Raw genomic sequence first — 55,955 nt, forward strand, 5'->3', positions numbered from 1 at the left:
GGTTGTTGTAACGGATCCGGATGTTGTCGCCGCCGCGGATCTGGATCGCGTCCGGGTGGGCCTCGGCGTTGCGCATCAGGTGGTGGACGTAGTTGTGCTCCACCACCACGTTGTCGGCCGTGATGAAGATGCCGTCCTCCGCGGAGTGGATGTTCGAGTAACGCACGGTGCCCGAACCACTGTTGAAGTAGATGCCCTTGCCGTCACCGCCCTCGTTGCTCACCTCGACACGCTCGATCAGCGTGCCCGACACACCGGGGTGCACACGGATCGGGTACCGCGCAGCACCCGTGGACACCCGGGAGTTGCGGATCGTGACGTTGTTCGCCTGGACGTCGATCGAACCGTCCACATCCAGCCCGTCGATCACCGTCCCGGGCGTCGTCACCACGATGCTCCCCGACCGACGCAGCACCGTCCCGGCAGGCACGCCGGTGTTCGTCGCGTTCGGGAACCCCGTCGGCGCCGCGGTCTGGGTCGGCGTCGGGGACGCGGTCGGCGTCGGCGAGGCGGTCGCGGTGGGGGTGGGGGACGCGGTCGGCGTCGGGGACGCCGTCGGCGTGGGGGACGCGGTGGGCGTGGGCGAGGCGGTCGCGGTGGGGGTCGGCGACGCGGTCGGGGTGGGCGAGGCCGTCGGCGTGGGCGACGCGGTGGGCGACGGCTTCGCGGTCGGGGTCGGTGACGCGGTGGCGGTCGGCGTGGGGGACGCCGTCGGCTCGGGGGTCACCTCCGTCGAGTAGGGCACGCCGTCGATCGAGGAGTTCGTGACGACGGCCGGGTTGCTCGAGGTGAAGTAGAAGTCATGGCGGCAGTCGAAGAGGTCGACACGGTCGGCGGTGTAGTTGCCGTGCGCGATGCCGTTGGTCCGGTCGGCCTGGCAGTACACCTGGGTGTTGAGGATGCGCGCGCCCTTGAAGCCGTCGTAGATGCGGATGGCGTTGTAGCTGCCGCTCTTCACGATGGTGTTCTTCACGGTGACGTTGTCAGCCTTGATCTTGATGTCGCCGGTGACGAGCCGGCCGTCGATCACGGCGCCGTCCTGCTTGACCTCGATGGTCCCCGACTTGACGAGGCTGCCCGTGTCGATGGCGGCGAACTGGGTGGCGCCTGAGGCGGGGACTGCGATGGCGCCGATGCCGAGCGCGCCGGCCGCGAGCACCGTGCCCACGAGGCCGACTTGCTTGCCACGGGCACGAGGGAACCCCGCGAGAATTCGCGTTTTTCCTATCATAAAGAAAGTAAATCCTTCCGGATGGGGCCCCGCTGGAGAACGGGCCCTTTGATGGGGAGTCACCGACGTTTCCGACGGCGCGACTCACACCTTAATAGAAACCTGAGAGTTTCTAATACTCGGCCCCGATTAGTTGCCAAAGCGGATTTCAGATGGCGTCTTTATTAAGATCCGCTCTCGAAAGGGGCCTCGAACTCGTGCATCCGGGACTTCAGGTCCTCGACGTCGGTGTCCCACCAGCGCTCCGCCAGGAGCCGCTCGATCGTCTCCGGGGAGAAGCGGTACCGCACCACCCGGCCGGGATTCCCCACCACCACCGCGTACGGCGGCACGTCCTTGAACACCACCGCTCCCGCGCCGACGACGGCGCCATCGCCGATCTCGTGCACGCCAGCGCTGATGATGGAGTTGTGCCCCAGCCAGACGTCGTTCCCGATGCGCAAGGGGCTGTACTCCCGCTCCTTGCTCACGTAGCCCAGCCCGGGGTTGAAGAAGAACCCGTGCATCGACTTGCGCTCCAGCGGGTGGTCGAGCGTGGCGGCGAAGGCGGTGCGGGCGATCGACGAGTACCGCCCGATGCTGGTGCCGCGGCCGAACGAGAACGGGACGAAGCAGCCGCCGTGGGTGTACAGCCCAACGTCCACCCCGTGGTGGTTCCGGAAGATCTCCCTCAGGGTAGTGGAACGCATCTCCCCTCCCTCGAGGGCGAGGCAGAGTCTGGTCACGACGCCCCGAACGGATCGCCGGCGTATCCCGTAGAGGCGGACCAGCACGCGTTCCAGCCACGGAGTCATCACGGCCCCTCGCTCGATTCGGGTCGCCGGTAGCCGCGGGCCAAACCGCGCCGCAGGGTCCCGCCCATCTCGCGGACGAACTTCACCGGTCCGATCAGCCGTGCCGCGCGCCAGAGGTGGAAGCCGCGGAACCTCGGCACCGGCAGGCCGAGGAGTCCCAGCGCGGTGAGCCGCGCCGCCACGAGCTTCCTGCGGCGCACGAGCCCCTGGGCGGCGACGACCCGGTGGGCGTCGCTCTCGGTGAGCTCGACGTACCCCGCCTCCGCGGCCCCTTCCACGAGCCTCCGACCCAGTGGGGTGCGCGCCAGGACGACCGAGATGCCCTCCGGCGACTCCTCGCGACGGTGCCAGGCGTCGCCGCCCGTCACGTCGGCCAGTTCCCCCAACCCGTCGGGGCAGACCTGGCACCGCAGCTGTCGATGCCGCCGGGCGAGCGCCCCCCACGACTCGTCGTAGCTGAGTGAGGCCTCCTGCCCGTCGCGGCCCCGGACCCGGAACCGCCCCGGCCAGCCGTCGCCGCGGTAGCGGACGGAGGCGATGCGGTCCTCGTCGAACCCGAGCGTCGAGGCGAGCCCCAGGGTGCCCGCCGAGGCCGGCGTCCCCGCGCAGAAGAAGCTCAGCACCGCTCCGAGGTTGCGGTCGAGGGCGGGACGCTGTTTGCGCAGCTCGGCCACGGCGGCCACGTCGCACGGCTTGCCGACGAACACGCAGGGGCCGTCCGCCTCCTCGATGAGTCGGAGCGCCTCGACCGGGGAGGAGGGTGCGTACCTCGACCCTGCGTTCGCGAGGAGCCCCGCGCGATCGTGGCTGGTGATCGTGCGGTTCGTCCAGGGCTGCGTCGGTTCCATCCCGACGTGGACGACGAGCCGCATGCCGAGCCGCTCCACGCAGTACGCGGCCAGCGCGGTGACGATGCCGCCCGAGGACGCCCTGCGCCGGACCTCGGGGTCCGCCGCCCAGCCCTCCCAGATCGCGTCGGCGGGTCCGACGAGCAACTCGTCCCGGTCCGTCGGTGCCGGCCTGCCGGAGGCGGGCGACCGCACACCCGCCCCGGGACAGGCGGCGACGATGCGGTCCTTCACCTCGATGGGTAGCGCCGCCACGCCGACGGGGCGGGCTCCGATGGTCGGGACGTCGCGCATCGTCACGCCGCCGTCGGCACCCAGGTAGGCGCACGCGCCACACCCCGAACACATGTGCCCGGCGAGCACGGCGTCCAGCGGGTGGGTGCTCATCTGCTCTCCCCTCGCAGCAAGCGTGGACCCACTATAAATCGCCGCCCACGCTCGTGGCGGGGTTCCGCACAACCTCCTCCGATCGGGCTGGCGGCCGGGGCCCAACTGCTAATGTCTTGGCAACATGGCAGGGTGGCCGTTGGAGTAGGCGGTGGGACATGGACTTGGGAAGCGCGGTCAAGGTCCTGCTGCGCCGCTGGGTCGTGGTCCTCGTCGGGTTGCTGCTCACCGTGGGGGGTGCCGCCTACCTGTACCTCTCGGCACCGCCCAGCTACACGGCCGGGGCGAGGATGCTCCTGCTGTTGCCGCCCAACGCCCGCGGCGCAGACGCCGTCGGGAGTCCCTTCCTGTACCTCCCTGACGGCCTCAACGTCATCGGTCGGCTCGTCTCCGTCTCCGCCACGACGCGCGAGTTCCGGGAGGCGATGGCGGCGGAGGGGCTCACTTCCGGCTACCAGGTGACGGTGGACCCCCAGAACCCCATCGTCGTGATCGCGGTCGAGGGGCCTGACCCGGAGGACGTGCTCGCCACCAGGGACTGGATGGTGGGCGCTCTCCAAGAGGAGTTGCTCGCGGTGCAGGTCGAGGAGGGCGCGCCCGAGGCGCAGATCGCGCACGCCAGGGTCTTCGCCGCGGAGGAACGTCCCGTCGAGCAGGGCAACGCGCGGCTGCGCGAGGTGATCGGGGTGCTCGGTGTGGGAGGTGTCGTCACGCTGCTGGCGGCATTCGGCGTCGACCGCCTGTTCCAGCAGCGACGGGCCCGCCGGGCCACCACCGACCTTCGCTGAGCTTCCCTTCCCCGAGATAGTCGGGGGTTCTCTCGAAAAGGGTCTGAGCGTATAGTCAGTGCATTACGACCGTGTGTTCGGGGGAAATCATGGTCAGTGTAATCATTGCCGCGCACAATGAGGCGCCGGTACTCGGCGCGACGCTCGACGCACTGCTGCGGGCCGCGCCCGATGCCGAGGTCATCGTCGTCCCGAACGGGTGTACCGACGAGACGGCACAGGTCGCCCGCAGCCGCGAGGGGGTCACGGTCGTCGAACTGGAGAAGGGCAGCAAACCGCTCGCGATGAACGCCGGCGACGAGGTGGCGCGCACCTTCCCGCGGATCTACCTGGACGCCGACATCATCGTGCCGCCGGGAGGGGTCGCCGCCCTCGAACGGGCGCTCGAGCGGCCGGGCGTCCACGCCGCCGTGCCGGGACGATTCATGGACTGCTCGGGGCGCCCGTGGCCGGTGCGGGCCTGGGTCAGCGTGCACCGTCGGCTGCCGGTGTTCCGCGACGCGCTGTTCGGCCGCGGCATGATCGCCCTATCCGCGGAGGGCCGGTCCCGGTTCGAGGAGTTCCCGCCGATGGTGGCCGACGACCTCTTCCTCGACGGCATGTACTCCAGCGACGAGAAGACCGAGGTCGCCGAGGTGCGGGTGGTCGTCGAGTCACCGGCGTCCACCGGTGAGCTGCTGCACCGCCTGATCCGGGTGCGACGGGGATCCGCGGCCATGCGGGGGGCCGCACAGCAGGGCGAGGTGCCGATCTCGATCCGCCCGGCGCGGCGCTGGTCCTGGCTCGTCGACGTGGTGTTCAAGGACCCGAGGCTGGCGCCGGCGGGGGTCGTGTACGCGACGATCACGACGGCGGCCGCCGTCTCCGCCCGCCTGCAGCGACGGGGCAGCATGGACTGGGGCCGCCGCGCGGCTCGGCAGTCGCTCGACCAGCGCGCTGCATGACCTACCGCAGGGACTTCGTCAGTACCCGCACACCACGCGCGAGCCGCTTGCCGGCCGGAAACGGCGCCAGTGCGAGGCGCTCGATGTCGTCGGGCTCCCAGCCGCGAACGTACGAGGAGCGGGGCACCAGGCGCCCGCGGGTGACCGGCCCCCCGTCGCTGCTGAACACCGTCCGGTAGTGCGCCAGGCTGCGCAGGACGCGCCGGTCGTAGCTGCCGAACGGAATGGCGAACTCGTCGACCGTGCCCTCGGACGCCTCCTCCAACCGGGCCCGCGATCCCCGGCTCTCCCGCTCCAGGGTCGCGTCGTCGGCGCGCCGGAGATCGACGTGCGCCCAGCCGTGACTACCGATGCCCATGCCGGCCGCGCGAAGCCTGGCCAGCTCGTCGGCATCGAGGTACCGCGCCGCGCCCAGCCGCCCCGCGCACGGGAAGAAGGTGGCCCGCAGCCCCCGTTCTGTCAGCGCCGGAAGCGCCCGGTCGACGTCGCTGCGGTTGCCGTCGTCGAACGTGATGACGAGGTCGACGCGCCCGTCGCGGTGCACGTCGGCGAGCGCGTCGGCGAACTGCAGCCACAGGCCGGCGGGACACCAGAACGGCCGTTCGTCGTCGGGCACGTCCCGCGGCGGCTCACCGATGCCGTGGAAGTTGAGGACGACCCGACGGCGCCCGCTCACGTCGACTCCGCGCGGCGCGTGCGGAGGAACCGGGTCAACTCCTCCTCGTCTTCCAGGGGCACGAACCGCCGGCCGTGGTCGTCGACGTCCGGGTCGGGGGCCGCGTACGAGTGGCGCTCGAACCGCGGGCGGCCGAGCACCTCGTCGAACACGTCGCCGAAGACCTTCGCCTGGCCCGCCCAGTCGAACATCTCCACCACCCGCGCCCGCGCCCTGCGGGACAGGTCCACCCGCAGCTCGGGGTCCGCGACGAGCCGCTCCACCTCGTCGGCCATGGCCACGATGTCGCCGGACGGGACGTAGCGGACCGCGTCGCCGCCGGTGACACGGGTCTCCTTGAGGTCGAACGAGACGGCCGGGAGCGCGTAGGACATGTACTCCAGCGTCTTGTTCATGGTGGAGAGGTCGTTGAGCGGCGTCTTGAGGTCCGGCGAGACCCCGATGTGCGCGCGGCTCAGCTGCTCGGCGATCTCTCGCTTGTCGACCCGGCCGGTGAACGTGACGACGTCGTCGAGCCCCATCTCGGCCGACTGCCGGCGCAGGTCGTCGAGGCAGTCGCCGAAGCCCATGAGCGTGGCGCGGATGTCCGTGCGGCCGCGGCGGCGCAACTCGTCGACGAGGAGGAGCACCTGGTCGACGCCATCCTGCGGGCCCATGATGCCCAGGTAGGCCAACATGGTGAGGCCCTCCGGCACCGGCTGCTCGGGATAGATGGGCCGCATGCGAGCGGTGTCGGGTCCGCTGCGCACCACGTCGACGTCCTCGGGGCGCTTCCGCCCGCGGCGCAGCGCGATGGCGCGGTAGGAGTCGTTGGTGGAGATGACGCGGTGCGCGGTACGGAACGTCCTGCGCTCCAGCCAGTGGAGGAACGCGAGTTCCAGCCTCTGCACCGCAGTCTTCGGTGCGCCGAACCGGCTGTGGAACAGCTCCGGGTTCAGGTCGTGGTGGTCGAACACGAACCGGACCCCGCGCAGCCGCCACAGCAGGGCCAGCAACCAGTAGGTGTCCGGCGGGTTGCAGGCCTGGATCATCTGGAACGGCCCGCGCTCCCGCCACGCCACGACGCTGAGCCACGCGGTCCGCAGCCAGCTGTAGACGAACTCGACGGCGTAGCCGAGCGCCCCGGTGGCCACGGGTGCCGGGGCGTACTTGTAGATGCGGGCCCCGTCGATGGTCTCCCGGGCCGGATCGCCCGGGCCCTTGGGGCAGATCAGGCTGACGCGGTAGCCGCGGTCGAGCAGTTCGTGGAATTCCAGCTGCACCCTGCGGTCCACCTGGATGGGCAGATTCTGGACGATGACGAGGACATGAGGGTCGTCTCCCCCGATAGAACGACTCATTTCCGAAGGATAAAGCCCATTAGCACATAAGTGGGGGTTCCGTCAAAATATTTGAAGGATTAGACTCGGGTCCAACGAGAAAGACGCCTTCCATGGGGGGTGGGCGCGCTCGTCGACAAGGCATGATTCATCGGGGGAGACATCATGACCGACCTCACCGCGCCCGAGCGCGCGTTGACGCTTTCGGGGCTCGCCAAGCCCACCGTAGCCGCGGCCGAGACGTGGTCCCGCTGGTCCTTCTCGGCCCGGACCCAGCACGCCATACTGATCGCGATAGACGCAGTCGTCATCATCGCAGCGCTCGGCGTCACCCTCGCATGGGGCTGGAGCCGGGACCTCATCCACCTGACCGCGGAGCACGTGCTCGTGACCGCGGGCATGCTGGTGGGCTGGATCGTCCTGCTCGGCCTCACGGGTGCGTACTCGCTGCGGCACCTCCGCGCCGGCCCGGTGGAGTACCGGCGCGTCGCCAACGCCTCGGTGGTGGCCGCCGGGATTTTCGGCGTCAGCTGCTACCTGCTGAACTACTCCTACCCGCGGACGATGTTCGGGGTTTGGGTGGTCGTGGGCCTGTTCGGGCTCCTGCTGTTCCGCCTGGCGCGTCGCCGCGTCATGCACGGCCTGCACCGGCGCGAGCTGTTGCTGACACCTGTGCTCATGGTGGGGTCGGTGGCGCATGTCGACGAGGTCGCCATGGTGTTGTCCCGCGAACGCTGGATGGGGTACAAGATCGTCGGCGCGATCACTCGCGAGGAGACGACCTCCACCGGCACCGGCCTGCGCGTCCTCGGCGGGCTCTCCGACCTCAAGAGCGTCATCGAGCAGCACAAGGTGTCGGTGGCCATCTTCACGGAGGGCTCGTTCGATTGCCCCGGCGACTTCCGGCGCCTCGCCTGGAAGCTCGAGCAGTCGCGCATCCAGCTGCTGGTCGTCCCGACACTGGCGGACATCAGCCCCGACCGGCTCGAATTCCGCCCGTTCGGCGGCCTGCCCTTGGTTGACGTCGCCAGGCCCCGGGCGCTGCGCTCGCTGCGCTGGTCCAAGCGCGTCAGCGACGTGGTCGCGTCCGCGATCCTGTTGGTGCTGGCCCTGCCCATCCTCCTGGTGACGGCGCTCCTCGTGAAGCTCGAGGACGGCGGCCCGGTCCTGTTCCGCCAGCGGCGCGTGGGGCTGAAGGGGCAGGAGTTCGACTGCCTCAAGTTCCGCTCCATGTGCGTCGACGCCGAGGCCCGGCTCGCCGCGCTGCAGGCGCAGAACCAGGGCGCCGGCGTGCTGTTCAAGATGGTCGACGACCCGCGGATCACCAAGGTGGGCAAGTTCATCCGCCGCTACTCCATCGACGAGTTGCCGCAGCTCTGGAACGCGCTCCGCGGCGACATGAGCCTCGTCGGGCCCCGGCCCGCGCTCCCACGCGAAGTGGCACAGTACGACTCGGACACCCGCCGACGACTCGAGGTGCGCCCCGGGCTGACGGGGCTGTGGCAGGTCTCGGGCCGCTCGACCCTCTCCTGGGAAGACACCGTCCGGCTCGACCTCTACTACGTCGACAACTGGTCGATCATCCAGGACGTGATCATCCTGCTCAAGACCTTCCGGGCCGTCGTCGGCTCCTCGGGAGCCTACTGACGCCCGGCGCCACGTCAGCGCCACTCCACGCCCGCGATGAAGGTGACGAACGTCACGACGTTCACGCTCGCGTGGACCAGGAACGTCAGGAGTGTGTTCCCAGTGCGCCGGGCCAGGAGCGTCAACGGCAGCGCGAACAGGAGCAGAGTAGGCCAGGATTGTGGCTGCCAGAGGTGATAGACGGCGAAGAGCCCAGCGCTGACCACGACACCCACCCAGGGGCGCCGCCCGGGGATCCGTTGGAGCAACCAGCCCCTGAAGTAGACCTCCTCCACTGCAGGGCCGAGGACGACGAGGGTCACCACCCAGAGGATGGCGGTGGGCAGGAGTAGCGACCCGGGCAATTCGGCGAGCTGCGCCGCGTCACCGCCGACCCAGGAGGGCACCCACGCGAACAGCGATGAGCGCATCCAGCGCTCGGACCACACGGCGAGGCCGGGGAGAAGAAGGCAAACCGGCCCGAGGACCAGGAGTGACCTGATGTCCCGTCGACGCGGCCTCCGCACCCCCAACTCACGCGCGACCGTCCCGACCCGCAGACCTCGCGAGGACAGAGCGATGGCGCCGATCTCGAAAGGGATGACGACGAGCACCACGCCGGCCATGAGCCCCCATATCGCCGGCAGACGGTGTGCCACGAGCCAGGAACCGGCGAGGACCTGAAACAGGAGGAGGACCGCACCGGGCAGCAGGTGCAGAGCGATGGCCATGGGCCACGAGAGGGCCTCATTCCGAGGCCGTCGGAGTGTGCGCGAGGCGGCTCCCATTGGGAGCCCCGGTTGTGATTTGAGTGTCATGGCCCGAGTCTGCGGAGTAACCTACTGGACGTGGAAGGTCCACATTCCAGTAGCGACGCCGGGGTCAGGATCACTTCCGAGCGAGCCGCTCGGATCCTTCTCTCACCCGCCGACCGCCGTTTCCTCGAGCCCTTCATCGGCCGGGCGCGCACGACGGCGCAGGCCGCCCGCGAGGTGGGGGTACCCGTCGAGACGATGTCCTACCGGGTGCGCTCCCTCATGGGTCACGGATTGCTCGAGCGGGCCGGCAGCGTCGCGCGCAAGGGGCGGCCGATGACGTTGTACCAGGCACCGTCGAAGCTCGAGGCGCCTCTCGACCTCCTGCCCTACGACGACGTCCGCGGGTACTTCGAACGCGTGGACGCGGTGGGGCGGGAGCTCTTCCTGTCTGCGTTGGCGGCCCGCGCTGCACGAGCACGACTGGCCCAGTGGGTCGTCCAGCTGTATCGGGCGGACGACGGTGGGGTCCACCTCGACCTCGCGGCTGAGCGCGGGCAGGTTTCGCCGTCCGACCTTCAGGCGCCGGCGGCTCCGGCGATCGCCTTCAACTGGATTCCCGCCCATCTGTCGCCCGAGGAGGCGAAGGAACTCCAGCATGAGCTGGCGGCCCTCGTCGCGCGCTTTGCCGACACACAGGACGGCGCGGGCGAACCCACGCACCTCCTCGGCGTCTTCCTTACTCCCTTGGATCACCCGACGCGACGCCGCGACTAGTGTGGGGCGCATGATATTCATCGTCGTGAAGTACCAGGTCCAGCCCGGCAAGGCCGACGAGTTCCTCGAGGCCACGCGGGAATTCACCGAGGCGACGCGCCGCGAGGAGGGCAACCTCTTCTTCGAGTGGTCGCGCAGCGTCGAGGACGAGAACGAGTTGGTGCTCGTCGAGGCGTTCAAGGACGGCGCGGGCGAGGCACACGTGAGCTCGCCGCACTTCCAGGCCGGTCTGGACGCGATGCGTCCGTTCCTCGTCGCGACCCCGCACATCGTCTCGCGGCAGGTCGACGGCGAGGGCTGGGACGAGATGGGCGAACTTCGAATCGCTTGATGGGGGTCCCGGCGCGTAAACTCGCTCCGGCCCAACAGTGAGGAACCCCACATGCCAATCCGCGAAGACCTGCGCAACGTCGCCATCATCGCCCACGTCGATCACGGCAAGACCACGCTGGTCGACGCGATGCTGTGGCAGTCGGGCGCGTTCCGCGAGGGGTCCGACGTCGACAACCGCGTCATGGACTCCATGGACCTCGAGCGCGAGAAGGGCATCACCATCCTCGCGAAGAACACCGCCGTCCGCCACCGCCGCCCCGACGGCACCGAGGCGACGGTCAACATCATCGACACCCCCGGCCACGCCGACTTCGGCGGCGAGGTCGAGCGCGGCCTGGAGATGGTGGACGGCGTCGTGCTGCTCGTCGACTCGTCCGAGGGCCCGCTCCCCCAGACACGCTTCGTGCTGCGCAAGGCGCTCGCCAAGAAGCTGCCGATCATCGTCGTCATCAACAAGGTGGACCGTCCCGACGCGCGCATCAGTGCCGTCGTGGACGACGTCTACGGGCTGTTCATGGACCTTCTTGACGACGACTCCGCGGACATCCTCGACTTCCCCATCGTCTTCGCGTCCGCGAAGGCCGGCCGTGCGTCGATGACGCAGCCCGAGGACGGCGGGATGCCGGACTCGCCCGACCTCGAGCCGCTGTTCGACGCGATCTTCCAGCACATCCCGGCGCCCAGCTACGAGGAGGGCGCGGTGCTGCAGGCGCACGTCACCAACCTCGACGCGTCCCCGTACCTCGGCCGTCTCGCGCTGCTGCGCGTCATCAACGGCGAGCTGCGTCGCGGCCAGCAGGTGGCGTGGTGCAAGACCGACGGCACGGTCCAGACCGTCAAGCTCACCGAGCTCCTCATGACCGAGGCGCTCGAGCGCAAGCCCGCGGAGAAGGCGGGGCCCGGCGACATCGTCGCCATCGCCGGCATCCCGGACATCATGATCGGCGAGACGCTTTCCGATCCGGAGAACCCGCAGCCGCTGCCGCTCATCCACGTCGACGAGCCGTCGATCTCCATGACGATCGGCATCAACACCTCCCCGCTCGCGGGCCGCTCCGGCAAGAACCTCACCGCCCGTCTCCTGAAGAACCGCCTCGACCAGGAGCTGATCGGCAACGTCTCGATCCGCGTGCTCCCCACCGACCGCCCCGACACGTGGGAGGTGCAGGGCCGCGGCGAGCTCCAGCTCGCGATCCTCGTCGAGATGATGCGCCGCGAGTCGTTCGAGCTGACGGTCGGCAAGCCGCAGGTGGTCACGAAGCTCGTCGACGGCAAGGTGCACGAGCCGATCGAGCGCCTCACCGTCGACGTGCCCGAGGAGTTCCTCGGCACCGTCACCCAGCTCATGGGCCTGCGCCGCGGCCGGATGGACACGATGGTCAACCACGGCACCGGCTGGGTCCGGCTCGAGTTCCTCGTGCCCGCCCGCGGCCTCATCGGGTTCCGCACCGAGTTCCTCACCGAGACCCGCGGCACCGGGATCATGCACCACGTCAGCGAGGGCTACGAGCCGTGGGCCGGCGACTTCCGCACCCGCCCCACCGGCTCGCTGGTCGCCGACCGGCAGGGCGTCGTCACGTCGTACGCGCTGTTCAGCCTCCAGGAGCGCGGCACGATGTTCGTCGCGCCGGGCGCCGAGGTGTACGAGGGCATGATCGTCGGCGAGAACCCGCGCGCCGAGGACATGGACGTCAACCCCACCAAGGAGAAGAAGCTCACCAACGTGCGCTCCTCCACCGCCGACGAGCTCGAGCGGCTGATCCCGCCGAAGGTCATGTCGATGGAGCAGGCCCTCGAGTTCTGCGCCGGCGACGAGTGCCTCGAGGTCACGCCGGACTTCGTGCGCATCCGCAAGGTGGCGCTGTCCGCCAACGACCGCGCCAAGCTGCGCAACCGGGCCAAGAAGGGCTAATCGGGCTGGAGGGCGGAGAGCTCGCGCACGAGGTTGGCGCGGGCCCGCTGCTCCCAGTGGGTGGCGCCGTGGGCGGTGTGGAAAAGCCGTTCGTGCCCGAGCAACTGCTCCAGCACCGCGCTGCGGCCGATCCGCCAGGCGTGGTCGTCGACGTGCGGCAGCTCGGCCCGGATGCCGCGGATGTTGTCGAGGTAACCCTTCCACGGACGGGCGAGACCGGCGAGGTCCGCGTCGGAGATCCGGGCGCCGGCCTCGTCGCCCGGTTCCGGGTCGTGGCCGATGGTCACCATCACCAGGCGCGCCACCTCTGTCACCTCCGCCGGCGTCAGCACAGCGCCGAGCTGCGCGCGGACGAGCTCCGCGGAGGCGAGCTCGTCGTCGGGGCTGGTGTTGGTGTGGACGGCGTCGTGGTACCAGAACGCGATGCGCTCGATCGGCGTGCCGCCGAGCTGGTCGAGGTACTCGAGGCCGCTCTCCAGGTGCTTGATCCCGTGGTAGTCGCGATGCGGCTCGCGCCACCGGGCGAGCAGGTCGTCGCGGATCTCGTCGGGCAGGTCGATGTTCACCACAGTCGATTCACTCCGTAGGCCATGCCGGCGAACGCGGCAGCCCACAGCATGCTCGCGAACGTACCGATGATGAAGAGTTCGCCGAGCCGGGGGTTGTCCCCCGCCCGGAGCTCCGGATAGCGGCCGAGGCCCTTGACCGCGAGGATCAGCACGAGCCCGCCGGGGAAGCCAGCGACGATGCAGGCGTACGTGCCGGCGCGCTCCAGCACCCCGATCCAGCGACCGCCGGGCAACCGCTCCTGGGCGTCCAGTAACTGCGGGTCCGGCTTCGGGCGCGGTGGGTCGACGCGTCGCAGCAGGGCCCTGACCGGCCCGTTGCCGAGAAGCGCGAGCGCACCGCAGACGGCGACCACCAAGGCCTTCCACACCATCTCCATGCGCACACCTCCCATCGGATTAAGGTATTGTCTACATATGGCAGATATTCAGGTTTTTCCTTCATGTGTGGCGCTGCTCGCCGACATGGTGGCCTCCCGAGACGCCGACCGACCCACATCCCATCAGGCCACACTGACAGCCATCGAGCGGGTCAACGCCAAGGTACCGCAGCTCGACGTCCTCCGCGTGACCGTCGGTGACGAGCTCCAGGGCGTGTACGCCACGCTCGGCGACGCCATGGCCGCGTCGTTCGCGCTGCGCCACGAGCTCGTCGGCCGCGTCGACCTTCGCTTCGGGCTCGGCGGGGGCGAGGTGCGGATCCTGGACGCGGACAGGGGCATCCAGGACGGCTCGGCGTGGCTGCTCGCGCGGGAGGCCATCGAGTCCGTCGAGCAGCGCGCGGCGGAACCCGGGCTCGGCGGCCTGCGCACCGCCATCCGCGACGCCCGCGACGTGGCCACACCGGCGGCGGAGCCCCTCGGCCAGCTCGTCGACGCGCACCTGGCCCGGCTCAGACCCGGCCCCCGCGCCACGCTCACCGCCCTGCTCGAGGGCCTCGACAACCAGGACGCCGCCCGTCGCCTCGGCATCACGCCCAGCGCCAACTCACAGCGCGTGACGAACAACGACCTGCGCCCGCTGGCGGCCGCCATCCGCGCCCTCGAGGCGCTGCCCTGACGCCCATCACGCCGCGTGGGCGACGCAGCGGGGCGTGCAGTCCCGGCAGGCGACGAGTTGTGCCTTGCAGGCCACGTCAGCGCAGTCGCCGACGTACCTCGTCGGGTCCCCGCACACGGAGCAGACGCCGATGACCGCCGCACCCTCGCCGAAGTCGACGACGCCGCGCCGGTCGAAGACGTAGAGCGATCCCTCCCAGAGCCCCCCGTTGCCGAAGGTCTCCCCGTAGCGGACGACGCCGCCGTCGAGCTGGTAGACCTCCCGGAAGCCGCGGTTGACCATCAGCGCGCTCAGGACCTCGCACCGGATGCCGCCCGTGCAGTACGTCACGACCGGCTTGTCCGTCAGGTGGTCGTACTTCCCGGACTCGAGCTCGCCGACGAAGTCGCGGGTGTGGTCCACGTCCGGGACGACCGCTCCGCGGAAGCGTCCGACGCTCGCCTCCACGCGGTTGCGGCCGTCGAAGAACACCGTCTCCGGCTTCTCCGCGACCAGCCGGTGCAACTCGCCCGGGCTCAGCCGGAGGCCACCGCCGACCACCCCGCCGTCGTCCACGACGAGCTCGTCCGGCACGCCGAAGGTGACGATCTCGTCGCGCGCCTTCACGGTCAGCCTCGGGAAGTCCTCCGCTCCACCCGCCGACCACTTGATCTCCGTGCCCCGGAAGCCCGGGTACTCCTTGAGCCGCCGTACGTACCGCTTCAGCGCGCCCATCTCCCCGCCCAGGGTGCCGTTGATGCCGTGCGGGGAGACGATGACCCGCCCGCGCAGAGCGAGCGCGTCGGCGAGGTCGAACTGCCACATCCGGACCGCCTCCGGGTCGGCCAGCGGCGTGAACTTGTAGAAGAGGATCACCTTCTGCATTGGCCAATCCTCCCATCGCCACCGCCATGGGTGCCCACTAGCATGGCGACATGGTCACCGACGACAACCTTGCCAACGCCGCCGTCGCCCGGGTCACCCGCTGGCTCGCCTCCCCCACCCAGGCACGGGACAAGTCCGCCGAGCGGCTGGCCGGGCTGCTGCGGGACCCCGCCGGCCTGCAGTTCGCGATCGACTTCGTCGACCGCGTGGTGCGGCCGGAGGACCAACTCGCGTCGGCGAAGGAGTTCCGCAAGCTCGGCGCCCATGCCCCCGGCTTCCTCGAGCAGTACCTGCAGCTGGGCGTGCGCGTCGGCGGCGCCATGGCGACGGTGATGCCGAGCATCGTCGTCCCGGCGGCGAAGGCCGCGATGCGCCAGCTCGTCGGCCACCTCGTGATCGACGCCACGCCCGCGAAGCTGGGCAGGCACCTCGCCCGCCTGCGCCGCCGCGGGGTCCAGCTCAACGTCAACCTGCTCGGCGAGGCCGTGCTCGGCCGACGTGAGGCCGACCGCCGCCTGGCTGGCACCAAGACGCTCCTCAGTCGCGATGACGTCGACTACGTCTCCATCAAGGTCTCCTCCGTGGCGCCGCAGCTCAACCTCTGGGCCTTCGACGACACGGTGGCCGACGTCGTCGAGCGGCTCACCCCGCTCTACGAGATCGCCGCCCGATCGGGCAAGTTCATCAACCTCGACATGGAGGAGTACCGCGACCTCGACCTCACCCTCGCCGTCTTCAAGCGGATCCTGGAGAAGCCTGAGTTCCGCGGCCTCCACGCGGGCATCGTGCTGCAGGCCTACCTGCCCGACGCGCTCGCCGCCTACGAGGACCTCACCGCTTGGGCCCGGGCGCGGACCGCCGACGGGGGCGCCGGCATCAAGGTGCGCATCGTCAAGGGCGCCAACCTCGCGATGGAGCGGGTGGACGCCGCGATCCACGGTTGGCCCGTCGCCGTGCTGCCGTCGAAGGCCGCCACCGACGCCAACTACAAGCGCGTGCTGCGCCAGGCGCTCCGCCCCGAGAACGCAGCCGCCGTGCGGGTCGGTGTCGCCGGCCACAACCTCTTCGACCTCGCGTACGCGATCGAACTCGCCGCCCAGCACGGCACGAAGGACGCCCTCGACGTCGAGATGCTGCTCGGCATGGCCGACGAGCACCTGGACGCGGTGCGCGCCGACGTCGACAACATCGTCCTCTACACGCCGGTCGTGGAGCCGAAGGACTTCGACGCGGCCGTGGCGTACCTGATCCGTCGCCTCGAGGAGAACGGCTCCGGCGAGAACTTCATGTCCGGCATGTTCGAGCTCGACGACGAGCGCGTCTTCGAGCGCGAGAAGCAGCGCTTCCTGAGCTCGCTGGAGCTGATGGACCAGGAGGACCGCGAGGGCCCGCTCCGACCCAACCGCCGCCAGGACCGCCGCGACGAGGCGGGCGCCACGCCGGTGGGATCCTTCGCCAACGAGCCCGACACCGACCCGTCGCTCGCCGCCAACCGCGAGTGGGCCCGCGGCATCGTCGCCCGCATGGCCGACAGCCGGCTGGGCGCCGACCTCGTCGAGCGCTCGCGCGTCACGGAGGTGGCCGAGATCGAGCGGATCCTCGACGAGACGGTCGCGGCCGGCCCGGGCTGGGCCTCGCTGGGGGCGGAGGGGCGCCGTCGCATCCTCTACGCGGCCGCCGACTCCCTCGCCCGCCACCGCGCGGACCTCATCGAGATCATGGGCCACGAGACCGGCAAGACCATCGCCGAGGGCGACGTGGAGGTCTCGGAGGCGATCGACTTCCTCCGCTACTACGCCGACCAGTCGCTCGGGCTGGATGGCATCGAGCGCGCGGTCGCGAAACCGGTGGCGCTCACCGTCGTGGTGCCGCCGTGGAACTTCCCCACCGCGATCCCGACCGGCGGCGTCGCCGCGGCCCTCGCCACCGGCTCCCCGGTGGTCATCAAGCCGGCCCCGCAGTCGATGCGGACCGCGGCGGTGATGGTGGAGGCGCTCTGGGAGGCGGGCGTGCCGCGCGAGGTGCTGCGGTTCGTCGCCCTCGGCGAGGACGAGGTGGCGCGTCGGCTCATCACCGACGAGCGCGTCGGCCGGCTGATCCTGACCGGCTCGTCGGACACGGCGGAGCTGTTCTGGTCCTGGCGGCCGGACCTCCCGATCCTCGGCGAGACGAGCGGCAAGAACGCCATCATCGTCACCCCCGACGCCGACCTCGACCTCGCCGCCAACGACCTCGCCCGCAGCGCGTTCTTCCACGCCGGCCAGAAGTGCTCCGCCGCCTCGCTCGGCATCCTGGTCGGCTCGGTGGGCACCTCGAAGCGGTTCCTGCGGCAGCTCGCCGACGCGGTCGAGACCCTCGTGGTGGGGTACCCGACCGACCCGCGGGTGCACGTCGGCCCCGTCATCGAGAAGGCGACCGGCAAGCTCGAACGCGCGCTCACCGAGCTCGGCGACGGCGAGTCGTGGCTGCTCGAGCCGCAGCCCCTCGACGATTCCGGGCGACTGTGGCGTCCGGGGATCCGCGAGGGGGTCCGCCCCGGGTCGTACACCCACCTGACGGAGTTCTTCGGCCCCCACCTGTCGCTCATCGCCGTCGACACGCTCGACGAGGCGATCGCCGTCGCCAACGGCACCGACTTCGGCCTCACCGCCGGCATCCACTCGCTCGACGCCGGCCAAGTGGCGCGCTGGCTCGAGGCCGTCGAGGCGGGCAACCTCTACGTCAACCGCGGCATCACCGGCGCCATCGTGCGGCGGCAGCCGTTCGGCGGCTGGAAGCTGTCGCAGGTGGGGCCGGGCGCGAAGGCCGGCGGGCCCAACTACCTGTTCACGCTCGTCGACTGGGAGGCGAAGCGCTACGCCTCCGACGAGGTGTTCCTCCGCGCCGCCGAGGACGACGACCTGCTGGTGTGGGACGCGACGATGTCCCGCGCCGAGGACGTCTCAGGGCTCGGCGTCGAGCGCAACGCCTTCCGCTACCGCCCCACCCGCGAGGTGCTGGTCCGGCTCGCCGACGACGGCACGCTGTGCGAGCTCGAGCGCGTGCTGAGCGCGGCCGAGCGCGCCGGTTCACGGGTGCGGGTCTCGACGTCGAAGCCGCTGCCGGAGCACTTCGGCCGTTTCCGTGCGGCCGCGGCCGTCACCGTCGAGGACGACGACTCCTTCCGGGGTCGCGTGGCCAGCGGCCGGGCGCTCGAGGAGGGGGACGGCCTCGCTCCAGTCCGGCGCATCCGGCTCGTGGGCAGCGACGGGGAGCTGCGGCAGGCGCTGGGCGGCAACCCGCGCGTCGCGGTCCACGACCAGCCGGTCACCGCCTCCGGCCGGCTCGAGATGCTCCCGTTCCTGCGCGAGCAGTCCGTCAGCATCACCGCCCACCGCTACGGCAACCCGGACCCCCGCTTCGTGGAACTCCCACTGTGACCGATTACAGAAAACTCATTTGCTCGGCGTCCTCGGCGCCCCAGCGGGGGTGAGATCGTCGAGCAAATGAGTTTTCTGCAATCCCGCGATGGAAACTTTGAAAATTCACCCACCGATCGGCAAGGATCGGGGCATGGCTGAAATCACCGTGAAGGATTCCGTGTTCCACTCAGTCGGCGAGCTGCCCGAGGTGGGTACCCAAGCGCCCGACTTCGAGCTCGTCGGCAACGACCTCTCCCCCGTCCGCCTCGCCGACTTCGCCGGGTCGAAGCTGATCATCAGCATCTTCCCGTCGCTGGACACCGGCGTCTGCGCCACCAGCGTCCGCACCTTCAACGAGAAGGCGGCAGGCCTGCGCGGCACCCAGGTCCTCAACGTGTCGATGGACCTGCCGTTCGCCCAGTCCCGCTTCTGCGGCGCCGAGGGCATCGACAACGTGGTGGTCGCCTCCGCGTTCCGCAGCTCGTTCGGTGAGGACTACGGCGTGACGTTCGCCGACGGTCCGCTCGAGGGGCTGTTCTCCCGCGCGGTCGTCGTGCTCGACGAGCAGGGCCGGGTGATCCACACCCAGCACATCTCCCCCAACGGCACCGAGCCCGACTACGAGGCCGCGCTCGAGGCCGTCCGGGAGCAGGCCGCGTAACTAGCGCAGCACGGGGCGGACGTGGAGGCCCACGTCGGGATCGACGAGCACCTCCTGCGCCGCGGGGATGCCGTCGACGACGAACTCGGCCGATGTCTCCACGTTCCGCTTCACCAGCCCCAGCGCGATGGGGCCCAACTCGTGGTGCCGGGCCGACGAGCCGACGATGCCGACGGCGCGCTCGCCCAGCATGATCTCCGAGCCCTGGGCCGGCAGGGACACCAGCGACCCGTCGAGGTGCAGCTGCACGAGCCGCCGCGGCGGCCGGCCGAGCGTGTGGATCTTCCCGACGGTCTCTTGGCCCGGGTAGCAGCCCTTGTTGAGGTGCGTGCCGTACAGCCCGATCTCGTTGGGGATCGTGCGGTGGTCGGTGTCGACGAAGATGCGCGGCACCCCGGCGGCGATGCGTGCCGCGTCGTAGGCCCAGGTCCCGACGTTCGCCTCAAGCTCCACCGGGGAGAACACCTCGCTGCCACCGAGGTCGGAGTCGCGGGTGCGCGCCCCCTCGGGAACCCACGCCTGGTGGCCGACCCAGTGGAGCCGCAGGTCGTCGCGGCGGACGGCCTCCACGCGCATCGCGAAGCGCATCCGGTTGAGGTGGGAGACGATGGCGTCGGCCCGGCCGGGCTCCGTCCAGGCCATGAAGCTGGTGCCGTCGTCGACGCCGTGCAGCACGTGCTCGATGTGCCCGTGCGGGCTCAGGAACAGTGCCGTCGTGGCCTGGCCCGGCTGCAGCTGCTCGAAGTGCTGCGTGGAGATCAGGTGCAGGAACTGCAGGCGCTCCTCTCCGGTGATCTCGACGATCTCGCGGTTGCCGAGAGCCACGATGCCCTTGCCGGTCTCCATCAGCCGCGCCTCGGCGACGGGGTTGCCGTAGTGCCAGACGAGCCCCGCGTCGATCCCTTCCTCCAGGAGGACGGCCATGTCAGACCCGCTTCAGTCGCGCCCACATGTGCGGGCGCAGCTCGTGCTGGGTGGTGGCGCGGTCGAGTGCGTACATGAGGTCGCCCTCCACCTTGCCGTAGAGGCGCTGCCCGGCTGAGTGCTCGACGCTGGCCGACTCGGTGCGCATGACCGCGTCGCTGCGCAGGTCGATGCGGGTGATCTGGATCTTGCCGACCAGCACCTCGGTCCAGCCGCCGGAGTTCGTGAGCGTCACTTCGAGGGAGGCGTCGGGGCGGGGCCGCCAGAAGCCGGTCTCCATGTCGAGCATCGCGCCCGGCTTGCCGTCGGCGTCGAGCTCGAACGCCTGCGCCAGGTAGTACATGTAGGGCCCGCCACCGGGCCAGAACTGGATCCGCTGCTCGAACTCGAAGTCCCTGCCGTCGTGGTCGGTGCCGTTGCCCGTGCCCTCCCAGCTGCCGACCATCCAACCCAGCGCGGTGAGCTGCGGGTCGAGGCCCTCGGGCACCTCAATGTCAATGTTCATACTTCAGTCCCAGTCCTCTTCCGGGCCACGAGATCGACGAGCAGCCGCACGAGCGCGAACAGCGCCACCGCGGCGAAAGCGCCGGCGGCGACGATGAGCACCCAGGGCAGGACCGTGGCCATGGCGGTCAGTGTACAAGGGGCTCAGGCGGGGGCGACGAACTGCAACAGGCTGATCGACACCAGGTCGGCGCCCGCCTGCGTGGGCTCCCCGGGCTCCGTGCTGCTGAGGATCTCGAGCTCGACGAAGTCGGCGCGCACCGGCGGGAAGCTGACCTCCTGGGCGGTGGCGTCGTCGCTCGGCAGCCCCTGCTCGAACCACGACCCGTCCGGGAACCGCCACCGCACCGACAGGATCCGGCGCCCGGCGGCGAACTCCTCCAGGCTGGTGTCGTTGCCACCGACGATGCGCAGCCCCACCAGCTCCTGACCGGGTCGGAAGCCGAACCGGAGGGTCTCCCCCACGCCGTCGCCCTGGCAGCTCCAGATCCGGCCGGCCCGGCTGTCGAGGACGTTCATGACGTCCTCCTCCATGCAGCTGGCGTCCCCGTCGAGCGGCCGGACGGTCGTCGTCGGCCCGTCGTAGAGGGTGAGGTTCTCCGTCGGGGTGGTGGTGGGTGTGGTGGTGACCGCGCTCGGCTGCACGGTGGGCCGCACGATCGGCTCCGGCCGGTCCAGCAGCGCGCGGCCGGCGAGGAAGCCCGCGAGGAGCGCGAGGAAGACGAGCACCGCGGCGACGCGGGTGGGGACCAGCATCACCTTCGACGGGGGTTCGAGGTCGGGCGGCAGCACGCGGGTTTGCGGGCGCACCGGAGCCGGCGACGCCTCCTCGACAACCTCGGGCTGTTCCGGGCGCCGACGGAAGAATTCGTCGGGCAGCTTCGAAACCACGCCCCCATCGTAGGGCCCACGCGGGCGAGTGCCCTACTAGGATGTGATTTCCCCCGAGAAGAATGGACGTGTCCCGTGGTGCTCGAAGTGTTCCAGGCTGCCGAGACGTTCGATGGGGTGTCGCCGCTCAACGAGTCCGGCACGCTCGTCGTCGAGGGGAAACGGGCGGGCCGCCTGTACGAGCGCGAGCACGCCGCGGCGGTCGCCGACCTGCGCGACGGCACCATCATGCTGGCCGTCCACCCGGAGCACCGACGCGAGGGCCGCGGCACCGCGCTGCTCACCGAGGTGCTGGCCGACCACCCCGACCTCACGGTCTGGGCGTTCGGCTCCCTGCCGGGCAGCGCGGAGCTCGCCGCCAAGCTGGGGCTCGTGCCCACCCGCACGCTGCTGCGCATGTCACGGTCGCTCCCCACCGACGACGAGGCGCCCGCCGACGCCCGGATCGACCACTTCCGCCCCTCCGACGCCGAGCGGATCGTCGAGATCAACGCACGGGCGTTCGCCCACCACCCGGAGCAGGGCAAGCTGACGCTCGACGAGTTCCTGGACCTGACCCGGCAGCCCTGGTTCTCGGCCGAGGGGCTGAAGGTGGCCCGTGAGGGCGACGACCCCGTCGGCTTCCACTGGACCAAGCGCCACGGCGACGGCCTCGGCGAGGTGTACGTGCTCGCCGTCGACCCCGACCACGACGGCAAGGGCCTCGGCCGCGCGCTGCTCGCGGCCGGACTCCGGCACCTGCACGAGCAGGGGGACACCGAAGTGGAGCTCTACGTCGAGGAGTCCGAAACGCGGGTGGTTAGTATGTATCGCGCGGCCGGTTTCGCGATCGCCGCCCGCGACACGAGCTACGGGAGGAAGTCATGAGCGAGCCCCTGGCCGAGCAGCCGCTTCCCGAGGGCCGTTACCTGGACCGTGAGCTCTCCTGGCTCGAGTTCAACCAGCGCGTGCTGGACCAGGCCAGCGACACCGTCCGGGTGCCGCTGATCGAGCGCGCGAAGTTCCTCGCGATCTTCTCCAGCAACCTCGACGAGTTCTTCATGGTCCGCATCGCCGGGCTCAAGCGCCGCATCGACGCGGGCGTCGCCCAGCCAAGCACCAGCGGCATCCTGCCCAAGGAGCTCCACGCGCTGCTCCTCGAGCGCGTGCACGAGCTCGTCACCTCGCAGTCGAAGATCTTCCAGTCCGACGTGCGGCCCGCGCTCGCCGCCGAGGGCATCGAGTTCCTCACCTGGGCCGAACTCACCGCCACCGAGAAGGACAACATGCGCACAGTGTTCGCCGAGCGCATCTACCCCGTCCTCACTCCGCTCGCGGTCGACTCCTCGCATCCCTTCCCGTACATCTCCGGGCTCTCGCTCAACCTCGCGGTGCTGCTGCGCAACCCCACCACCGGGGGTCGCCAGTTCGCGCGCATCAAGGTCCCGCCGCTGCTGCCCCGGTTCATGCAGGTGGGCGAGGGCCGCTACCTCCCGCTCGAGGAGATCATCGCCCGCCACCTCGGCCAGCTGTTCACCGGCATGCAGGTGATCTCGCACACCACCTTCCGCGTCACCCGCAACGAGGACATCGAGGTGGAGGAGGACGACGCGGAGAACCTCTTGACCGCCCTCGAGCAGGAACTGCTGCGCCGCAAGGTCGGCCGCCCGCCGGTCCGGCTCGAGGTGGAGGAGGACATCGACGACGGCATGCTCAGCATGCTGATGCACGAGGTGGACGTCCGCGACGAGGAGGTGTTCCGTCTCCCGTCACCGCTCGACCTCACGGGCCTGTTCTCCCTGTCCAGCTCGAAGCGCGAGGACCTGAAGTATCCCAACTTCCTCCCGTCCACCCACCCCGAGCTGGCGGAGGCGGAGAGCGCGCGTCCCGCCGACATGTTCGCCGCCCTGAAGCGCCGCGACGTGCTGGTCCAGCACCCGTACGACTCGTTCGCCACCAGCGTGCAGCGGTTCATCGAGCAGGCCGCCGCCGACCCGCAGGTGCTCGCGATCAAGCAGACGCTCTACCGCACCTCCGGCGACTCCCCGATCGTCGACGCGCTCATCGAGGCGGCGCAGGCGGGCAAGCAGGTGCTCGCGATCGTCGAGATCAAGGCCCGCTTCGACGAGCAGAACAACATCGGCTGGGCCCGGAAGCTCGAGCGCGCGGGCGTGCACGTCGTCTACGGCATGGTGGGACTCAAGACGCACTGCAAGCTCTCGCTGGTGGTGCGCGACGAGCCCGAGGGCCTTCGCAGCTACGTCCACATCGGCACCGGCAACTACAACCCCAAGACGGCGCGCACCTACGAGGACCTCGGCCTGCTCACCAGCAACCCGATCATCGCCGACGACATCGCCCGCCTCTTCAACCACCTCTCGGGCATCACTCAGGAGCGCAACTACCGACGCCTGCTCGTCGCGCCCCACGGCATCCGCACGGGGCTGCTGGAGCGCATCGCCGGCGAGATCGCGAACAAGGAGGCCGGAAGGCCCGCCGGGATCAGGATCAAGGTCAACTCCATCGTCGACGAGGCGGTCATCGACGCCCTCTACCGCGCATCCCAAGCCGGCGTGCCGGTGGACATGTGGGTGCGTGGCATCTGCACGATCCGGCCGGGCGTACCGGGGCTCAGCGAGAACATCCGCGTCCGCTCCATCCTCGGCCGTTTCCTGGAGCACTCCCGCATCTACTGGTTCGCGGGCGGCGGGCGGCCCATCGTCGGGATCGGCTCCGCCGACCTCATGCACCGCAACCTCGACCGCCGGGTGGAGGCGATCGTGGGCATCAGCCAGCGTCGCCACATCCAGCAGATCACCGACCTGTTCGAGCTGGCCTTCGCCCCCGACACGGTGCACTGGTCGCTGGTCGACGACACGTGGACCGCGCACCTGCTGGATGACCAGGGGCAGCCGTTGAACGACCTGCAGGAAGTGCTCATCCAGCAGTTCTCGAACCGCAGGTCGCGGTGAGCAAGCGGATCCGAGCGTCGGGCGCCGTCGTCCTGCGGGAGAAGCATGGACGGCAGGAGGTTCTCCTCGTGCACCGGCAGGCCTACGACGACTGGACCCTGCCCAAGGGCAAGGGGCTCCCCGACGAACTGGCCCCGGTGACGGCCGTGCGCGAGGTCCGGGAGGAGACCGGGGTGGTCGTCCAACTGGGGCTCCGGCTGCACAGCATCCGCTACACCGTCGGCGGCGGCAACCTGAAGACCGTCGACTACTGGCGGGCACGCCCGATCGCACAGTTCTACCACCCTCCGGACCAGGAGGTGGACATCAACCGTTGGGTCCCCGTCGACGAGGCCCGCGGGATGTTGACCTACGCCGACGAGGTGCCCGTGCTGGAGCAGGCGCTGGACGCGCCCCAGACCACCCCGCTGCTGCTGGTCCGTCACGCCAAGGCGATGCTGCGCAAGAATTGGTCCGGCGACGACCAGTGCCGGCGATTGTCGGGCCGCGGCCGCCGGCAGGCGGTGCAGCTCATCCCGCTGCTCGAGGCCTACGGCGTGAGCCGCCTGGTGAGCTCCCCCGCCGTGCGCTGCACCGAGACCCTCGCCCCCTACTGCCACTACCGCGACCTCGACATCGAGACCTTGGAACTCCTCACCGAGGAGGAGGGCACCCGCGATCCCGACGGGGTCGTCGCCGCCACCCGCGAGGCCATTTCGGGCCTGAACGAACCGACCGCCGTCTGCGGGCACCGGCCGGTCCTCCCGGCCATGCAGACCGGGATGGGGATCAAGCCCCGGCCGATGGTCGTGGCGGAGGCCCTCGTACTTCACCGGGACCGCAAGGGGCGCACCGTCGAGTTGGAGATCCTGAAGCCGAAGGCCTGAACCGGGGTCACGAAAAGACCACGATTATGCCAACGGCCGGGGGCACCGAAGCGCCAGCCCGCCAGTTGTTCACCTGCTGTTCACCTTTCCAGCGGGTTCGCGTAACTTACGCTCCGTAAGTTCCATCTCGAGAACGCAATGTTCCGCCGATCCGCTAGCCGCGGACTCGGCAACCTGCATCCTTTTTGAGAGGGAACCAAATGAAGCTCCGTGCTGTTGCAGCTCTGGGTCTGACCGCCGCCCTGGCGCTCACCGCTTGTGGTGGCGACGCCACCGAAGAGGCGACCAACGCCGAGACCACCGCCGCCGCCGAAGAGACCTCCGCCGCTGCGGACGAGTCCTCGGCCGCCGCCGAAGAGACTGCTGCCGGCTCCGACCTTTCCGGCGAGCTCGCCGGCATGGGCTCCTCGGCCATGCGCGTCGCGCAGGACGCCTGGACCGCCGCCTTCATGGCCGAGAACCCGGGTGTGACCGTCTCCTACGCGGCCGAGGGCTCCGGCGCCGGCCGCGAGGGCATCCAGAACGGCTCCGTGCAGTTCGCCGGCTCCGACCGCGCCTTCCGCGTCGACGAGAACCAGGCCGGCGCCTTCGCCTCCTGCGCCGCCGATTCGCACGTGCTGAACCTGCCCGTCTACATCTCCCCCATCGCGGTCATCTTCAACCTCGAGGGCGTCGAGTCCCTGAACATGGACGCGGCCACCGTCGCGGGCGTCTTCAAGGGCGACATCGCCAAGTGGAACGACCCGGCGATCGCCGCCCTGAACGAGGGCGTCGAGCTCCCCGACGAGTTCATCACCATCGTGCACCGCGCCGACGACTCGGGCACCACCGAGAACTTCACCGACTACCTGTCGCAGGCCGCCCCCGAGGTGTGGGACGCCGAGGCTGACGGCATGTGGCCCTACGAGGGCGGCCAGCCGGCTCCGCAGACCGACGGTGTGAAGAACGCCGTGGCCAGCGGCCAGGGCACCATCGGCTACGTCGACGCGTCCGCCGCCGACGGCGTGGGCATCGTCTCCATCGGCTCCGAGGGCAACTTCTTCGCCCCCGAGCCGGAGGCCGCCGCGGCCGCCGTCGAGGCGTCGCCGATGGTCGAGGGCACCCCGGAGAACGACCTGGCGCTCGAGCTCGACCGCCAGTCCACCGAGGGCTACCCGATCTCGCTCGTCGCCTACGCCATCGCCTGCCAGAACTACGAGGACCAGGCCACCGCCGACCTCGTCAAGGGCTACCTGACCTTCATCAGCTCCGAGGCCGGCCAGAGCCTGGCCGCCGAGCAGGCCGGCAGCGCCGCGCTCTCCGCGGGCCTGCGCGACCAGGTCGCCGCGTCCATCGAGTCGATCAACGCCTGACAGGCCGCGCCATCGGCAAATTGAGTGCAAAGTAGCGCGCCCGCCTCGTACATTTCGAGGCGGGCGTGTTCCTCGTTCACAATAGGTATGCCCAGCGGGTGCGCCCGCCGTCCGGCCGCAATCTAGGAGACACATGTCCACTGAGACACCTCCCGCTGACCTGCAGCGAGAAGGGTCCGACTCCACCACCGAGAAGGTGTTGGCGCGCGACAAGAAGCGCTACGGCGATGCGCTGTTCAACGGGATCTCCGTCTCGTCCGCGCTGATGATCTTCGTCATCCTGGCGGCGGTCGCGACGTTCCTGACCTCGCAGGCCATCCCCGCCGTGACCCGCGAGCCGGACCACACCGGGCTGCAGGGCGTCGAGGCCGCGGGCGGGTTCTGGCAGTGGGTCCTGCCGCTGGCGTTCGGCACCGTGTGGTCGGCGGTCCTCGCCATGGCGATGGCGGTGCCGATCTCGATCGGCATCGCGCTGTACCTCTCCCACTACGCGCCCCGTCGCGTCGCGCGGACGTTCGGCTACATCATCGACCTCCTCGCCGCGATCCCGTCGGTCGTCTTCGGCCTGTGGGGAGTCATGGTGCTCGCCCCGGCGCTCGACCCGTTCTACCGGTGGCTGAACGACAACCTCTCCTGGATCTACTTCTTCAACGCCTGGGTGCCCTACGGCGACGGTGGCGACCTCCGGCCCAACCTCGCCGCCGGTGGCCAGAACATGCTCACCGCGGCGCTCGTGCTCGCCCTCATGGTGGTTCCGATCATCACCGCGCTGGCCCGTGAGGTCTTCCTCCAGACGCCTCGCCTGCACGAGGAGGCGTCGCTCGCCCTCGGCGCCACCCGCTGGGAGATGATCCGCCAGACGGTGCTCCCCTTCGGCACGCCGGGCGTCATCTCGGCCTCCATGCTCGGGCTCGGCCGTGCGCTGGGCGAGACGATGGCCGTGGCCATGATCCTCCCCGGCAAGGTGCTGATCAGCTTCAAGCTGATCACCTTCGACAACCCCAACACCATCGCCGCCTACATCGCGCAGAACTTCCCCGAGGCGGAGGGCATGGGCAACCACCAGCTGATCGCCGCGGGCCTGGTGCTGTTCATCATCACGCTCGCGGTCAACATGGTGGCGCGCGCGATCATCAACAGCCGACGCGAATTCTCGGGAGCGAACTGATGAGAAACGACACCACGGCCACCGCTCCCGCCACTCCGGCGAAGCGCTCCGCGCCGCAGCTGCCCCGCGAGCCGATCACCGGCAACCAACTCCCGAAGTGGACCTGGGCCCTGTGCCTCGCGCTCGGGCTGGGCATCGCCGCAGGGATCCTCCTCCTGCTCGGCACCTACTCCCTCGCCGGCACGTTCGCGCTCGGCGTGCTCGTGTTCCTCGTCCTGATGACGGTGGTCTCCGCTGCGGTGGAGGGCCCGCGGCCGGCCAAGGACCGCCTCGCGAAGTACACCGTGACGAGCTTCTTCCTCCTGGCCCTCGTGCCGCTGGGCTCGCTCCTGTTCGAGGTGGTGACCCGCGGCGCGGAGCGCTTCGACCTCACCTTCTTCACCGAGACCCAGGCCAACACCCACCTCATGAACGTGGAGCTGGGCGCCATGCACGCCCTCGTCGGCACGCTGCTGATCACCGCGCTCGCCTTCCTGATCTCGGTGCCCATCGGCCTCCTCACCGCCATCTACCTGGTCGAGTACGGCGCCAGGACCCGGCTCGCGGCCGGCATCCGGTTCCTCGTCGACGTCATGACGGGCATCCCCTCGATCGTCGCCGGTCTCTTCGCCTACGCGTTGTTCTCGATGTTCCTCGGCCCCGGCACCAAGAGCGGCCTGGCGGGCGCCGTCGCGCTCAGCGTGCTGATGATCCCGACCGTGGTCCGCTCCACGGAGGAGATGCTGAAGCTGGTCCCCAACGAGCTGCGCGAGGCGTCCTACGCCCTCGGCGTGCCGAAGTACCGCACCATCCTGAAGGTGGTGCTCCCGACGTCGCTCGCCGGCATCGTGACCGGCGTCATCCTGGGCATCGCCCGCATCATCGGCGAGACGGCTCCGCTCCTCGTCACGGCCGGCTACTTCCAGCTGCTCAACACCAACCCGTTCAGCGGGCCGACCTCCACCCTCCCGGTGATGGTCTACCAGTCGCTCCGGACGCACGGTCCCCGTGCGGAGGAGATGCAGGCGCTCGGCTGGGCCGGCGCACTCACCCTGATCATCCTCGTGATGGGACTGAACCTCATCGGTCGGTTCATCGCGTGGAAGTTCGCCCCCAAGCAGGGTCGCTGACACCCACGCGAGATTTCGGAAGGATTCCAAACACATGGCGAAGCGCATTGAGATCAACGATCTCGACATCTACTACGGCAAGTTCCAGGCGGTGCGGGGCGTCAGCATGACGATCGAGCCCCGCGCGGTGACCGCCTTCATCGGCTCTTCCGGCTGCGGCAAGTCCACCGTGCTGCGGTCCCTCAACCGCATGCACGAGGTCATCCCCGGCGCCTACGTCGACGGGGAGGTGCTGCTCGACGGGGTGAACCTGTACGGCCCCAACGTCGACCCGGTACGCGTACGCCGCCAGATCGGCATGGTCTTCCAGCGCCCCAACCCGTTCCCGACGATGTCCATCAAGGAGAACGTGCTGGCGGGCGTGCGCCTCAACAACGCGCGGATGAGCAAGTCCGACATGGACGACCTCGCCGAGAAGTCGCTGCGCGGCGCCAACCTCTGGGAGGAGGTCAAGGACCGCCTCGACCGCCCCGGCTCGGGCCTCTCCGGCGGTCAGCAGCAGCGCCTCTGCATCGCCCGCGCCATCGCGGTCTCCCCCGACGTGATCCTGATGGACGAGCCCTGCTCGGCCCTGGACCCCATCTCGACGCTGGCGATCGAGGACCTCATCAAGCAGCTGAAGGAGGAGTACACCGTCGTCATCGTCACGCACAACATGCAGCAGGCGGCGCGCGTCTCCGACACCACCGCGTTCTTCAACCTCAAGGCGCAGGGCCAGCCGGGCGAGCTGATCGAGGTCGGCCCCACCGAGAAGATCTTCCACAACCCGGACCAGAAGGCGACCGAGGACTACATCACCGGCCGCTTCGGCTGATCGTCCACGCGTGCGCGAGGCGCCGGTCCCCTCGGGGCCGGCGCCTCGTCGTCTCGCACGGTCCACCGGGACACGATTGTTACAGTGTAACTTCCCGCTGTGGGTTCGCCTCAGTCGCAGGTGCCGGAGCCGACCGACTCCTTGAGCGCCAGCACCCGCGCCACCGACGTGGCCACGTTCTCGGCGAACTCAGGGTCGTCGTCCATCGTCGCCACGATCGCCTGCGCCATCTCGGGCGCGAGCGACGGGTCGGCGTTGATGACGAGGTCGCCGCCGGCCTCGAGGAACAGCACCGCGCGGTCGCCGGGCGGAGTGTCCGCCACCGCCTCGGCCGCGCCCAGGTCGTCGGCGATCACGACACCGTCGAAGCCGAGCCCGTCGCGCAGGATCTCGGTGATGATGCGGTGGCTGAACACGGCCTCGTAGTCGGGGTCGATCCGCTCGAACACCGCGGAGGAGATCATCACCGACGAGGCGCCCGCGGCGATGCCGTCGACGAACGGGGCCCAACCCGGGTCGTCGACCGTGGTCTCGGTGTCGGTCGCGGCGGCGAAGTCGGTGTTCTCCTCGACGCGGCCCAGGCCCGGGAAGTGCTTGAGGCTGGTGGCGACACCGGCTTCCGACATGCCCTCGACGAACGCGACGACCGAGCGCGCCGCTCCCGCGGGTTCGGTGTTGTAGTGGCGCTGCAACTGCCCGATCGGGGCGTTGCTGGTCACCTTGTCCTCGGGCACCACGTCGGCCGTGGGCGCGAGGTTGAACCGGACGCCGGCGCGGCGCAGCTCGTCGCCCCAGGTCTCTGCCTGGGCGCGCAGCTCGGCCGGGTCGAGCTCACCCTGCTCGACGGCGGTGGGGATCCTGGTGAAGCCCTCGCCCTGCAGACGCTGGACGCGGCCGCCCTCCTGGTCGACAGCGACGAGCATCGGGAGCTCCGACGAGCCGAGCGCACCCACCGCTGCGGAGACCTTGGCGGCGCTGCGCACCCCCGTGTCGCCGCTGCCGAGCAGCACCACCGACCCCGCGCGGGACTGGCGAATCGCGGTGGCCGTCTGGGAGTCGAGGCCACCCGTCGGGACGCCCACCATCAGCAGCTGGCCGGCCTGCTCCGCCGCGGTCAGTCCGTCGGCCTTGGCACGGCACGCGTCCACCGGGCTCGACTCGCTCGGCGAGGAGGAAGCGACCGTCGTCGATGCTTCCTGCTGGGGAGCGCCCTGCGCCGAAGCCGAGGCTCCGCCCGAGAGGCCCGGCCGGGTGACCAAGGGCGCCGGCGCGCAGGCGGAGAGCGCAAGCACCGCGCAGGCGGCGAGGGCGAGCGCCGGCCTACCCATGCTCGAGCTCCTGCGGCCGCTCGACGTGCAGCAGGCCGAGCAGGGCGTTCTCGATCACCTCTGGCAGCGCCGGGTGGATCCAGTACTGCCCCTTGGCCATGTCCGGCACCGACAGCCCGAAGCTCATCGCCTGCACCAGCGGCTGGATCAGCGTGGACGCCTGCGGGCCGATGATGTGGGCGCCCAGCAGGTGCCAGGAGCGCGGGTCGGCGAGCAGCTTCACGAAGTGGCCCTCGTCCTCCATCGCCCAGCCGTACGCCACGTCGGCGTAGCGCTGCACCTTCTTCACGTACGGGTTGCCCCACTGCACCAGCTGCCGCTCGGTGGCGCCCACGGAGGCGATCTGCGGCTGCGTGAACACCGCGGCCGGCACGTAGCGGTGGTCGCTCTCGATGAGGTTGTCCGGGTACAGCAGGTTGTGCTGCACCGTGCGCATCTCGTGGTTGGCCACGTGCTTGAGCAGGTAGTCCGACGAGATGTCGCCAAGTGCCCAGATGTGCGGCACGTTCGTGCGCTGGTGCGCGTCGACGCGGACCTGGCCGTTCGGCTTGTACTCCACGCCGGCGGCGTCCAGGTTCAGCGCCTCGTAGTTGCGCTCCCGGCCGACGGCCACCAGCACCAGATCCGTGTAGTAGACGTACTCGACGCCGTTGCGGTCCTGCGTCACGACGGCGACGTCGCCCGCGGGACCCTCCTCGAAGGCCGAGACGCGTTGGTTCAGCCGCATCCGGACCCGCTTCGACAGCTGCGCCGCGAACGCCGCCTGAACCTCCTCGTCCTCCTCGCGGAGGAACACCTCGGAGCGGTGCACCATCGTCACGTCGACGCCGAACGAGGCGAACACGTGCGCGAACTCGGCTGCGACGAACCCACCGCCAAGGATCACGATGCGCTCCGGCATCTCGTCGATCCGCATCACCGTGTCCGACGTGTGGATGCGGTCCGCCAGCTCCGCCAGTCCGGGCACGTTCAACATGCGCGGCCGGGAGCCGGTGGCGAGCACGATCTGGTCGGCCCGGATCTCCGTGTTCCCGACGCGGAGCACGTGTGGGTCGACGAACGAGGCCTCGTCGTGGAAGACGGTGACGTGGGCGTTGCGCTCGCGCCACGCGAGCCCGCCGGCCGAGATGGGGTCGATCCGCCCGAACACGCGGTCGCGGATCGCCTGCCAGTCGGCCTTGCCGGGACGCAGCGTGATGCCGAGCTTCTGGGCCTCGTCCACCGACGACAGGACGTCTGCGGGGTAGACGTACATCTTGGTGGGGATGCAACCGCGGTTGAGGCAGGTGCCCCCGAACACCGGGTCCCGCTCGATCAGCGCCACCCGCTGCCCCTCGAACCGCTCGTCGATGAGTGAGTTCCCGGAGCCTGAGCCGATGACCGCCAGATCGAAGTGTTGCATGGGTCCATCCTGCCAGCTTTTGCCGAAAACCAAGGCGCACGAACCGGCGCTAGGCTGACACCCATGCAGACTGAATGGGCCGTGGTCACGGGTTCCTCGTCCGGGCTCGGCGTCGCGTACGCCGATCGCCTAGCGCAGCAGGGCGCCAACCTGATCCTGGCCGCCCGCCGGGCGGAGCTCCTGGAGGAGGTCGCCGCCGACCTGCGGCACCGCCACGGCGTCCGGGTGGAGACCCGGCCCGTCGATCTGGCGCTCGAGCCCGACCGCACCGCGTTCGCCGACGAGCTGTCCGCCACCAGCGTCCACACCCTGGTCAACAACGCCGGCTTCGGCACCGTCGGCAAGCTCGCGGAGCTGCGCCGCGACCGGATCGCCGAGGAGGTCGCACTCAACGCAGGAGCGGTCACCGAGCTCGCCCACGCGGTGCTGCCCGGGATGGTGGCGCGGCGACGTGGCGCGATCATCAACGTGGCCAGCACCGCCGCCTTCCAGGCCATGTCCACGATGGCCGTCTACTCGGCGACCAAGGCCTACGTCCTGCAGTTCAGCGTCGGGCTCTGGGCAGAGCTCCACGGCAGCGGCGTCCGCGTCCTCGCCGTCTGCCCGGGACCCACCGCCACCCGGTTCTTCGCCTATGCGGGCGACGACGCCATGCTCAAGCAGCGGCGGCAACCCGAACAGGTGGTCGACACCACGTTCCGCGCACTCGAGGCCCACAAGCCGTTCGTCGTGGACGGCGCCCGCAACAGAGCGGTGGCCTTCGCCACCCGCTTCGCACCGCGCGGGGTGGCCGCGCGGATCGCGCCGACCTTCATGAAGCTGACCTGATCAGCCGATGTTGATGGTCTTGTCCTCGGAGCTGGAATCGGTCCGGCCGTCGAGCGTGCTCGTCGAACTGGCGACGATCTCGTAGGCGCCGGGCCTGGGCAGCGTGGCCGACATGGACCAGACCAGCCAGCCGTCGGAGTTCGCCGTCAGGGTGGTCTGCGCGACGGTGTAGGCCAGCTGCTCCTGCGTCTCCACGTTGCTGATCGACACGACCGGCGCCCCGAAGTCCGGCTTCACGGTGCCAGTGACAATGACCTCGCCGGCGGAGAGCTGCGCCTGGTTGCCCGGGGAGCTGATCCACAGCCCCGGCATCGGCTGGAGGCCCGTGCGGCCGAAGCCTTGCGCGTTGTCGAACGGCTCGGGCGGGGCGGCGCCGTCGGAGAGGAACTTCACCCGCAGGTCCCGGTTGCCCAGCGCCTCGGACGTCGTGTACACGATCTGATTGATGGCCGGCTCGACGGCCACGGGGTCGATCGCCTCGAAGGCGTCGGCGCTCAGGTTGACCGTGAGCTCGTCGCCGGACAGTTGCACCTCGCGGATACTGCCGTCCCACAGCGACGTGTAGTCGGGGTCGAGCGGTGCCAGCGTGAGGAGCGCCTCGACGCCCGACCGGGCCAGGCTGCTCATCGCCGGGAGGTTGCGCAGTTCGCGGTAGAGGCGGGAGTCGCCCCGGCCCACGTAGAAGACCGGCACCTGCTTCACCACGGCGCGCATCGCCACCGGCGCGGTGGCGTCGGTGGTCGGCCCCGTGGGCGTCGTCGGCGGGCTGGACGGCAGGTCCGGCTCGCCGCGCGTGAACGCCGCCGTGGCGGCCCCCAGCGCGAGCGCCACGATCGCCGAGACGACCACCAGCTGGCCGCGCAGGTAGCCACGGCTCGGGACGTTGACCCGCTCGCGGAGGGCCCCGATCAGGCCCTCGTCGTCGGGCACCCTGATGGGGCGGGCGGCCGTGCGGAGCCCCGCCGCGAGGTCCTCCGAGAGCGCCTCCACCGACACGTCGGCCTGCACGAGCCCGCGGAGCTCGTTGAGGGAGTGCTCGAGGCGCTGGTTGGTGCCGCGCACCGTCATGCGCATGACACTCGCGAGCTCCGGCCCGAACGTGCCGAGGAAGTGGCTGACGACGAGCAACTCGGCCATCGGCCGCGGCAGCTTCGCCAGCGACCGCATCAGGTCGGCGCAGTCGTCGTCCTCCGGCACGGTGACCGCGACCGGCCGGTTGAGGGAGCGTGCGAGGTGGACCACCTGTTCCTGCAGGAACTCGATCCGCTCCATCGGGTCGACCAGGCGCCGCCCCCGTCGGTGGAGCGCCATCGTGGCGCTGCGGACGATGTCGCCCGCGTCGTCCCCCGCGCCGAGCAGCACGGCGAGGCGGTACAGCGTCGGACGCTGTTCCTCGTGTAGTTCCAGTACCCAGCCGAGGTTCTCCGGCATGCCTAGATCCCCGCGTACGAGTGCAACCCGCTGAAGAGGAGGTTGACCCCGATGAAGTTGAACCAGAACGTCACCAGGCCCAGCAGCGCGATGGCCGCGGCGCCCCGGCCGCGCCACCCAGCCGTGAGCGAGGCGTGCAGGTACCCGGCGTAGACCACCCAGGTGATGAAGCTCCACGTCTCCTTGGGATCCCAGTTCCAGAACCGGCCCCACGCGTACTGGGCCCAGATGGCGCCGGCGACGATCGTGAAGGTCCAGATCGGGAACGCGAAGGCGTGCATCCGGTGCGCGAACGTGTCGAGGCCCTTCAGCGACGGCAGCTTCGCGAGGTAGCCGGTCAGGTCGTCGCCGCGGCGGATGGCCCGGTCCTCGGCCCAAGACCGGACGAGGTACAGCAGGCTCGCGACGCCCGCGATGTTGAAGCCCGCCGCCGCGATCACCGCGGCGATGATGTGGATGATGAACCAGACGGAGTGCAGCGCGGGGACAAGCGGCGCCACGTCGACGTAGAACACGGTGACCGCGAGGCCGAGCATCAGCGCGGCCAGCAGCGTGACACCGATGCCGAGCCAGCGCATGCCCCAGCGCCACAGGCAGAGCAGGTACACGACCGCGACGAGCGCGATCGCGGACGTGACGAACTCGTACATGTTGCCCCAGGGCGGGCGGCCGGCGGCGAGGCCGCGGGTGACCACGCCGAACACGTTGAGCGCCGCGGCCACGATCGTCGCCGCGACGGCCAGCCGGCCCAACAGGTCGACGTTGGTGCGCTTGGCGTCCTCGGAGCCGTCAGGGTTGCGCCGCTCCCCCAGCCCGCCGGCGAACGCCCATTCGGCGACGTGCAGGAAGAAGGCGACGATGAACCCGACCGTCGCGGCGACCATCGCCGTGTCCGAGTACTGCGCAACCGTCATTCGCTCTCCTTCGTCAACGCCTCCGCGAGCTCGGAGACCTCGTCTTCCAGGCCGAGGGCCGTGTCGCTGCGGTCGAGTCCGCCGACGGCCACCCCGTCACCCAGCCGGACGAACAGCCGTCGGGGCTTGATGAACAGGCTAAGGCAAAGCCCGAGCGTGCCGATAGCGAGCGAGGTGAGCGCCACCGGGTTGCCCGGGGTCTCGCTCATCTGCAGCTTGACCCAGCGAGAGTAGCCGTCGAAGCTGATGCTGCCCAATCCGTCGGGCAGGCTGAACGCGGCGCCGGGCTTCATGCGGGCCCGGAACCGCTCCTCGCCGTCGCCGAGCACCGGCTCGAGCCCGGCGGTGTTGAGCGTGTAGATGCTCTCCGGGATGCCGGTCTCATCGGCGGGCTCGCCGTACCAGGCGTTGATCCACAGCTCCGGCTCGAGGGCATCCGGGAACACTGACTTGGGGCCGTCCTGGTCCAGCACCGCCGTCGGGAAGAAGAAGCCCTCGAACGCCAGCCGCTGCGGCCGCCCGTCGGGCACCTTGATGACCCCGACGGAGGAGAAGTTGCCGTCCTGCGGGAGGAACACGACGGGGCCGCTGAAGGCCACGTCGCCGTTGCCGTCGGTGACCGTCACGTTGGGTGCGTAGCCGTGCCCGAGCAGGTTCACCTGCGTGCCGCCGGAGGTGAGGATCGGGTCGTTGACGGTGAGGAGGTGGTCGGTGGTGACGCCCTCGTCGGTCACCTCGACGTAGGCGTCGAACACCCGGGCGGCGCCGCGCTGGACGCGGCCGGTCTCGAAACGGGCGTCGAAGTGGTCGACCCGCAGCGAGAACGGCTCCAGCGCGTCGGTGTCCACCCACGCGCCGGCCGTGAAGTCGTCGTACTGCGTGATCGCATTGGCGAAGCCCCGGCCCTCGACGACCACCACCGTGCCGATGAACCCGCCGAGGTTGGACCAGGCGAGCCCCACGAGCACGCCGACGAGGGAGAGGTGGAACACCAGGTTGCCCAGCTCGCGCAGGTAGCCCCGCTCGGCGCTGATGCCGTCGTCGGTGCGCAGCGTGCGGTAGCGCTTCGACTTCAGCCACGCCTCCGCGATGCCGAGTGCGTCGTCGACGGGGGTGTCGACCGTCGCGCTCGCCGGCAGCCGGTCGAGGCGCGACGGCAGCCTCGGCGGGGGCTTGCGCAGGTCGCGCGCGAACTTCGCGATGCGTGGCGTGATGCAGCCGATCAGGGAGATGAACAGCAGCAGGTAGATGGCCGAGAACCACGGCGACGTGTAGACGTGGTACATGCCGAGCGGTTCCCAGATGCGGTCGAGCTCGGGGTGCTCGGCCTTGTAGTCCATGACCTCGATCGGCGAGATGGACTGCTGCGGGATGATCGAGCCGGGGATGGCGGCGAGCGCGAGCAGGAACAGCAGGATCAGCGCGGTGCGCATGCTGGTGAGCTGGGCCCAGCCCCAGCGGAGCCACTCCCTCACAGGATCGTCCCGAACCCGGCGACCCACTGGCGGACGGCGCCCATCATCAGGTCCCACCACCCGACGACCATGCTGACGCCCACGGCGATCATGATGAGGCCGCCGGCGCGCTGGAGCGAGACCTGGTGGCGCTTGAGCCAGTCGAGCTTGGGGGCCAGCGCCGTGAACGCGACCGCGAACAGCAGGAACGGCAGGCCGAGGCCGAGCGCGTAGGCGAACGCGAGGAGGCCACCGCGCGTGGCGGAGCCCTCGTTGAACGCGAGCGAGAGGACCACCGAGAGCGCGGGACCGATGCAGGGGGTGAACGTCAGCCCGAACACGATCCCGAGGACCGGGCTCGCGAGCACGCCGACGCGAGGGGTGTACTGCGGCTGCCACATGCGCGGCATGGGCAGCCAGCCCATGAACATCACGCCGAGCGCGATGATCACCACGCCGACGACCACCGTGATGAGGCGCTGCTGCTCGATCAGCAGGGAGCCGACGCCGCCGACGAGCGCGCCGGTGAGCACGAACACGACGGAGAAGCCGAGCACGAAGCCGAGCGTGCCGAGGACCAGCGGGCGACGGGCGACGGAGCCGGTGGCGATCTGGTTGGTGCCCAGCCCGGAGGCGTACGACAGGTAGCCGGGCAGGAGCGGGAGCACGCACGGCGACGCGAAGCTCACGATGCCGGCCAGCAGCGCCACCGGCACGGCGAGCAGCATGGACGACGTCAGCGCCGAGGCGACCCAGGTCTCCAGCAGGATCACGACACGTCACCCACCAGCTCGACCAGTGTGTTGGCATTGACCTCGCCGATCACCCGGGCCGCGACGCGCCCCTCGGCGTCGACGACGAGCGTGCTGGGGATCGCCTTGGGCGGCACCTGCCCGAAGCCGAGCAGCAGCGCGCCGTCCGGGTCGAAGATGTTGGGGTACGGGATCTCGAACGCCCGGACGAACGCCTGCGCCGGCGCCTCGGAGAGGTCGCGCGTGTTGAGCCCCAGGAAGGCGACGTCGTCACCCAGCCGTTCCGCCGCCTCCACGAGCTCGGGCGCCTCGGCGCGGCACGGCGCGCACCAGGAGCCCCACACGTTGATGACGATCGGCTTCCCGGCCAGGTCGGCGGTGGACAGCGTGCCGCCGTCGAGCGACGGCCCCTCCAGCACGGGCGCCGGTTCGCGCTCCGCCTCGGGGACGATCGTGACCGTGCCGTCGCCGGTCGTGAAGCCGACGGTGCCGCCTGCCGCCCCGCCCGGCTGCCCGCCCGCGGAGCAGGCGGTGAGGACCAGCGTCGCTACGAGGGCCAGGACGGCCCTCATGTGCCCACCCGGAACCGGCGGCCGCTGCCCTTGGGCAGCAGGTCGCGGACCACCTCTCGGTAGCTGACCCCCACGGGGCGCCCGTCCTCGAACTCGAACGTGGTCAGGGACGCGAGGGTGGTCTGACGCTTGCGCGGGTCGTGGACGAAGGGCTTGCCCTCCACCGCCCGGCGCGCGATGAAGATCGGGAGCTGGTGGGAGACGACGAGGGCCTGCCCGCCCTCCCCTGCCGCCTCGGCCGCGTCGCCGAGTGCGGCGAGCATGCGGGCGGCGATCTGCTTGTAGGGCTCCCCCCAGCTGGGGAGCAGGGGATTGCGCATGTGCCAGAACATGCGCGGATCCCGCAGCGCCTTGTTGCCCGGGCCGAACACGCGGCCCTCGAAGATGTTCTCCGCCTCGAGGAGCCGGTCGTCGATGACGAGGTCCAGGTGGCTGTGCCGTGCGGCGGTGGGGGCGATGGTCTCGCGCGCCCTCAGGAGGGGCGAAGAGCGCAGGTGGGTGAGCGCGTAGCCGTCGAAGTGGTCGGCCATCCGTTGGGCCATCTCATGCCCCAGCGGAGAGAGACCGAAACCGGGAAGTCTCCCGTAGAGGAGACCATCCGGGTTGAACACCTGTCCGTGGCGCATGACGTGCACCGTCGCTCGACTCATGGCACTCAGCCTATGTCTGGCTCACAACCGGCTTGCGGCGGCGGCGACGCTTGCGCTCCGACGGCTTCTTGACCGGTTCGCCCTTCGACTCCTGCTCCTGGCGGCGACGGTCCGCGAAACGGGCCAGCGAGTCCGCGAGCGAGGCGAAGTTCGGGGCGTCCGCGATCACGTCGACGCGCAGCCCGTGCTGCTCGCAGGCGACGGCCGTCGCCTCACCGATGGCGGCGATCACGGACGCGGCGTGCGGCTTGCCCGCGATGCCGATCATGTTTCGTACCGAGGAGGCGGAGGTGAAGACGACGGCGTCGAACATGCCGGTCTTGATGTCGTCGCGGATCTGCGCCGACGGGGGCGCGGCGCGGACGGTGCGGTAGGCGGTGACGCCCTCGACCTCCCAGCCCAGGTGCTCGAGGCCCTCGACGAGTGGGTCGATCGACACGTCGGCGCTCGGCACCAGGACGCGGTTGAGCGGGTCGATGAGCTCGTCGAACGCGGGGAACTCGTCCGCCAGCGCAGAGACGGTGTTGTTGCTCTCGGGCACCAGGTCCGCCACGATGCCGAGCTTGCGCAGCGCGGTGTCCGTGCCGCGGCCGACGGCGCCGACGAGGATGCCCGACAGCGCCCGCGAGTCCAGCCCGTACTCCGACAGGCGTTCGGCGATCGCCTCGACGGCGTGCGGGGAGGTGAACAGGCACCACATGTAGCGTCCGTCGACGAGGCCGCGGACGGCCCGTTCCATGCCCTGCTCGGTGCGCGGGGGCTCGATGGACATCGTCGGGATGGTCTCCATGGTGGCCCCGTACTGGGCGAGCTCCTCGGCCAGCGGCTCGAGGTCGTCCTTGGTGCGGGGGCTCAGGATGCGCCAGTCGAACAGCGGCTTGGAGGCGTACCAGTCGAGTCGGTTCCGCGCGGTGTCGGCGACGGAGTCGGAGATGACGAAGTAGCACTCGTAGATGTCGGCGTCCGGCTTCACGTCGCGCCACTGCAGCACTTCGCTGGTCTGGCGCGTCGTGGCGACGTCGTCGACGAACAGGGCCTGCCCGTCCGGCCCGAAGCGCTCCGCGGCCGCCTTCGCGACCTCGCCGAGCAGCGGGCCGATGGTGCGGATCACGAACGTGTCGCCGCTCGGCCAGTCCTCGACCGGCGGCACGTCGTACCGGGCCTCGAGCACCGCGATCGACCGTCCCACCGGCACGGCGGCGAACGTGAGGAGCGTGCTCCAGTGGTTGAGGCCGGGGACGATGTTGATGCGCACGCCGGCGTCGTCGAGGATGCGCGAGACCAGCCAGGTCTCGCTGACCTCGACGAAGGGGTATGCGATGCCCAGCCGGACGACCTTGAGACCGCGGTGGACGGCATCCAGGATCTGCGCCACCTGGTCCTCGGCCACGCGCTCGATGACGGCGTGGCCGGTGTCGAGCTTGCGCAGCTCGTCCTCGTTGGCGTCGCGGTCGATGATGATGAGGTCGGCGAAGCGAAGCGTCTTGGCCCCCAGCAGGGTCAGCAGACCGAAGTCTCCAGGACCGGATCCGACGAACGTGACCGTCCCACGGGCTTCACTCACGGCACTCTCCTACATCCAGCTGGCCAACGCAGCTTCGTCCACGAACCAATAGCTACGCACCTTGCCGTCCACGATCAGGACGGGGACGTGGTCCGTGTACTCGGCGCGCAGCGCCTCGTCGGTGTCCACGTCGACCAGTTCGTAGCCGACCCCTCGCCCGGTGCAGACCCGCTCGACGATGCGTTCGGCGTCCACGCAGAGCGTGCAACCGACGCGCGTCAGCAGACGAACCCGCGCGGGGGCCACCTGACTTACTTGCCTGCGCGGCGGCGCTGGATGCGGGTGCGCTTCAGCAGCTTGCGGTGCTTCTTCTTGGCCATGCGCTTGCGGCGCTTCTTGATGACAGAGCCCACGTCTTGCCTTTCATAGAATGTGGAACCGCGCACAGGGCGCGGACGACTCCCAATAGTAACCCGGCGCGCGCGATCGTTACCAATCTTGCCGGCGCCGGAGGGCCGTCAGGACCGCCTGCTCATCTCTCCCGCGCGCAGCCTGCATGCCTCGACGGCGTCGAGGAACGCGGCGCGGACGCCGTGGTCGTCGAGCTTGCGGAGGGCGGCCGCGGTGGTCCCGGCCGGCGACGTGACGTCGGCGCGGAGTTCGGCCGGCGGACGGCCGGAGGTGGCCAGCACCGCGCTGGCGCCGGCGAACGTCTGCACGACCAGCTCGCGGCTCTGCGCGCGGGTGAGGCCCTGGTGCACGCCGGCCTCGATCATCGCGTCGGCCACGTAGTAGAGGTACGCGATCCCGGAACCGGACACCGCGATGACGGCGTCGAGCTGCGGCTCCGACACCACCAGGGTGCGCCCGACAGCCTCGAAGAGGCGCACGACGGCGTCGAGCTGCTCGTCGGTGGTGCGCGAGCCCCGGACGATGCCGGTCATGCTCTCGCCGGCCAACGCGCCCGTGTTCGGCATGGCCCGTGCGACCGAGGTGCCCTCCGGCAGCCAGGCCTCCAACTGCTCGACGGTGACGCCGGCGGCGACGGACACGACGACGGAACCCTCCGCCGGCCGCAGGTCGCCCAGCAGGGACTCGAACTGACCGGGCTTCACGGCGACGACGATCACCTCCGCGTTGGCGGCCTCGTCGAGGGAGACGGTGCGGACCCCGTGCTCGAGGTGGAGTGCCCTCGCCTGCTCGTCGCGGCGGACCACGACCGTGACGTCGTCGGGCCGCTTCCCGGAGGCGAGCCAGCCCGAGAGCAGCGCGCCGCCCATGGCACCGACGCCGATCAGCGAGACGGTCATCGGACCAGCAGCTCCGCGATCTGGATGGTGTTCAGCGCGGCACCCTTGCGGAGGTTGTCGTTGCTGATGAACAGCACCAGGCCGGTGTTGCCCGGCACGGACTGGTCCTGGCGGATGCGGCCGACGAGGGACGCGTCGGCCCCGGCCGCCTGCAGCGGCGTCGGCACGTCGACCAGCTCGACGCCGGGCGCGGCGGCGAGGATCTCGCGCGCCTCGTCGGGCGTGATCGCGCGGTCGAACCGGGCGTGCACCGAAAGCGAGTGGCCCGTGAAGACCGGCACGCGGACGCAGGTGCCGGAGACCGCCAGCTCGGGCAGGTGGAGGATCTTGCGCGACTCGTTGCGCAGCTTCTTCTCCTCGTCGGTCTCGCCCTCGCCGTCGTCGACGAGGTTGCCGGCGAGCGGCACCACGTTGTACGCGATGGGCGCGACGTAGGGACCGAGCTCCGACGGGGCGAACCGGGACCCGTCGTGGGCCAGGACGCGCGCGTCGTCGATCTGCGGCAGCTGCTGCGCCAGGGTGTCGACCCCGGCGAGGCCGGATCCGGAGACCGCCTGGAAGGTGGTGACCTGCAGGCCGGCCAGGCCCGCCGCGTCGTGCAGCGCCTTGAGCGGCGGCATGGCGGCCATGGTGGTGCAGTTGGGGTTGGCGATGATGCCGAGCTCGGCCTTGCCCACGTCGCCCGGGTTGACCTCGGAGACGATCAGCGGGACGCGCTCGTCCATGCGCCACGCCGAGGAGTTGTCGACGACCGTGGCGCCCGCCTCGGCCACCTTCGGAGCCCACTCCTTCGACGTCGCGCCGCCCGCGGAGAAGAGCGCCACGTCGAGGCCGGAGAAGTCGGCGGTGGCAATGTCCTCGACGCGCACGTCGCGGTCCTTGAACTGCACGGTCTTGCCGGCGGAGCGGTGCGACGCGAAGGCGCGCAGCTCGTCGGCAGGGTAGTTCCGTTCGGCCAGCAGGCGCAGCATGACGCTGCCCACCTGGCCCGTGGCTCCAAATACTCCAACACGCATGGGCGCCAGTCTACGCGCTGCGCGCCCCGCGCCCGTCGGTGCTGTCCGCCGGGCTCAGCTGCCTGGGGCGAACGGCAGGTACACCAGCAGCCCGGCGCCGAGGAAGGCGAAGAGGTCCAGCAGGATGTGGACGATCACCAGCGGCATGACGCGCTTGATCCTCAGGTACAGCCAGCCGAAGACGAGGCCCATGACGAGGTTGCCGAAGAACCCGCCCCAGCCCTGGTACAGGTGGTAGGTGCCGCGGATCAGGGCGGAGATGAAGATGATCGCGAGCATGTTGCCGCCGCGCTGCGCCCAGCGGGTGAAGAGGTAGCCGATCATGACCACCTCCTCGAGGATCCCGTTCATGAAGGCGCGTCCGACGAGGATGGGCACGGTCCACCAGGCCGCGGTGAGGTTGGCCGGCTGGACGTTGGTGTTGATGCCCACGTTGAGTGCGAACAGGTAGAACGCCAGCCCCGCGACGCCGATGACCGCGAAGATGCCGAACCCCCAGGCGAGGTCCTTGCCGGGCTTGCGGAAGTCGAAGCCCATGGCGCCGAACGGCCCCCCTTCGGGCCGCAGGTGCACCCACAGCAGGTACAGCACCAGCACCGCCGGCATGAGCGGGAAGATCGTACCGGCCACCTGGTAGGCGAAGTCGAGCCACGGCCGGTCCGGCGTGCGGGAGGTGTTCATGCGGGTGACCTGCTGCGCGAGCGGCACCTCGCGGGTGAGCTTCTCCCAGATGGACAGCATCGCGTAGACCGCGGACTGCCCGAGCGAGATGGCGAGCACGACGATGATCTCGACGCCGAGGCGCCGCTTGGTGTCAGTGGTCATCGTTTGTCCAACACCGCCCGCAGGTAGCTGACCGCGGTCTGCGGTCGCGCCGCCACCCGGGTCATGAGGTACTCGAACCAACCCGGGCCGTAGGGCAACAGGACCCGGGACCGGTACCCGATGTCGGTCAGGCGGCGTTGCTCCAGGGGTCGCACCCCGTAGAGCATCTGGAACTCGAAGTCGGTCCCGGTCCGCCGGTGCAGGTCCTGCGCGATGGCGATGATCGTCGGGTCGTGGCTGGCCACCATGGTGTAGGCGCCGCCCTCCATCGCGATCCGCATGCAGCGCACCAGCGCCAGCGACTTGTCGTGCTCGTCGGTGATCGCCTGCGAGTCGGGCACCGGGTAGGAGCCGATGCAGAGCCGGAGCCTCGGGGACTCGTCGACGATGCTCCGGCAGTCCCGCTCGGCGCGGCGGATGTCGACCGGGAGGGTGATGCCCAGGTCCGGGTGGTCGGCGCGCGCGTCGCGCCACAGGCGGAGGGTCTCCGAGTACTCGGCGTAGCCCTGCATCTCGAGGGTGATGTGCGCCCCCATCTCGTGGGCACGGCCGGCGAGCCGGCGCAGCGTCCGCAGCGCACCGTCCTCCGATTCGCGCAGCCCCAGCTGTGACGGCTTCACCGAAAGTTCGGCGCCGCGCGCCTCCTCTCCCAGCAGGTCCAGGAGCCGCTCCAGCTCGCGGGGCGACTCCGCCTCTGAGTCGCTGGTGGGCAGGTGTGCGAAACTCACCTCCAGCCCGCGCGTCCGCATGACTCGGGCCTCGTCCCTGGCGTCCTCGGCATCGAGGCCGACGATGTACGGCTTGGCCAGCTCCTCGAGCGCCCCGGACGCGAGCGCCATCGACTGGACGCGGCGCGAGCGGATTACCTTGCGCAGCAGCTCGGTGATCATCGACGGACCAACCCCTTTTCGTAGAACTTCCTCGTGTTGGTGAGCGCCTCTTCGAGCATCTCGGCGCGCTCGTGGCGCGAGCGGGCGCGACGGGTGGAGACCTCCAGCACGATGTGCCCGTCGAAGCCCTGCCGACCCAGCTGCTCCACCAGCTCCCACGCGTTCTGGTCGCCCTCGCCGGGCAGGAAGTGCTCGTCCTTGTAGGAGCCGCGGCCGTCGGTGAGGTGCACGTGGCGGAGACGGTCGCCCCACTCGTGCATGAGGTCCAGCGAGTGCTGCTGCGCGGTGGACGCGTGCGACAGGTCCAGCGTCAGATGGTCGTAGTCGCGGTCGGTGGGATCCCAGGACGGCAGGTACATCTGCAGGCTGCCGACGCGCGAGCGCCAGGGGAACATGTTCTCGACGGCGAAGATGACGCCGGTGGTGCGGTTGAGCTCCCGGATGCCGGCCTCGAAGCCCGCACCGTACTCCTTCTGCCAGCGGAACGGCGGGTGCACCACCACGGTGTCCGCACCCAGCTGCAATGCGGCCTCCGCGGAGCGTTTCAGCTTGTCCCAGGGGTCGGTGCCCCAGATGTTCGGCGTCACCAGCAGCACCGGGGCGTGGACGGACAGCACCCGCACACCGTGGTAGTCGCTCAGCTTCTCGATTGCGTCCACGTCGGTGGACAGCGGGTCGATTCCCACCATCAGTTCCACGCCGTCGTAACCGAGCTCGGCGGCCAGTTCGAAGGCGCTGGCCGAGGTCTCCGGATAGACGGTGGTGGTCGACAGGGTCACGGTTGCTGTGGACACGGGATCAACACTACAAGCCTCGACACCCCCGATTAGTTGAATCGAAGGGCGGGGGACCAGAATGGGGGCATGATGCACGTCGACCATCTGATTTTCGCCGCCAGCCCCGCCGGACTCACCGCTGATGCCGCCCGGCTGGCCGAGGCGCTCGGCGCCGAATACAAGGACGGCGGCTTCCACCCACGGTTCGGAACCCGCAACCACATCATCCCGCTCGCGGATGCCCGTTACATCGAGATCGTCGAGGTCCTCGACCACCCCGCCGCGGAGAAGGCGCCATTCGGCCAGGCCGTGCGCGCCCGCTCGAACATGGGCGGCGGCTGGATGGGCTGGGTCGTGAGCGTGGACGACCTCGCCCCCATCGAGGAGCGCCTGGAGCGCGGCGCCGTCGAGGGCTCCCGCCTCTTCCCGGACGGCCGGCGCCTCGAGTGGATGCAGATCGGCATCAAGGGCCTGATCGCCGACCCGCAGCTGCCCTACTTCCTGCAGTGGAAGTCGCCCGAGGAACTGCGCCCCGCGGCGCTCCACGGCGAGGTCCGCCTCAAGGGACTCGAGATCAGCGGCTCCGCCGACCGGCTGAGCGAGTGGCTCGGCTTCGAGATCGACGACTCCCTGGACGGGGTGGACTTCACGCTCGTGGCGCCCAACGGCATGCCGGGCATCAACCAGATCGAGTTCGAGTCCCCCACCAAGGGCACCGTCACCATCTGACGTTGATCCTCGCCATCGACGGCTTCGGCGCCTCGGGCAAGTCGGTCCTCGCCGCGCGCCTCGCGGAGCAGTTCGCCGGCAACGTCGTCGCGCTCGACGACTTCACCCGTCCCGGCACGCCCACCTGGGAGCACGAGCGCTTCGTCGACGAGGTGCTCACCCCCCTGCGCGCCGGACGCGGGGCCGCGTACCGACCGTGGCGCTACGACCAGGACGCCCCCTCCCCCACCGTCCACCTTCCGCCCGGGGGCCTGCTGATCGTCGAGGGCGTCTCCGCGCTCGCACTGGCGGCCGTGGCGCTCGCCGGCGAGTGGTGGGACCTGTCGGTGTGGGTGGACGCGGACGAGGACCTGCGCCGCGCCAGAATCGCCGAGCGCGACGGTGAGGCGCTCCTCCCGCTGTGGCGCGAGCAGTGGTGGCCCAGTGAGCAGCGCTACTTCGCCGACGAGTCGCCGCTGGAGCGCGCCGATTTCGTCCTACGTGCCCGGTAGCCTCGCAGCGTGGCGAAGAAACAGGACGCGTATCACTGCACCGAGTGCGGCTGGGCCTCCACCCGTTGGGTCGGCCGCTGCGGCGAGTGCCAGACATGGGGGTCCGTCGTCGAGCGAGGCGCCCCGAAGCTGAGGGAGGTGCCGTCGACGGCGCCGCTGGCGAAGGCGCTGCCCATCTCCAAGGTGCCGATGGACGCCGCCCGCCGCTACCCCACCAACATCGGCGAGCTCGACCGCGTCCTCGGCGACGGGCTCGTCCCCGGCGCGGTCATCCTGCTCGCCGGGGAGCCCGGCGTCGGGAAGTCCACGCTGTTGCTCGACGTCGCGGCCAAGTGGGCGTCGTCGGGCCGCAAGACGCTGTACGTCTCCGGGGAGGAGTCGGCGTCGCAGGTGAAGATGCGCGCCGAGCGGACGGGCACCGTCGTCGACGACCTCTACCTCGCCTCGGAGTCCGACCTCGGCACCGTGCTCGGCCACATCGAGGAGGTGTCGCCGTCGCTCGTCGTCATCGACTCGGTGCAGACCATCAGCACCGCCGACGCCGAGGGCGTCCCCGGCGGCCCGTCGCAGGTCCGCGAGGTGACGGGGGCGCTGGCCCGGGTGGCCAAGCGCGAGAACGTCGCGATCGTGATCGTCGGGCACGTCACCAAGGACGGCTCCATCGCCGGCCCGCGCACCATGGAGCACCTCGTCGACGTGGTGCTCACCTTCGAGGGCGACCGCCATTCCGGGTTCCGGATGGTGCGCGCTACGAAGAACCGCTTCGGGCCCGCCGACGAGGTGGGTTGCTTCGAGATGGACGAGCGCGGCATCGTCGAGGTGCCCGATCCGTCGGGGCTGTTCACCACGCGCCACGACGAGCCCACCCCCGGCACCTGCGTCACCGTGACGCTGGAGGGCCGGCGGCCGCTCCTGTCGGAGGTGCAGGCGCTCGTCGCCCAGTCCACGAACGAGAAGTCGCCCCGGCGCACCACGCACGGGCTCGACGGGTCGCGGATGGCCATGGTGCTCGCGGTCCTGGAGCGGAAGGCGCGGATGCCGCTGTTCGGCCACGACGTGTACGTCTCCACCGTCGGCGGCGCGCGCGTCACCGACCCGTCGGTCGACCTCGCGGTCGCGATCGCGGTGGCCTCCGCCGCGCTGGATCGCCACCACCCGCGACGCTTCATCGCGCTCGGAGAGGTGGGCCTGGCCGGCGACCTCCGCAGGGTGCCGGGGGTCGAGCGTCGCCTCGCGGAGGCCGCGCGGCTCGGATTCGAGCTGGCCGTCATCCCGCAGGGCTCCCGCGACGTCACGGTGAAGGTGCCGAAGCTGGGTGGGCTCCGGGTGGTGGAGGTGCCCACGCTCGCCGACGCGCTCGGCGTCCTCGACCTCCGCACGCCGTCCCGCTAGACGCAACGACAAGGATCCTGGTTGCCGCGCCCTGGAGCGCGGTGACCAGGATCCTTGTTTGCCGCCGTCAGTCGCGTGCGGCGAGGAACCGCTTGGCGAGCGCGGCGAGCACCTCGTCGTCCGACTCGGCCACGCGGCGCAGCGCCGGGTCGGCCACCTCGCCGAGCTGGCCGAGCGCGGAGACCGCGGTCAGCCGGACGGGCGGGTGCTCGTCGGCCACCCGCGCCTCGATCGCATCCACGGCGGAGTCGGCGTGGTCGCCGAGGTAGCCGAGGGCCTCGACGGCGTGGTCACGCACGTCGGGGTTGTCGCTCTCGAGCGCCTCCACCAGCGCCGGGATCGAGAGCTCACCCAGCTTCCGGAAGGCGTCGCTCAGCGCGTCGCGCTGCCAGCCGTCACCGTCGCCGAGCCGCTTCGCGAGCAGCGCCGGTGCGCGGTGGCCGCCGGTGTTCGCGGCCGCGCGGTACGCCTTGAGCGCGACATCCTTGTGCTCGTCGAGCACGAGCGGGGCGACGGCGTCGAAGTGGTCCGGGTTGCCGATCTTGCTGATGACGTGGGCACCGGAGAAGCGGTCCGACGGGTCGTCACTGGTGAGCAGCTCCCTGAGCAGCTCGTCGGCCTCGTCGGCGTGCTGGACGATGGCCCAGGTGATGTCCTCGCGGACCCGGCCGTCCTTCTCGGTGCGCAGGGCCTCGACGAGCACCGGCACGAGGCCGGAGTCTTTGGCGGTACCGAGCGCGAGCGCGGCGTGGCGGCGCTGGGTGGCGGGCTCGCCGTGACGGAGGTTCTCGATCATGGTCTCGGTCATGTGACTCTCTTTCTCTGATGATCGGCCTAACGCCACCTTAGTTCTCGGTATTGCACCGTTCGCCACCGGCGTAGCAGCGGGAGGGCGGGAGCCCACGTCCATGGCAAGCTGACCCCATGCGTTTGATCTCCCGCCGCACCGCAGTGGCCGGCCTGGCCGCCGGCGCCGTGCTCCTCGTCGCCGCCTGCACCGACGACGCAGGGGACGACGTCGGCGCCCCCGGCCCGGGTGCGGGGACCGGCGGCGACGAGACCGCGACCGCGGAGGAGAGCCCGACGCCCGCCGGACCGGTGGTGGCGGCCCACGAGCGGTTCGACACCACGCTGCTCGGTGCGGACGCCTCACCCCTGGACGTCAGTCGCGCGGTGCTCGCCGCCGCCACCGTCGTCGTCGTGGCCGACGCGGACACGCCGGAGGCGGCGGCCACCGCGTCGCGGCTGGGGCTGCCGCTCCTGGTGGTGGGCGACGGCCTCACCGAGGAACTGGAGCGGCTCGGCACCCGCACCGTCGTGCGCCTCGGCACCGCGGAGGCCGACCTCGGCGACCGGGAGGTCGTCGACGAGGCGGGCGCCACCGACCTCGAGGGCCTGCCGCTGACCCCGCCCGAGACCGGGCACGTCGCCCTCGTCGCGCCGGGAACCACCGTCCCCGCCGGGGTGGGCGCCACGCTCGCCGCCGCCGGGGTGGCCGTCGAGGAGGTCGCCTGGGACGATCCCCGCGCGACGGCCGAATCGGTCGCGCTCGTCAAGGGCGCCACCGGCGTCGTGGGGCTCGGGGCCTTCGGCGAGCGGTTCCCCTCCCGGGTCGAGGCCGCCCGCACCCTCCCCGAGCTGCCGGGCGGGGGCGTCGCCCCGTTCCCCGGCCGCATGATGGTCGCCCTCTACGGCCACCCGTCCGGCGGCACGCTCGGCGCGCTCGGGGAGCAGGGCCCGGAGGCCGCGGCGAAACGCGTCAAGCAGCTGGCCGCCGAGTACCAGCAGTTCAGCGACAAGCCCGTCATCGGCTGCTTCGAGATCATCACCACCGTGGCCACCGCCGTCTCCGGCCCCGACGGCGACTACTCGGGCGAGACCCCCATCGAGCAGCTCCTGCCGTGGATCGAGGCCGCGGAGGCCAACGGCGTGTACTGCGTCCTCGACCTCCAGCCCGGCCTCACCGACTTCCTCACCCAGGCGAAGAAGTACGAGGAGCTCCTCAAGCGCCCCACCGTCGGCCTCGCCCTCGACCCCGAGTGGCGGCTCCGCCCCGGTCAGCGGCACATGACGATCATCGGCCAGGTCCAGATCGACGAGGTCAACGCCACCGGCGCCTGGCTGGCCGACCTCGTCGCCGCGAACAACCTGCCGCCCAAGGTGCTCGTGCTGCACCAGTTCCAGACCCGCATGATCGTGAACCGTGAGCGGCTCGACACCAGTCGCGACGAGATCCAGTACCTCATGCACGCCGACGGGCACGGCAACCACGGCCAGAAGCTCGCCACCTGGCGGGCGCTGCTGCCCGGCCTCGGCCCCGAGGTACGCCTCGGTTGGAAGAACTTCATCGACGAGGACTCCCCCACCATGACGCCCCAGCAGACGATGGAGCTCGTCGAGCCGACGCCCGACTTCGTGTCCTACCAGTGAGCCGGCGCGGGGCCCCGCCACTATCCTTGAGGGGACTCGTCGAGGAGGGGCCTTGTCACGGACCACGTTGCAGCACTACATGAAGCTGCTGGCGCCCGGCACCCCGCTGCGCGCCGGCATCGACCGCATCCTGCACAGCGGCACGGGGGCCCTGATCGTGCTCGGCTTCAACCGCCAGGTGAAGCAGGTGAGCTCGGGCGGGTTCCAGATCGGGGTGGACTTCTCCGAGCAGGCGCTGCGTGAGCTCGCGAAGCTGGACGGCGCGATCATCGTGAGCAACGACCTCTCCCGCATCGTGTCGGCGGGCGTCCACCTCGTCCCGCCCGGCGACATCCCCACCGCCGAGACCGGCACCCGGCACCGCTCCGCCGACCGCACCGCCCAGGCCACCGCAGTGCCGGTGGTGACGGTGTCCGCGTCGATGGGGACCGTGTCCCTGTTCATCGCCGGGCGGCGGCACGTCGTCGAGAAGGCGAGCGACGTGATCAGCCGCGCCAACCAGACGCTGGCCGCCATGACGAGCCTCATCAACCGACTCCAGGAGGCGCTGGACCAGCTCAACTCCCTCGAGGTCGCCGAGCAGGTGACCCTGCGCGACCTCGTCGCCGTGGCCCACCGCTACGAACTGGCCCGGCGGCTGTCGGCGGAGACCGAGTTCCACATCGAGGTCCTCGGCGTCGAGGGCCGCCTCCTGAAGATGCAGCACGCCGAACTGGCCGCCCCGCTCGGCGGGCTGTCCACGCTGATCGCGTCTGACTACGCGCACAACCTCGACGACGCCCAGGAGTTCCAGCTCGAGAACCTGCAGAACTTCACGCCCGAGGAACTGATGAACAACCACCTCGTGGCCCAGCGGCTCGGGTTCGGGCCCGACGCCTACCTCGAGACCCCGCTGGAGTCGGTCGGCTACCGGATGCTCACCACGGTGGGCAGGCTGCCGCGCCACGTCGTCGACCTCCTCGTGCCGAAGCACTCCCTCCAGGAGCTGTTCGCCGCGAGCGTCGGGGAACTGATGCGTATCGAGGGCATCGGCGATCGGCGCGCCCGCCTCATCCGCGACGCGCTCCTGCGCATCAGCGAAACGGCGTTCGCCCGCTCCGACACCGCTTGATACCCTTGTCCTCACCACAGGGGAGCACCGAAAGGGGTGCTGAGAGTGCGGCGTGACCGCAGACCCTCAACCTGATCCGGTTCGTACCGGCGTAGGGAGTGAGATCTCTCCTTGGCGTATGCCGAGCCCGACGACAAGGAGGAAGCCATGACATTGCGCGCAAGTGCCGCCCTCGCCGCCGCGGCGGCCCTGACCCTGGCCGCCTGCGGCCAGCCCGCCGCCGAGGAAACGACCGACGAGGCGCCGACCGGACTCACGGTCGTCTCACACGAGTCGTTCGTGATGCCCGACGAACTCAAGGAGCAGTTCGCGGAGGAGACCGGCCTCGACGTGACCTACACCACGCTCGCGGACACGGGCAGCATGGTCAACCAGCTCATCCTCACGAAGGACTCACCGCTGGGCGACGTGGTCTTCGGCATCGACAACACCTTCGCCTCCCGGGCGCTCGGCGAGGGCATCATCGCCGGGGACGAGCTCACCGAGATCGACTTCGGTGACGTGTGCGTCAACGCGGACCTGGCCTGGTTCGACGAGCAGGGCCTGCCCCTGCCGGAGACGCTCGACGACCTAACCGACCCTCAGTACCGCGACCTCTTCGTCACCCCGAGCCCCGCCTCCTCCTCGCCCGGCCTGGCGTTCCTGTTCGCCACGGTCGGCGCCAAGGGCGACGGCTGGCTCGACTACTGGCGGGAACTCGAGGCGAACGGCACGCTCGTCGTGAGCGGCTGGACCGAGGCCTACAACGTCGAGTTCACCGCCGGCGAGGGCCAGGGCGACCGCCCGCTCGTGCTCAGCTACTCCACCTCGCCCGCCTGGACCATCGGGGACGACGGTGAGTCCACCACGACGGCGCTGCTCGACACCTGCTTCCGGCAGACCGAGTACGCCGGCGTGCTGGAGGGCGCAGCCAACCCGGAGGGCGCGCAGCAGTTCGTCGACTTCCTGCTGAGCCCCGAGTTCCAGGCCACGATCCCCGAGAACATGTACATGTACCCGGCCGACACCTCGGTCGAGCTCCCGGAGGAGTGGGTCCGGTTCGCGCCCCTGTCCGACGCGCCCATCGAACTCGGCAGCGAGGAGATCGACGCCAACCGGGAGCGGTGGATCCAGGAGTGGACCGAGGCGATCGGTTGATCCGCCGCCTGGCCTGGGTCCTCGTCGCGGCCGTCCCCGCGGCGTTCCTCGCCGTCTTCTTCGTCTGGCCGGCGCTCTCGCTGGTCACACGCGGATTCCACGACGGCGAGTCCTGGACCCTGGCCGGGCTCGCCGCCGTCGCAGGATCCCGGCGCACCTGGGACGCCCTGGTCTTCACGCTCGCGACCGCCTCCGCCGCCACGGCGATCACCGTGGCGCTCGGAGTGGTCGGGGCCTACGTGCTCTACCGGCTGCGCTTCCGGGGCCAGTCCTGGCTGCGTGGCCTCGTCACCGTCCCGTTCGTGCTACCGACGGTGGTCGTCGGCATCGCCTTCAGCGGCCCGCACCCGGTGGCGGGCATCGTCCTCGCGATGGTGTTCTTCAACTACTCGGTGGTCGTGCGCACCGTCGGGGCGCTGTGGATCCGCCTGGACCCCCGGCAGGCGCAGGCGGCCACCGCGCTGGGCGCCTCGCCGCGACAGGTGGCGCTAAGCGTGACGCTGCCCTCCCTCGGACCGGCCGTCGCCTCCGCGGCGGCGCTGGTGTTCCTGTTCTGCGCGTCCGGCTTCGGCATCGTGATGACGCTGGGCCGAGGGCAGTACCACACCATCGAGACCGAGATCTGGTTCCAGACCACCCAGGTCCTCAACCTCACGGCCGCCGCCGCGCTGTCGATCGCGCAGGTGGTCGTCGTGACCGTGAGCCTGTGGCTCACCAACGCCTGGCAGCGCCGTTCCCAGGCCGCGCTCAAGCTGATGCCCGAGACGAGCAGCACGTCGGCCCCGGTCTGGGGCCGCGACTGGCCGGCGCTGCTGCTCACCGGAGTGGTCATCCTCGGCCTCCTGGTCGTGCCCCTGGCCGGGCTGGTGCTGCGGTCGCTGCGGGTGCGCGGCGCGTGGTCGCTGGACGGGTACCGCCGCCTGCTCGACGAGGAGCTCGTCGGCGCCATCTCCACCTCGCTCGTCACCGCCACCGGGGCCGCCGCCATCGCGGTCGGGCTGGGCATGCTCGTCGCGCTCACCGCCTCCCGCCGCCCGCACTCGCGGACCGGGCGGTCCTGGCTGCACGCCCTCGAGACGGTCTACATGCTGCCGCTCGGCGTGTCGGCCGTCACCGTGGGGTTCGGCTACCTCATCACCCTCAACCGTCCCCCGCTCGACCTCCGGTCGTCCGTCGTCCTGATCCCCATCGCCCAGGCGGTGGTGGCGCTGCCGCTCGTCGTGCGCACCCTCCTGCCCACGCTGCGCGCCATCAGCCCCCGCCAGATCCAGGCGGCGCAGGTGCTCGGCGCCTCCCCGCTCCGGGTGCTCGGCACGATCGAGCTCCCCGCCCTGGGCCGCGGTTTCGGCCTCGCGCTCGGGTTCGCGTTCGCCACATCGCTGGGCGAGTTCGGCGCGACGACGTTCCTCGCCCGCCCCGACAACCCCACCCTCCCCGTCCTCATCTACCGGCTCTTCAGCCGCCCCACCGGCGACAACTACGCGATGGCGCTGGCCGCGTCGGTGGTGCTGGCACTATTGACCGCAGCGGTGATGGTCGCGGCCGAGCAGGCGCGGCCCAGAGAGGTGGAATCCTGGTGAGCGGGCTCGCGGTCGACGGCGTCACGGTGCGCTACGGGGACAAGGTCGCCGTGGACCAAGCCACGTTCACGCTCGAGCCGGGACACGTCCTCGCGCTGCTCGGCGCCTCGGGCAGCGGGAAGTCGTCGCTGCTGCGCGCGATAGTCGGTTTCGAGCCGATCGCGAGCGGCCGCGTCTGCTGGGACGGACAGGACCTGAGCACCGTGAAGGTCCACAAGCGACGGTTCGGCCTCGTCTTCCAGGACGGCCAGCTGTTCCCGACGATGACCGTCGCCAAGAACATCGCCTACGGCCTCGGCGCGCTCGACAGGCTCACGCGCCGCCGCCGGGTCCAGGAACTCCTCGAGCTCGTCGGGCTCCCCGGCTACGGCGACCGCAAGCCGGACCAGCTCTCCGGCGGCGAGGCGCAGCGCGTGGCGCTCGCCCGGGCCCTGGCGCCCAACCCGAGGGCGATCTTCCTCGACGAGCCGCTCTCCGCCCTCGACACTGGCCTGCGGCGCCGGCTCGCCGACGACCTGTCGCGCATCCTCCGCGAGACCGGCACCACCGCCGTGTACGTGAGTCACGACCAGGAGGAGGCGTTCGCCGTCGCCGACTCGGTGGCGGTCATGGCCGACGGGCGGATCCTGCAACGGGAGGTGCCCGACGAGCTGTGGAACCGGCCCACGAACAAGCAGGTGGCCGCGTTCCTCGGGTTCCGGACGTTCATCACCCAGGCGACGGCCGCCGCGCTCGGCTGGGACGGCCGGCTCGAGGCCGGCTACGTGCTCGGCATCGGCCCGAGGAGCCTGGACCTCGACGAGCGGGGCGTGGAGGTGCCGGTCCTCGGCCAGTCGATGACCGTCGACCACTACGTGATCGAGGTGCGCCTCCCCGACGGGCAACAGGCCACCGTCGCCGCCCCGAAGAAGGCCGACGCGGACCACGTCCGAGTGACCCTCACGTCGGGGGCCGTCACGCCGGCATAAGGGCGTCGGCGCCCGCCAGCTCGCGGAGGTACTCGCGATCGCCCATCAGCTCGAGGCGCCGCCACAGCATGCTGCCGGGGACGGCCTGGCTCGCGTGGGCGTCGATCGCGCGCAGCTGCGCCTCACGGACCACCTCGAGCGCGTAGTGCAGCTCGTCGGCCGGGTAGCCGCACAGCTGCGCACCGAACTCGTCCTCCAGCACCTCCGTGACGGCCTTGGGCAGCGCCCAGCCGAGCACGCGGATGCCGTGCGTCGCGGCAACCTTCAGCGCCACCTCGCTCGCCATCCGATGGTCCGGGTGGCCCGTCACGCCGCTGCGGGGGTCGAACACGAGGATGAGGTCGGGCGCGACGCGCATGACCGAGGCCTGGATGCGGGCCTCGAGCTCCAGCGGGTCGATCGCCTCCAGCGCGCCGTCCGGGAAGTCCGCGAGCTCGACCTCGCGGACCCCCAACCGCTCCCCTGCGCGGCGCAGCTCCGCCTCGCGGACTCTGCCCAGGTCCGGACGTGCGCCGAGCGTGGAAGCCTCGCCATGCGTGAGGCACAGCACGTCGACCTCCGCTCCGCGCTTCGTGAACTCGTGGATCACGGCCCCCAGCCCGAACGACTCGTCGTCCGGGTGGGCGACCACGGTCAGGACGCGCGTCGCGGCGCCGATGGTGCGTTCAAGTGTCTTCGCCATGACCCCACTATACCCCCGGGGGTATACGGCTTCTCAAGCGGGCCGGTCGCTCGCGCGCTTGGGAGTGTCCTTCTCGGCCTTACGCGCACGGCCACGGGTCCTGCGATCGGTCACGAGGATGTGCACGACGAGCGCCAGCCCCCCGATGGCCGCCGCGGCGAAGAAGACCAGCGCGACGGCCGGGTAGCCGAGCAGGCGGGGGCCGGCGTCGATGCGCGACATCAGGGCCGCGGCGACGGTCACGGCTGCGAGCACCAGGCCGA

Annotated in this window: 57 protein-coding genes and 1 riboswitch (1 of these 58 running past the window's edge); of the genes, 25 read left to right on the forward strand and 32 right to left on the reverse strand. The window is 70.4% G+C overall.

What is annotated here, in order from left to right:
* The 3 genes from BLR46_RS13620 to BLR46_RS13630 all read right to left on the reverse strand — a co-directional run.
* Positions 1-1,168: right-handed parallel beta-helix repeat-containing protein (locus tag BLR46_RS13620; RefSeq protein ID WP_218118480.1), on the reverse strand; the 1,168-nt coding region annotated here is incomplete at its 3' end.
* Between the two features lie 227 nt (positions 1,169-1,395).
* Positions 1,396-1,920, reverse strand: a complete 525-nt coding sequence (locus BLR46_RS15540) for a CatB-related O-acetyltransferase (protein WP_143008312.1) — start codon at positions 1,918-1,920, stop codon at positions 1,396-1,398.
* A gap of 104 nt (positions 1,921-2,024) precedes the next feature.
* The gene (locus BLR46_RS13630) at positions 2,025-3,260 is read right to left on the reverse strand and encodes a Coenzyme F420 hydrogenase/dehydrogenase, beta subunit C-terminal domain (RefSeq protein WP_093253330.1); all 1,236 of its coding nucleotides are present in this window, start codon (positions 3,258-3,260) and stop codon (positions 2,025-2,027) included.
* A 158-nt stretch (positions 3,261-3,418) separates the two neighbouring features.
* Between BLR46_RS13630 and BLR46_RS13635 the strand changes: the two genes are divergently transcribed.
* Both BLR46_RS13635 and BLR46_RS13640 read left to right on the forward strand, forming a co-directional pair.
* Positions 3,419-4,048, forward strand: coding sequence for a hypothetical protein (locus BLR46_RS13635; protein WP_093253332.1), 630 nt, complete (start codon positions 3,419-3,421; stop codon positions 4,046-4,048).
* A gap of 89 nt (positions 4,049-4,137) precedes the next feature.
* A complete protein-coding gene (locus BLR46_RS13640) occupies positions 4,138-4,992 on the forward strand; it encodes a glycosyltransferase family 2 protein (protein ID WP_093253335.1) in 855 nt (284 codons plus the stop codon).
* A gap of 1 nt (position 4,993) precedes the next feature.
* Here BLR46_RS13640 and BLR46_RS13645 read toward each other — a convergent pair whose 3' ends face one another.
* Positions 4,994-5,668, reverse strand: coding sequence for a polysaccharide deacetylase family protein (locus BLR46_RS13645; RefSeq protein ID WP_093253337.1), 675 nt, complete (start codon positions 5,666-5,668; stop codon positions 4,994-4,996).
* Complete coding sequence (locus BLR46_RS13650) at positions 5,665-7,008, reverse strand: glycosyltransferase family 4 protein (RefSeq protein WP_093253340.1); 1,344 nt, start codon at positions 7,006-7,008, stop codon at positions 5,665-5,667. The genes BLR46_RS13645 and BLR46_RS13650 overlap by 4 nt, the downstream gene beginning before the upstream one ends.
* 144 nt (positions 7,009-7,152) lie before the next feature.
* Here BLR46_RS13650 and BLR46_RS13655 point away from each other — a divergent pair, with 144 nt between their 5' ends.
* Positions 7,153-8,634 (forward strand): sugar transferase, encoded by a 1,482-nt coding sequence (locus tag BLR46_RS13655; protein ID WP_093253342.1) that lies wholly within the window; start codon positions 7,153-7,155, stop codon positions 8,632-8,634.
* A 14-nt stretch (positions 8,635-8,648) separates the two neighbouring features.
* On the opposite strand, the gene BLR46_RS13660 is transcribed toward BLR46_RS13655, so the two are convergent.
* Positions 8,649-9,344, reverse strand: a complete 696-nt coding sequence (locus BLR46_RS13660) for a CPBP family intramembrane glutamic endopeptidase (protein WP_176761788.1) — start codon at positions 9,342-9,344, stop codon at positions 8,649-8,651.
* A gap of 117 nt (positions 9,345-9,461) precedes the next feature.
* On the opposite strand from BLR46_RS13660, the gene BLR46_RS13665 reads away from it, so the two are divergent.
* The 3 genes from BLR46_RS13665 to typA are packed head-to-tail and all read left to right on the forward strand — an operon-like array spanning position 9,462 to position 12,390.
* Positions 9,462-10,145, forward strand: a complete 684-nt coding sequence (locus BLR46_RS13665) for a winged helix-turn-helix domain-containing protein (protein ID WP_093253347.1) — start codon at positions 9,462-9,464, stop codon at positions 10,143-10,145.
* A gap of 10 nt (positions 10,146-10,155) precedes the next feature.
* Positions 10,156-10,476: a putative quinol monooxygenase gene (locus BLR46_RS13670; RefSeq protein ID WP_093253350.1), complete on the forward strand. Its 321-nt coding sequence runs from the start codon at positions 10,156-10,158 to the stop codon at positions 10,474-10,476.
* A gap of 51 nt (positions 10,477-10,527) precedes the next feature.
* Positions 10,528-12,390 (forward strand): translational GTPase TypA, encoded by a 1,863-nt coding sequence (gene typA / locus BLR46_RS13675; protein WP_093253352.1) that lies wholly within the window; start codon positions 10,528-10,530, stop codon positions 12,388-12,390.
* On the opposite strand, the gene BLR46_RS13680 is transcribed toward typA, so the two are convergent.
* Positions 12,387-12,956 (reverse strand): HD domain-containing protein, encoded by a 570-nt coding sequence (locus tag BLR46_RS13680; RefSeq protein ID WP_143008314.1) that lies wholly within the window; start codon positions 12,954-12,956, stop codon positions 12,387-12,389. The two genes, typA and BLR46_RS13680, sit on opposite strands and share 4 nt — an antisense overlap.
* The gene (locus tag BLR46_RS13685) at positions 12,953-13,351 is read right to left on the reverse strand and encodes a hypothetical protein (protein WP_218118481.1); all 399 of its coding nucleotides are present in this window, start codon (positions 13,349-13,351) and stop codon (positions 12,953-12,955) included. The genes BLR46_RS13680 and BLR46_RS13685 overlap by 4 nt, the downstream gene beginning before the upstream one ends.
* A gap of 22 nt (positions 13,352-13,373) precedes the next feature.
* Between BLR46_RS13685 and BLR46_RS13690 the strand changes: the two genes are divergently transcribed.
* Positions 13,374-14,015, forward strand: coding sequence for an RNA polymerase subunit sigma-70 (locus BLR46_RS13690; RefSeq protein ID WP_176761789.1), 642 nt, complete (start codon positions 13,374-13,376; stop codon positions 14,013-14,015).
* Between the two features lie 6 nt (positions 14,016-14,021).
* Here the strand turns inward: BLR46_RS13690 and trhO are convergent, their stop codons facing one another.
* Positions 14,022-14,879 carry an oxygen-dependent tRNA uridine(34) hydroxylase TrhO gene (gene trhO / locus BLR46_RS13695; protein WP_093253364.1) on the reverse strand — a complete coding sequence of 286 codons (858 nt, stop codon included), beginning with the start codon at positions 14,877-14,879 and terminating at the stop codon, positions 14,022-14,024.
* A 50-nt stretch (positions 14,880-14,929) separates the two neighbouring features.
* On the opposite strand from trhO, the gene BLR46_RS13700 reads away from it, so the two are divergent.
* Together BLR46_RS13700 and tpx are read left to right on the forward strand one after the other, a co-directional pair.
* Entirely contained in the window at positions 14,930-18,298 is a 3,369-nt protein-coding gene (locus BLR46_RS13700) for a proline dehydrogenase family protein (protein WP_093253367.1), read from the forward strand.
* 133 nt (positions 18,299-18,431) lie between these two features.
* Positions 18,432-18,941: a thiol peroxidase gene (tpx, locus tag BLR46_RS13705; RefSeq protein ID WP_093253370.1), complete on the forward strand. Its 510-nt coding sequence runs from the start codon at positions 18,432-18,434 to the stop codon at positions 18,939-18,941.
* Here the strand turns inward: tpx and ygfZ are convergent, their stop codons facing one another.
* The 4 genes from ygfZ to BLR46_RS15140 are packed head-to-tail and all read right to left on the reverse strand — an operon-like array spanning position 18,942 to position 21,260.
* The gene (gene ygfZ, locus BLR46_RS13710) at positions 18,942-19,865 is read right to left on the reverse strand and encodes a CAF17-like 4Fe-4S cluster assembly/insertion protein YgfZ (protein WP_093253372.1); all 924 of its coding nucleotides are present in this window, start codon (positions 19,863-19,865) and stop codon (positions 18,942-18,944) included.
* Between the two features lies 1 nt (position 19,866).
* Complete coding sequence (locus BLR46_RS13715; protein ID WP_093253375.1) at positions 19,867-20,370, reverse strand: heme-binding beta-barrel domain-containing protein; 504 nt, start codon at positions 20,368-20,370, stop codon at positions 19,867-19,869.
* Positions 20,367-20,492, reverse strand: coding sequence for a hypothetical protein (locus BLR46_RS15545; protein ID WP_281230859.1), 126 nt, complete (start codon positions 20,490-20,492; stop codon positions 20,367-20,369). Before BLR46_RS15545 ends, BLR46_RS13715 begins: the two co-directional genes overlap by 4 nt.
* A 21-nt stretch (positions 20,493-20,513) precedes the next feature.
* A complete protein-coding gene (locus tag BLR46_RS15140; RefSeq protein ID WP_176761790.1) occupies positions 20,514-21,260 on the reverse strand; it encodes an NADase-type glycan-binding domain-containing protein in 747 nt (248 codons plus the stop codon).
* Between the two features lie 75 nt (positions 21,261-21,335).
* Here BLR46_RS15140 and mshD point away from each other — a divergent pair, with 75 nt between their 5' ends.
* The 7 genes from mshD to pstB all read left to right on the forward strand — a co-directional run bounded on the left by mshD (position 21,336) and on the right by pstB (position 29,520).
* Entirely contained in the window at positions 21,336-22,127 is a 792-nt protein-coding gene (mshD, locus tag BLR46_RS15145) for a mycothiol synthase (RefSeq protein ID WP_176761791.1), read from the forward strand.
* Positions 22,124-24,211, forward strand: a complete 2,088-nt coding sequence (locus BLR46_RS13725) for an RNA degradosome polyphosphate kinase (RefSeq protein WP_093253379.1) — start codon at positions 22,124-22,126, stop codon at positions 24,209-24,211. The genes mshD and BLR46_RS13725 overlap by 4 nt, the downstream gene beginning before the upstream one ends.
* Positions 24,208-25,077 (forward strand): NUDIX hydrolase, encoded by an 870-nt coding sequence (locus BLR46_RS13730; protein WP_093253381.1) that lies wholly within the window; start codon positions 24,208-24,210, stop codon positions 25,075-25,077. Before BLR46_RS13725 ends, BLR46_RS13730 begins: the two co-directional genes overlap by 4 nt.
* A 200-nt stretch (positions 25,078-25,277) precedes the next feature.
* Positions 25,278-26,429: a phosphate ABC transporter substrate-binding protein PstS gene (gene pstS / locus BLR46_RS13735; RefSeq protein WP_093253384.1), complete on the forward strand. Its 1,152-nt coding sequence runs from the start codon at positions 25,278-25,280 to the stop codon at positions 26,427-26,429.
* Between the two features lie 133 nt (positions 26,430-26,562).
* The gene (gene pstC, locus BLR46_RS13740) at positions 26,563-27,597 is read left to right on the forward strand and encodes a phosphate ABC transporter permease subunit PstC (RefSeq protein ID WP_093253387.1); all 1,035 of its coding nucleotides are present in this window, start codon (positions 26,563-26,565) and stop codon (positions 27,595-27,597) included.
* On the forward strand, positions 27,597-28,706 hold the full coding sequence (gene pstA / locus BLR46_RS13745) for a phosphate ABC transporter permease PstA (RefSeq protein ID WP_093253390.1): 1,110 nt from the start codon (positions 27,597-27,599) through the stop codon (positions 28,704-28,706). Before pstC ends, pstA begins: the two co-directional genes overlap by 1 nt.
* 34 nt (positions 28,707-28,740) lie before the next feature.
* Positions 28,741-29,520: a phosphate ABC transporter ATP-binding protein PstB gene (pstB, locus tag BLR46_RS13750; RefSeq protein WP_093253392.1), complete on the forward strand. Its 780-nt coding sequence runs from the start codon at positions 28,741-28,743 to the stop codon at positions 29,518-29,520.
* 110 nt (positions 29,521-29,630) lie between these two features.
* Here the strand turns inward: pstB and BLR46_RS13755 are convergent, their stop codons facing one another.
* Together BLR46_RS13755 and BLR46_RS13760 are read right to left on the reverse strand one after the other, a co-directional pair.
* Positions 29,631-30,848, reverse strand: coding sequence for a glycoside hydrolase family 3 N-terminal domain-containing protein (locus BLR46_RS13755; RefSeq protein ID WP_093253395.1), 1,218 nt, complete (start codon positions 30,846-30,848; stop codon positions 29,631-29,633).
* Complete coding sequence (locus BLR46_RS13760) at positions 30,841-32,250, reverse strand: mycothione reductase (protein WP_093253397.1); 1,410 nt, start codon at positions 32,248-32,250, stop codon at positions 30,841-30,843. Before BLR46_RS13760 ends, BLR46_RS13755 begins: the two co-directional genes overlap by 8 nt.
* Positions 32,251-32,313: 63 nt before the next feature.
* Between BLR46_RS13760 and BLR46_RS13765 the strand changes: the two genes are divergently transcribed.
* Positions 32,314-33,078, forward strand: a complete 765-nt coding sequence (locus BLR46_RS13765) for an SDR family NAD(P)-dependent oxidoreductase (RefSeq protein ID WP_093253400.1) — start codon at positions 32,314-32,316, stop codon at positions 33,076-33,078.
* On the opposite strand, the gene BLR46_RS13770 is transcribed toward BLR46_RS13765, so the two are convergent.
* The 14 genes from BLR46_RS13770 to BLR46_RS13835 form a co-directional block, all read right to left on the reverse strand.
* Positions 33,079-34,509: a GerMN domain-containing protein gene (locus BLR46_RS13770; RefSeq protein ID WP_093253403.1), complete on the reverse strand. Its 1,431-nt coding sequence runs from the start codon at positions 34,507-34,509 to the stop codon at positions 33,079-33,081.
* Positions 34,510-34,511: 2 nt separating this feature from the next.
* On the reverse strand, positions 34,512-35,423 hold the full coding sequence (gene ccsB / locus BLR46_RS13775) for a c-type cytochrome biogenesis protein CcsB (protein WP_093253405.1): 912 nt from the start codon (positions 35,421-35,423) through the stop codon (positions 34,512-34,514).
* On the reverse strand, positions 35,420-36,898 hold the full coding sequence (gene resB / locus BLR46_RS13780; RefSeq protein WP_245701736.1) for a cytochrome c biogenesis protein ResB: 1,479 nt from the start codon (positions 36,896-36,898) through the stop codon (positions 35,420-35,422). Before resB ends, ccsB begins: the two co-directional genes overlap by 4 nt.
* Positions 36,895-37,650: a cytochrome c biogenesis CcdA family protein gene (locus tag BLR46_RS13785; protein ID WP_342689738.1), complete on the reverse strand. Its 756-nt coding sequence runs from the start codon at positions 37,648-37,650 to the stop codon at positions 36,895-36,897. Before BLR46_RS13785 ends, resB begins: the two co-directional genes overlap by 4 nt.
* Positions 37,647-38,201, reverse strand: coding sequence for a TlpA family protein disulfide reductase (locus BLR46_RS13790; RefSeq protein WP_093253408.1), 555 nt, complete (start codon positions 38,199-38,201; stop codon positions 37,647-37,649). The genes BLR46_RS13785 and BLR46_RS13790 overlap by 4 nt, the downstream gene beginning before the upstream one ends.
* Positions 38,198-38,851: a histidine phosphatase family protein gene (locus BLR46_RS13795; protein ID WP_093253411.1), complete on the reverse strand. Its 654-nt coding sequence runs from the start codon at positions 38,849-38,851 to the stop codon at positions 38,198-38,200. The genes BLR46_RS13790 and BLR46_RS13795 overlap by 4 nt, the downstream gene beginning before the upstream one ends.
* A gap of 10 nt (positions 38,852-38,861) precedes the next feature.
* Positions 38,862-40,415, reverse strand: coding sequence for a uroporphyrinogen-III synthase (locus BLR46_RS13800; protein ID WP_093253414.1), 1,554 nt, complete (start codon positions 40,413-40,415; stop codon positions 38,862-38,864).
* Between the two features lie 9 nt (positions 40,416-40,424).
* The gene (locus BLR46_RS13805) at positions 40,425-40,661 is read right to left on the reverse strand and encodes a glutaredoxin family protein (protein ID WP_093253417.1); all 237 of its coding nucleotides are present in this window, start codon (positions 40,659-40,661) and stop codon (positions 40,425-40,427) included.
* Between the two features lie 5 nt (positions 40,662-40,666).
* Positions 40,667-40,768 (reverse strand): 30S ribosomal protein bS22, encoded by a 102-nt coding sequence (locus BLR46_RS13810; RefSeq protein WP_042842924.1) that lies wholly within the window; start codon positions 40,766-40,768, stop codon positions 40,667-40,669.
* A gap of 105 nt (positions 40,769-40,873) precedes the next feature.
* Complete coding sequence (gene proC, locus BLR46_RS13815; RefSeq protein WP_093253419.1) at positions 40,874-41,665, reverse strand: pyrroline-5-carboxylate reductase; 792 nt, start codon at positions 41,663-41,665, stop codon at positions 40,874-40,876.
* Complete coding sequence (locus BLR46_RS13820) at positions 41,662-42,690, reverse strand: aspartate-semialdehyde dehydrogenase (RefSeq protein WP_218118487.1); 1,029 nt, start codon at positions 42,688-42,690, stop codon at positions 41,662-41,664. Before BLR46_RS13820 ends, proC begins: the two co-directional genes overlap by 4 nt.
* Before the next feature lie 45 nt (positions 42,691-42,735).
* The gene (locus BLR46_RS13825) at positions 42,736-43,506 is read right to left on the reverse strand and encodes a CPBP family intramembrane glutamic endopeptidase (protein WP_093253424.1); all 771 of its coding nucleotides are present in this window, start codon (positions 43,504-43,506) and stop codon (positions 42,736-42,738) included.
* Complete coding sequence (locus BLR46_RS13830; RefSeq protein WP_093253427.1) at positions 43,503-44,396, reverse strand: proline dehydrogenase family protein; 894 nt, start codon at positions 44,394-44,396, stop codon at positions 43,503-43,505. Before BLR46_RS13830 ends, BLR46_RS13825 begins: the two co-directional genes overlap by 4 nt.
* Positions 44,393-45,190 (reverse strand): sugar phosphate isomerase/epimerase family protein, encoded by a 798-nt coding sequence (locus BLR46_RS13835; RefSeq protein ID WP_245701738.1) that lies wholly within the window; start codon positions 45,188-45,190, stop codon positions 44,393-44,395. Before BLR46_RS13835 ends, BLR46_RS13830 begins: the two co-directional genes overlap by 4 nt.
* Positions 45,191-45,262: 72 nt before the next feature.
* On the opposite strand from BLR46_RS13835, the gene BLR46_RS13840 reads away from it, so the two are divergent.
* From BLR46_RS13840 to radA, 3 genes are read left to right on the forward strand one after another with little or no spacing between them, the layout of a single operon-like run.
* Positions 45,263-45,901, forward strand: a complete 639-nt coding sequence (locus tag BLR46_RS13840; protein WP_093253720.1) for a VOC family protein — start codon at positions 45,263-45,265, stop codon at positions 45,899-45,901.
* A 2-nt stretch (positions 45,902-45,903) separates the two neighbouring features.
* Positions 45,904-46,392, forward strand: a complete 489-nt coding sequence (locus BLR46_RS13845; RefSeq protein WP_093253431.1) for a uridine kinase family protein — start codon at positions 45,904-45,906, stop codon at positions 46,390-46,392.
* A gap of 9 nt (positions 46,393-46,401) precedes the next feature.
* Positions 46,402-47,784 carry a DNA repair protein RadA gene (radA, locus tag BLR46_RS13850; RefSeq protein ID WP_093253433.1) on the forward strand — a complete coding sequence of 461 codons (1,383 nt, stop codon included), beginning with the start codon at positions 46,402-46,404 and terminating at the stop codon, positions 47,782-47,784.
* Positions 47,785-47,851: 67 nt separating this feature from the next.
* Here radA and BLR46_RS13855 read toward each other — a convergent pair whose 3' ends face one another.
* Positions 47,852-48,592: a HEAT repeat domain-containing protein gene (locus BLR46_RS13855; RefSeq protein ID WP_143008316.1), complete on the reverse strand. Its 741-nt coding sequence runs from the start codon at positions 48,590-48,592 to the stop codon at positions 47,852-47,854.
* Between the two features lie 116 nt (positions 48,593-48,708).
* Here BLR46_RS13855 and BLR46_RS13860 point away from each other — a divergent pair, with 116 nt between their 5' ends.
* From BLR46_RS13860 to BLR46_RS13880, 5 genes are all read left to right on the forward strand, one after another.
* Entirely contained in the window at positions 48,709-50,214 is a 1,506-nt protein-coding gene (locus BLR46_RS13860) for a hypothetical protein (RefSeq protein WP_093253438.1), read from the forward strand.
* 52 nt (positions 50,215-50,266) lie between these two features.
* On the forward strand, positions 50,267-51,325 hold the full coding sequence (gene disA, locus BLR46_RS13865; protein WP_093253441.1) for a DNA integrity scanning diadenylate cyclase DisA: 1,059 nt from the start codon (positions 50,267-50,269) through the stop codon (positions 51,323-51,325).
* An 8-nt stretch (positions 51,326-51,333) separates the two neighbouring features.
* A riboswitch (TPP riboswitch) is annotated at positions 51,334-51,440 on the forward strand.
* Between the two features lie 32 nt (positions 51,441-51,472).
* Positions 51,473-52,462: a thiamine ABC transporter substrate-binding protein gene (locus BLR46_RS13870; protein ID WP_093253722.1), complete on the forward strand. Its 990-nt coding sequence runs from the start codon at positions 51,473-51,475 to the stop codon at positions 52,460-52,462.
* A complete protein-coding gene (locus BLR46_RS13875) occupies positions 52,459-54,042 on the forward strand; it encodes an ABC transporter permease (RefSeq protein ID WP_218118483.1) in 1,584 nt (527 codons plus the stop codon). The genes BLR46_RS13870 and BLR46_RS13875 overlap by 4 nt, the downstream gene beginning before the upstream one ends.
* The gene (locus BLR46_RS13880) at positions 54,039-55,010 is read left to right on the forward strand and encodes an ABC transporter ATP-binding protein (RefSeq protein WP_093253445.1); all 972 of its coding nucleotides are present in this window, start codon (positions 54,039-54,041) and stop codon (positions 55,008-55,010) included. Before BLR46_RS13875 ends, BLR46_RS13880 begins: the two co-directional genes overlap by 4 nt.
* On the opposite strand, the gene BLR46_RS13885 is transcribed toward BLR46_RS13880, so the two are convergent.
* Together BLR46_RS13885 and BLR46_RS13890 are read right to left on the reverse strand one after the other, a co-directional pair.
* The gene (locus BLR46_RS13885) at positions 54,997-55,692 is read right to left on the reverse strand and encodes a PIG-L deacetylase family protein (protein ID WP_093253448.1); all 696 of its coding nucleotides are present in this window, start codon (positions 55,690-55,692) and stop codon (positions 54,997-54,999) included. The genes BLR46_RS13880 and BLR46_RS13885 overlap by 14 nt on opposite strands.
* A 33-nt stretch (positions 55,693-55,725) precedes the next feature.
* Positions 55,726-55,955, reverse strand: the 3' portion of a protein-coding gene (locus BLR46_RS13890) for an ABC1 kinase family protein (RefSeq protein WP_093253449.1). It continues 1,462 nt past the right edge of the window; 230 of the gene's 1,692 nt are visible here — the last part of the coding sequence; the start codon falls outside the window, past its right edge — the gene reads right to left on this strand; its stop codon occupies positions 55,726-55,728.

It is taken from the genome of Tessaracoccus oleiagri (assembly GCF_900103275.1).
Classification (GTDB): Bacteria; Actinomycetota; Actinomycetes; order Propionibacteriales; family Propionibacteriaceae; genus Arachnia; species Arachnia oleiagri.

Bases quoted from the DNA above. Each gene is read 5' to 3' on its own strand.
- pstC (WP_093253387.1), top strand. From the start codon at position 26,563: ATGTCCACTGAGACACCTCCCGCTGACCTGCAGCGAGAAGGGTCCGAC.
- BLR46_RS13765 (WP_093253400.1), top strand. From the start codon at position 32,314: ATGCAGACTGAATGGGCCGTGGTCACGGGTTCCTCGTCCGGGCTCGGC.
- pstA (WP_093253390.1), top strand. From the start codon at position 27,597: ATGAGAAACGACACCACGGCCACCGCTCCCGCCACTCCGGCGAAGCGC.
- BLR46_RS13725 (WP_093253379.1), top strand. From the start codon at position 22,124: ATGAGCGAGCCCCTGGCCGAGCAGCCGCTTCCCGAGGGCCGTTACCTG.
- BLR46_RS13715 (WP_093253375.1), bottom strand. From the start codon at position 20,370: ATGAACATTGACATTGAGGTGCCCGAGGGCCTCGACCCGCAGCTCACC.
- BLR46_RS13640 (WP_093253335.1), top strand. From the start codon at position 4,138: ATGGTCAGTGTAATCATTGCCGCGCACAATGAGGCGCCGGTACTCGGC.
- BLR46_RS13870 (WP_093253722.1), top strand. From the start codon at position 51,473: ATGACATTGCGCGCAAGTGCCGCCCTCGCCGCCGCGGCGGCCCTGACC.
- trhO (WP_093253364.1), bottom strand. From the start codon at position 14,879: ATGCAGAAGGTGATCCTCTTCTACAAGTTCACGCCGCTGGCCGACCCG.
- ygfZ (WP_093253372.1), bottom strand. From the start codon at position 19,865: ATGGCCGTCCTCCTGGAGGAAGGGATCGACGCGGGGCTCGTCTGGCAC.
- BLR46_RS15540 (WP_143008312.1), bottom strand. From the start codon at position 1,920: ATGCGTTCCACTACCCTGAGGGAGATCTTCCGGAACCACCACGGGGTG.
- BLR46_RS15545 (WP_281230859.1), bottom strand. From the start codon at position 20,492: ATGGCCACGGTCCTGCCCTGGGTGCTCATCGTCGCCGCCGGCGCTTTC.
- BLR46_RS13650 (WP_093253340.1), bottom strand. From the start codon at position 7,008: ATGAGTCGTTCTATCGGGGGAGACGACCCTCATGTCCTCGTCATCGTC.
- pstS (WP_093253384.1), top strand. From the start codon at position 25,278: ATGAAGCTCCGTGCTGTTGCAGCTCTGGGTCTGACCGCCGCCCTGGCG.
- BLR46_RS13830 (WP_093253427.1), bottom strand. From the start codon at position 44,396: ATGATCACCGAGCTGCTGCGCAAGGTAATCCGCTCGCGCCGCGTCCAG.
- tpx (WP_093253370.1), top strand. From the start codon at position 18,432: ATGGCTGAAATCACCGTGAAGGATTCCGTGTTCCACTCAGTCGGCGAG.
- BLR46_RS13755 (WP_093253395.1), bottom strand. From the start codon at position 30,848: ATGGGTAGGCCGGCGCTCGCCCTCGCCGCCTGCGCGGTGCTTGCGCTC.
- BLR46_RS13660 (WP_176761788.1), bottom strand. From the start codon at position 9,344: ATGGCCATCGCTCTGCACCTGCTGCCCGGTGCGGTCCTCCTCCTGTTT.
- BLR46_RS13690 (WP_176761789.1), top strand. From the start codon at position 13,374: ATGGCAGATATTCAGGTTTTTCCTTCATGTGTGGCGCTGCTCGCCGAC.
- BLR46_RS13635 (WP_093253332.1), top strand. From the start codon at position 3,419: ATGGACTTGGGAAGCGCGGTCAAGGTCCTGCTGCGCCGCTGGGTCGTG.
- BLR46_RS13770 (WP_093253403.1), bottom strand. From the start codon at position 34,509: ATGCCGGAGAACCTCGGCTGGGTACTGGAACTACACGAGGAACAGCGT.
- BLR46_RS13840 (WP_093253720.1), top strand. From the start codon at position 45,263: ATGCACGTCGACCATCTGATTTTCGCCGCCAGCCCCGCCGGACTCACC.
- BLR46_RS13630 (WP_093253330.1), bottom strand. From the start codon at position 3,260: ATGAGCACCCACCCGCTGGACGCCGTGCTCGCCGGGCACATGTGTTCG.
- pstB (WP_093253392.1), top strand. From the start codon at position 28,741: ATGGCGAAGCGCATTGAGATCAACGATCTCGACATCTACTACGGCAAG.
- BLR46_RS13685 (WP_218118481.1), bottom strand. From the start codon at position 13,351: ATGGGAGGTGTGCGCATGGAGATGGTGTGGAAGGCCTTGGTGGTCGCC.
- BLR46_RS13885 (WP_093253448.1), bottom strand. From the start codon at position 55,692: ATGGCGAAGACACTTGAACGCACCATCGGCGCCGCGACGCGCGTCCTG.
- typA (WP_093253352.1), top strand. From the start codon at position 10,528: ATGCCAATCCGCGAAGACCTGCGCAACGTCGCCATCATCGCCCACGTC.
- BLR46_RS13860 (WP_093253438.1), top strand. From the start codon at position 48,709: ATGCGTTTGATCTCCCGCCGCACCGCAGTGGCCGGCCTGGCCGCCGGC.
- ccsB (WP_093253405.1), bottom strand. From the start codon at position 35,423: ATGACGGTTGCGCAGTACTCGGACACGGCGATGGTCGCCGCGACGGTC.
- BLR46_RS13790 (WP_093253408.1), bottom strand. From the start codon at position 38,201: ATGAGGGCCGTCCTGGCCCTCGTAGCGACGCTGGTCCTCACCGCCTGC.
- BLR46_RS13795 (WP_093253411.1), bottom strand. From the start codon at position 38,851: ATGAGTCGAGCGACGGTGCACGTCATGCGCCACGGACAGGTGTTCAAC.
- BLR46_RS13855 (WP_143008316.1), bottom strand. From the start codon at position 48,592: ATGACCGAGACCATGATCGAGAACCTCCGTCACGGCGAGCCCGCCACC.
- BLR46_RS13700 (WP_093253367.1), top strand. From the start codon at position 14,930: ATGGTCACCGACGACAACCTTGCCAACGCCGCCGTCGCCCGGGTCACC.
- BLR46_RS13670 (WP_093253350.1), top strand. From the start codon at position 10,156: ATGATATTCATCGTCGTGAAGTACCAGGTCCAGCCCGGCAAGGCCGAC.
- BLR46_RS13655 (WP_093253342.1), top strand. From the start codon at position 7,153: ATGACCGACCTCACCGCGCCCGAGCGCGCGTTGACGCTTTCGGGGCTC.
- BLR46_RS13825 (WP_093253424.1), bottom strand. From the start codon at position 43,506: ATGACCACTGACACCAAGCGGCGCCTCGGCGTCGAGATCATCGTCGTG.
- BLR46_RS13760 (WP_093253397.1), bottom strand. From the start codon at position 32,250: ATGCAACACTTCGATCTGGCGGTCATCGGCTCAGGCTCCGGGAACTCA.
- proC (WP_093253419.1), bottom strand. From the start codon at position 41,665: ATGACCGTCTCGCTGATCGGCGTCGGTGCCATGGGCGGCGCGCTGCTC.